Consider the following 57,671-nt stretch of genomic DNA (forward strand, 5'->3'; position numbering starts at 1 on the left):
GGCTCGTTCGGCGAACTCAGAAGCTGGCTGACGGCGCACGTCTACCGGCACGGCCGGAAGTTCACGGCGCCGGAGATCGTGACGCGCGCGTGCGGCCAGCCGATGTCGATCGCGCCGTACATGGCCTACCTGCACGCCAAGTACGGGGCGCTGTACGGTCTTTGACGGCCGGGGCGCCGTTCGGACCGGAATCGGACGTGCCTCGACGCCGATTCGGGCCTCCAGCGGGGTGCCGTTGGTTGACCGTTGCTCCCCGCCAACCTTAGAATCCCCCGCCGCACACGGGGGCCTGGCCCGATGCCCACACGGGTGCCGCGCCAAGCCGCCCCGTGCGCAGAGGCCCGATGTGCGGCCTTCCGCTTCTCTCAAGACGTCGAATGGGAAACGCGATGCCCAGCAACAGCCCGACCCGTGACAGCTCGACCGGTGGCGGCCCGTCCGGCCACCACGCACCGGACACCGGTCGGACCACCAGCCGGATCGTCATGGTCGCGCTCGGCGCAGCGCTGCTCGTCGGCCTGGCGCTCGTCGGTCTGCTGGCCTTCGCCGCCACGCCATCGAGCGCTCTCTACGGGACGGCGCGAACACCGTCGCTGTCCCGGACGGCGTCGGACGTGGCGGCCGATCTGAGCACGCTCTACAACCGGGTCACGTGGATCGCCGTCGTGATCTTCGTCCTCGTTCAAAGCGCGATCCTGTACGCCGCGCTTGGCTTCCGCCGCAAGTCGGACAACGATCCCGAGCCGGTCCAAACGCACGGGAACAACACGCTCGAGGTGATCTGGACGGTGGTCCCGTCGCTGATCGTCCTCGGGCTGGCGTTCCTGAGCTACCGCGAGATGCGCGCAGAGTACGTGACCGAGGTGCCCGACGACCTCGTCATCACCGCCACCGGCTACAGGTGGTATTGGGCCTTCGACTACGCCGACAAGACGCTCGGCGGGCCATCGGCGCCGTTGACGCTGACGACCTCCACCGAGCTTGTGATCCCGGTCAATCGTCCGGTCAAGGTCCTCATCGACAGCCAGGACGTCATCCACAGCTTCTGGGTGCCGCAGCTGGCGGGCAAGCGCGACGCGGTGCCCGGTGCGCGCGACGGCGGGTACGGGATGAACTCGGTGTGGTTCGAGGCCGACACGCCCGGCCGCTACGAGGGTCAGTGTGCCGAGCTGTGCGGGACGTGGCACTCCGGGATGCGGTTCTCGGTCGTCGCGCTGCCGGAGGCGGAGTACGCGGCGTGGGCCCGCGCGATGGCCGAGGTGCCGAAGGCGCCGACGGATGCGGCCTCGCCCGCGTACGCCGGTTACACATACGCCAAGGCGGTGTGCAGCGCCTGCCACATGCTCGACCTCGTCGGGCCGGGCGGCGGACACGTCACGGAGACGCTGCAGGCCGGGAGCTCGTCCACGCGCGGCCCGAACCTGACCCGCGTCGCATCCCGCAGCCACTTCGCCGGCGGCATGTTCGAGACGACCGACGAGAACCTGCACAGCTGGCTGGCGGACCCGCAGGCGCTCAAGCCCGGGACGCTGATGAGCATCAACGTCGCCGATGAGAAGACCGCCGCCGACGTCATCGCGTTCCTGAAGAGCCTCGCGATCGACGAGGCGGTGCTGGCGCCGGTTCGCGCCGCCGGCCCGCAGAACGTGCCGAACGACCTCGACGGGCTCGGCGAGATCGGTGGCGGCGCGGCGGATGAGCACGGCGGCGACGGCGAGCACCAAGACGAAGGTGACGGCGAGCACGACGCCCGTGCACCACGGGACGACACGCACCTGGCAAGCACGTTGGAGAGAACACGATGACGACGATCAGCGGGGACGTGGCCGTCCTGCGCAAGCCGGGCGTGTGGGACAAGGGCATCGCCTCGTGGCTCGCGACGGTCGACCACAAGCGGATCGGCCTGATGTACATCGTGACGTCCGGCATCTTCTTCGTCGCCGGCGCCTACCTGGCGCTGCTCGTGCGCCTCGAGCTCGCGCTGCCCGGGCGACAGCTCATCGGCCCGGACACGTACAACCAGGCGTTCACGATGCACGCCACGACGATGATCTTCCTCTTCGTCATCCCGATGTGGGTCGGCATCGGCAACTACCTTGTGCCGCTGATGATCGGCGCGATCGACATGGCTTTTCCGCGCCTCAACGCGCTCTCGTATTGGGTCTTCCTGTTCGGCGCGCTGTTCATGTACTCCAGCTTCCTCGTCGGCACGCCGGCGGCCGCGGGCTGGACGAGCTACCCGCCGCTGACGAACAACGTCTACTCGCCCGGCGTCGGCGTCGACTTCTGGATCGCCGGCGTCCTGATCGTCGGCACGGCGTCGATGCTCGGTGCGGTGAACTTCCTGGTGACGATCTGGAATCTTCGCGCACCCGGCATGACGTGGATGCGCATGCCGATGTTCGCATGGGCCCAGTTCGTCACGTCCCAGCTCGTGCTCTTCGCGACGCCGATGCTGACCGGCGGCCTGATCCTGCTGTTGTTCGATCGGACGCTCGGCACGCACTTCTTCACCGCCGACGGCTACCCGGTCCTCTTCCAGCACATCTTCTGGTTCTACTCCCACCCGGCGGTCTACATCATGATCCTGCCGGCCTTCGGCGTCGTCTCGGAGATCCTGCCGGTCTTCAGCCGCAAGCCGCTCTTCGGATACAAGGCGCTCGTGTTCGCCACCGCCGGCATCGGCATCCTCGGCTTCCTGGTCTGGGCGCACCACATGTTCACCGTCGGCCTCAACCCGAACGCCCAGCTGGTGTTCATGACCGCCACGATGTTCATCGCCGTCCCGACCGGCGTGAAGTTCTTCAACTGGATCTTCACGATGTGGGGTGGTTCGGTCCGTCTGGCCACGCCGATGCTGTTCACGGTGGCCTTCCTGAGCATGTTCCTCATCGGCGGCATCTCCGGCGTCTACCTGGGCAACGTCCCGATCGACTGGCAGCTGCACGACACGTACTACGTCGTCGGCCACCTGCACTACGTCCTGTTCGGCGGCTCGGTGTTCGGGATGGCAGCCGCGTTCTACTACTGGTGGCCCAAGCTGTTCGGCAAGATGCTCGACGAGGGCATCGGCAAGGTGCACTTCTGGTTGCAGCTCATCGGCTTCAACTTGACGTTCTTCCCGATGCACATTCTGGGCGTCCGCGGTATGCCGCGCCGGATCTACGACTACGCCCCTGACCGCGGCTGGGTGTTCTGGAACTTCGTCGAGACCATCGGCACGCTGGTCCTCGGCGTCGCCTTCCTCGTCTTCCTCTACAACGTCTGGATCACGCGCAAGCGCAACGTCCCGGCACCGTCCGACCCGTGGGACGGCTACACGCTCGAATGGGCCACGACATCGCCGCCGCCGGCCCACAACTTCGACCGCCTCCCGCCCATCCTCAGCGAGCGTCCGCTGCGCGACCTGCGCTTGGCGCGAGCTGCGCGCGCAGCCGCACCGCAGTCTGGAGAACGATGATGGATGACTTCGAGGGCGAGGAACTGCATGTCCATCTGCCGCCGCCGACGCCGTGGCCGCTCGTGTTCGGCCTCGGCATCGCGCTGATGATGGCCGGCTTGGTCGTGTTCGCCCGCGAGCCGAAAGAGCTGGGCGAGTTGGCCTTCCCGTTGTTCGGGGCCTTCATCTTCTTCTTCGCGCTGGTCATGATGCTGCGCGACGACGTCAAGGCGAGCAGGCATGGCGACCCGCATCACTAGCCCCGGCCCGCTCGGCCACCTGCCGCGGCGGCCCGTACCGCCGCCCGGCCTCGAGCCCGAGGCGCTGGCGGAGGCGTACCGCGCCGCCGGCCCGCGCAACCGGCGGCTGGCGATGCGCTTGGCGATCGTGGCCGAGGCGCTGTTCTTTGCCGGGCTGATCGCGGCGGTGTGGCAGATCCGACGCGACGCGACGGTGTGGCCGCCCGCCGGTGCGCCGCTGCCGGATCGAACGCTGCTCCTGACCAACACGGCGGTCCTCCTGGCTTCGGCCGTCACGGCCTGGCTTGGCCTGCGCTCGTTCGAGCGCGGCCGTGCCCGCGCCGGCTTGGCATGGACGGGCGCGACGACCGCGCTCGGCGTCGGGTTCCTGTACGGCCAATGGCGCGAGTTCGTCCACATGGGCGGCTGGCAGGCCGGCGAGGATCTCTTCTCGCCGTTGTTCAACATCCTGTCCGGCTTCCACGCCGCGCACGTCTTCGCCGGCCTCGTGCTGCTGCTCGTGACGCTCGCGTTCGGGTTCGGCGGCCGGATCACCGCCGGCGACCACCTCGTCGCCCGACTGAGCGCCTGGTTCTGGTGGCTCGTCGCCGCCGTTTGGCTGGTGCTGCTCTTGTCCTTGTTGTCGTTCTGAGCCGAGGATGTCGCCGCCTGCGGTCGGCTTCGCGGTCGCGGTTCGAATCGTCCACGACGTTCTCGTCATCCTTCCGGGAGGGTCTTGCCCATGAGCGCTCATGTCGATGCCCCGGCACTGGCCGCACCAGCGGCCACCGCCACCGGGCTGCCATCGCGCAAGCTGGCCGTCTGGCTGTTCCTGGGCAGCGAGATCCTGTTCTTCTCCGCCCTGATCTTCAGCTACATCGTCCTGCGCATGACGTCGCCGCTGCCGACGGCCGCCGACCCGAATCCGGTGGGCATGTGGCCAACGCCTCATGAGATCCAGCATATCCTCAACATCCCGCTAACCGCGCTGAACACGTTCCTTCTCATCGTCTCGAGCGTGAGCGTCGTGATGGGGCTGGATGCGATCCAAAAGGGCAACAAGAAGGCGCTGACGCGCTGGCTGGGCGTCACGCTCGTGCTCGGGATCACCTTCCTGTCCATCCAGGGATACGAGTACTTCAAGCTGCACGAACACCATCTGTGGTTCAACAGCATCCCGCAGGAGCTGAGCGACAAGGGCCGCAACGTCCTGATGGGGACGACGTTCTACGCGATGACCGGCTTCCACGGAATGCACGTCTTCGCGGGCGTCGTCATGCTCCTCATCTTCTTCGTGAAGTCGGCCCTCGGCCTGTACACCCAGCAGGATCACGAGGGCATCGAGCTGTTCGGCCTCTATTGGCACTTCGTCGACCTCGTCTGGATCATCCTCTTCACGATCGTCTACCTGCTGTAGCCGTCGAACTGCTGTAGCCGTCGAAGTGTAGCCATCGCATCCCCCGGAGTACGCACGTGTCCGAGCAAGCCACCGCCGCGGAGTCCCACACCGCCGAACTGAACGCCGTCGCCCATCACGGCCCGACGGTCAAAGCCTACTGGATCGTCTTCGTGCTCCTGGCCGTGCTGACGCTCGTCGAGATTCAGATACCGACGATGATCGACGCAGGCGACCGGGCGCGGCCGAGCGGCTTGCTCGTCATCGGGCTCATGGTCACGGCCCTCATCAAGGCCGGTCTCGTAGCGGCGTTCTACATGCATCTGAAGTACGACAGCCGCACCTACACCTATATGATGATCGTCGCCACGATCGTCATCATGTTCTTCCTTTGGCTGCTGACCTGGGGCACGGTCGGACCGTTGGACTTCGATCTGTTCAGCAGCGGGATGGCGGCGATCGCCTCCCGCTCGGCGTAACCCGCCCGCGATGCCCTGCACCGCACGTCACGGACGCCCTTGTCTTTGACGAGGTCATTGACAAGGGTTGCGGCCCTCGCTATAGTCGCCGACCACTCTGGGCCGCCTCCCACGCGGCGCCGATCGCACCCGCGATCGCGCATCCGCGGCATGCGATGCTGCCCGCACCACCCTGAGGAGATCACGCATGTCGCGCACCACCCTGCGGGCCGTGCGGGCGCTGGCCGCCGGCGTCCTGTTCGCCGGCGTAGCCGCCTGCGGCGAGCCGCCAGCACCGCTGCCCGAGTCCACGCCCATGACGGCGTCCTCCGCGCCCACCGAAGGACCCGAGGTCGGCAAGACGCCGGCCGACACGCTCGTCTTCGGCCACGCCGACGATGCGACGAAGCTCGACCCGGCCGACGTGACGGACAGTGAATCGCTCCTGGCCACGTGGCAGATCTTCGAGGGCCTCACGCGCTACAAGGCCGGTGGCACCGAGGTCGAGCCGGCTCTGGCCACGGAGTGGTCGGCCAGCGACGACGGTCTCACGTGGACGTTCAAGCTCCGGACGGGCGTGAAGTTCCACGACGGCACGGACTTCAACGCCGACGCCGTGGTCTGGAATTTCAACCGCTGGTTCGATCCCACCCATCCCCAGCACTTCGCCGACTGGGAGTTCGAGTACTGGAAATCGATGTTCCAGGGGCTGAAGGACGAGAAGAACGACGACGGCACGCCGAAGTCCGTCTTCGCCGGCGCCGAGGCCGTCGATGCCTCCACCGTCAAGCTGACGCTCAACCGTCCGAGCGCGCCGCTCCTGCAGAACCTGGCGATGGGCAACTTCGCGTTCTCGAGCCCGGCGTCCGTCGAAGCCGCCGGCAGCGCGTACGGCACGCCGAATGGCAGCCCGATCGCCATCGGCACCGGGCCGTACAAGGTGGCGGAGTGGATCAAGGACGATCGGCTGCTGCTCGAGACGAATGCCGACTACTGGGGCACCCCGCCGGCCACGGCGAACCTCGAGCTGCGCTCGATCCCCGACAACACGTCGCGTTTCCTCGCCCTCCAGAACGGCGAAATCGACGGCATGACCCAGCTCAACCCCGACAACATCGCCACGGCCCAGGAGGACACCAACCTGACCGTGACGTTCGAGCCGCCGAACAACGTCGGCTACATCGGCTTCAACCAGGCCAAGGCGCCGTGGGACAACATCGACTGCCGCAAGGCCGTTGCGCAGGCGATCGACAAGTCGGCGATCGTCGACACGATGTACGCCGATGATGCCGAGCCGGCGGCGCAGATGATGCCGCCCAGCCTCTGGGGCTACAACAAGGCTCTCACGGACCATGCGTTCGACATGGCCGGCGCCAAGACATCGCTCGAGGCGTGCCTCGCCAAGTCCACGCTACCGGAGAAGGTGCAGTTCTACGTGATGCCGGTGGCCCGCTTCTACTTCCCGCAGCCCAAGGAGTTGGGCGAGTACATCCAGGCGCAGCTCCAGGAGCTGGGCGTCACGACCGAGATCCAGTCGCCCGATTGGGGCACGCAGTACTTGCCCGACGTTCGGGACGGCAAGGCCGAGCTGTTCATGCTCGGCTGGGGCGGCGACAACGGCGATCCGGACAACTTCCTGTGCCAGTTCTTCTGCGGCGCCGAGTCGTCGTTCTTCAGCAAGGACGGCCAAGCGGCGCCGCCGGACGAGGCGCTCGCCACCCTCCTCAAGGAGGCCTCGGCGACGACCGATCCGGCCAAGCGAACGCAGATGTACGAGCAGGCGAACCAGATCGTGCACGACCTTGTCCTGGCCGTGCCGCTCGTCCATCGATCGCCGCCGATCGTCTTCCGCGCCACCGTCACCGGCTACACGGCCAGCCCGCTCCAGCACGTGCTGGTAGGGGTCAAGAAGTAGCATACGCGACCGGTCTCGGCTGGTCGGCACCAGCGCCGACCAGCCGCGCCAGCGCCTGACCCATGCTGTCCTACATCGTCCGCCGCGTCCTCGCCGTCGTCCCGGTTCTCATCGGGATCTCGTTCCTGACGTTCGCGCTCCTGCACGTGATCGGCAACCCGTGCGTTGCGCTCCTCGGCGATCACTTCACGCCGGACGCATGCGCGGACATCCGTCTGCGCTATCGACTCGACGATCCGCTGCCCGTCCGCTATGCCCACTTCGTCGGACGGATGCTGCACGGCGACCTCGGCAACTCGATCACGACGAAGCGCCCCGTCGTCGCCGAACTGGCCGAGAAGCTCCCAGCGACGTTCGAGCTCGCGCTAGCCGCCATCGTGCTGGCCGTCCTCGCCGGGATACCGCTCGGCATCGTGGCCGCCGCGCGCCACAACTCGGCCATCGACGTCGGCGCGATGGTCTGGGCGATGCTCGGCGTCTCGATGCCGGTGTTCTGGCTCGGCCTCATGCTGATCTACGTCTTCGCCTTCCAGCTCGGCTGGTTCCCGAGCCTCGGCCGGCTGCCGTCGGGGCTCACGATCCCGCGCTGGAGCGGGATGTACACGCTCGATGCGCTTCGCACCGGCGACATGCAGGCTTTCAAGATCGTGCTCCAACACCTCGCGCTCCCCGCGTTCGCCCTCTCCACGATCCCGGCGGCATTCATCGCCCGCATCACGCGCTCGAGCATGCTCGAGGTGCTCGGTCAGGATTACATCCGGACGGCACGGGCCAAAGGCGTGACGGAGCGGGCGGTTGTGGCCCGCCATGCGCTGAAGAATGCGCTCCTGCCGCTCGTCACCGTCATCGGCCTCCAGACCGGGGCGCTGCTCTCGGGCGCCGTGCTGACCGAGACGATCTTCGCCTGGAACGGCGTCGGCCGCTGGACGGTCGATGCGATCACCGGCAGTGATTACCCGGTCGTCCAGGCCGGCGTGCTCGTGTTCGCGGTGACGTTCGTGTTCATCAACCTCATCGTCGACCTGTCCTACGTCTGGCTCGACCCGCGCATCCGCTACGAATGAGCGCCCTCGACCTGGCGCTGCCGCCGCGCCCAGCACCCGCCCGCTCCCCGCTGCGCGACGCGATGCGCCGCGTCCGGGCCAGCCGCCTTGCGGTGGCCGGCCTTGGCATCATCGGCTTCCTGACCTTATGCGCCATCGCCGCACCGTGGATCTCGATCCAGCACCCGGACGCCGACGGCATCTGGTCGGCCTTCATGCGCGACGCCAAGCAGCCGCCGTCGCTCCGACACTGGATGGGGACGGACAAGCTGGGACGCGATCTGGCCAGCCGCATCGTCTACGGCGCCCGCACGTCGCTGCTCATCGGCGTGACGAGCGTCTCGCTTGCGATCGCCGTCGGCGCGGCGCTCGGCGCGGTGGCGGGCTTCTTCGGTCGCTGGGTGGATGCGGTGATCATGCGCCTGATGGACGTCATGCTCGCGTTCCCAAGCCTCTTGCTGGCGCTCGGGATCGTGGCGCTGACCGGCCCGCGCCTGCTGAACGCCATGCTGGCCGTGGGCATCGTCTCGATCCCGACATATGCGCGGATCGTTCGGGCCAGCGTTCTGGCCGAGGTTGGCAAGGACTACGTGACGGCCAGCCGGGCACTGGGCGCGAGCCCGATGCGCCTCCTGCTCCACCATGTCATGCCCAACGCGCTGGCGCCGCTCATCGTCGCTGCAAGCCTCGGCATCGGCACCGCCATCCTCGAGGCCGCCGGCCTCGGGTTCCTCGGCCTCGGCGCCCAGCCGCCCCTCGCGGAATGGGGGCTGATGCTCGCGGACAACCGCCAGAGCATGACCAGCTTCTGGTGGCTCGTCACATGCCCCGGCGTCGCGATCATGCTCACCGTCCTCGGATTCAACTTGCTGGGCGACGGCCTGCGCGACGTCCTCGACCCACGCCTGCGCGGCGGTCGACGATAGCCGCGCGGCCCCATCCGACCCACCACGACCAAGGAGCGCTCTCGTGAACCCAACCCTGCACCCGGACACCGCGCGACGACATCCCAGCCGGCTCACCGCCGCGCTGCTCGCGCTGTGCGCCACACCTCTGCTCATCACCGCCTGCCGCCCATCGCCGTCCGGCGATGCGGTTGGCGACGGGGCGAGCACCGCCATCACCGCCACGCTCGGCGCCGATGCCTCCGGCAGCATCACTCCGCCGGCCGGCGCCGCCGCGACGGGTGCCGTGACGTCGACCGCGGCCGCCATGCCGACGACGGCCGAACACCTGACCGCCGAAGACGAGGCGGCCATGATCTCGCTCATCCGCACGCTGTTCGGTCCGGTGACGGGCTCCGCCGAGCCCGACATGCAGGACACGATCGTCCGCCAGATCTCCACCATTCAGCTGCGGGCGCTGCGCGGCGAGGAAGGGCCGACGGCAGGCGTCTACGGCTATTCGGCCGGGCTCGTTTGGATCGTCGGCTTCAAGACGTCGGCGCCGCTGACGCTCTCGACGTTTGCGGCCGACGAGTCGACGCTGATCGACCTGAAGGACCTCGGCCCGACGGCATCGCTGGCGGGGCCGGACGGCAAGACGAGCGTCTACTACATCGTCTCGACCCAAAGCGTCGAGGGTGACCGTCGGTTCGTGCCGATGAGCCAGGGCGTGCTGGTGGAAGGCAAGTCGAAGTGGACGCTGGACGATCTCGCCAAGCTGCCCGCTACGCCGTGAGGGTCGGTCGGTGCGGCGCCTGCATGCTCACTCGTCCCCGTCCGGCGCCGTCGGCCCTGGCCGCCGTGGCCGGCTCCGCCGCGTCGGGTGGGGGCTGGCCGGCTCGTCGCCGGACTCCCGCCGCCGCGCGCTGAACGCGGCCAGCCGGGCCTCGACCGCCGCGTTGGCGGTGCCGTCCGGGTAACGGCCGTCGGCCGCGCGTTCGCCGGCCGGCAGACCGGTCAGGAGCGACAGACCGGAATCGACGTGATCGACGGTCCACACGTGGAACTGACCGGCCGCGACAGCCTTGACGACGTCAGGGCGCAGCATGAGATGTTGGGCGTTGGCGGCCGGGATGGCGACACCTTGCGTGCCGGTCAGGCCATGCAAGCGGCAGACATCGAAGAAGCCTTCGATCTTCTCGTTCACGCCGCCGATCGCCTGAACCTCGCCCGACTGGCTGATCGCACCGGTGACGGCCACGTCCTGCCGGAGGGCGACGCCCGCGAGCGCCGACAGCAGCGCGTACGCTTCGGCCGACGAAGCGCTGTCGCCGTCCACCTGGCCGTACGACTGCTCGAACGTCAGGCTCGCCGCGATGGCCAGCTGGTCCTCCGGCAGGTAGCGGCCGGCAAGGAAGCCGGAGAGGATCAGCATGCCCTTGCTGTGCAACGACCCGCCAAGCTCGACCTCCCGCTCGATATCGACGACCTCGCCGCCGCCCTGTCGCACGCGGGCCGTGACGCGCATCGGCAGTCCGAACTCGAACTGGCCGCGGCTCACGACAGTGAGCGCATTCACCTGCCCGATCGCGACGCCGTGGGTCGCCAGGTTGATCAGCCCGCGGCTGTAGTGGGTCAGGATCTGCTCGCGCGCCAGATCGGCCCGCCGCTCGGCAGCAGCCAGCGCCTGCGCCACGTGACCCCGCACGACGAGTGTGTTCCCGGCCTCGCGGGCCCAGTGGTCGGCCTCGCGCAACACGTCGGCGATCGCCACGAAATCGGTCGTCAACCGCTTCTGGTCCTCGACGAGCCGTGAACCGTACTCGATGACGCTCGCCACGGCGTCGGCATCGAACCCCAACAAACGCTCGCGCGCCGCCAACGACGCGACGAAACGGGCGTAGTGCCGGCTGCCGACCTCGTCGCGCACCATCTCGTCCGAGAACTCGGCGCCCACCTTGAACAGATCGACGAAGTCCGGGTCGTAGTCATGCAGCAGGAAATAGGTTCCGGCGTCACCGATCAGGATGACCTTGCACGTCAGCGGGATCGGCTCCGGATCCAGGATCACGGTTGTCATCGTCGATGCCGGCTCAACGGGCGGGCTGATGTCGATACGCCCCGTCTTGAGCGCCCGCTTGAGGGCCTCCCAGCTGGCCGGGTGCTGGGCGAGCTCGTCCATCTCCAGAACAAGATAGCCCCCGTTGGCCCGATGCAGTGCGCCGGCGCGGATCAGCGTGAAATCGGTGAACAGCGCCCCCATCACCTGTTGCTGCTCGATCCGCCCCACCAAGTTCGGCAGCGACGGCAACGTCTCGAAGACCACCGGCGTTCCGGCCGACAGCGAGGCATCGACGATGACGTTCACCCGGTAGCGCCGGAATCGCAGGTCGTCGCGTACGTAGGACGGCGGCGGCGTCGGCCGCGGTCCCTCGCCCTCGCCATCCTGCGACGGCACGAACAAGTCGAGGTGGTCGAGGAGGTCGTCCGACATCGCCGCCAGCCAGCCGATCACGCCGTCCACGGACTTGAATCGTTCCCGCACCGGAACGATGCGCGCCGCGATCTCGGCCGCTGCCGCATCCCGCTCGAGCTGCTTGATCTGCCGCACGCCCTCGACATCGACCGCCCGCACCTGCCGCAACGTGGCCTCGAGCTCGTCCTCGAGTTCCTCGAGCTGCTCCCGAAGGACTTCCTGCTCCTTCTCGGACAACTTCGCGAACTCATCGGGCGGCATGACGTTGCCGGACGGGTCGAGCGGCATGACCGACAATCCCCCCGGTCCTTGCACCAGGGCGAGGCCGCGCGTCTTGGCGTGCACCGACACTTCACGCAGGAGCTTGTCCTTGCGCCCGTCGAGCTCCGTGACCAGCCGGTCGCGGCGACCGACGTAGACCTCGCTCTCGAACGCCTGGGGCAGCACCGTCAGCAGGTCGATGAGCAGCGCATCCATCGCAGCGGCCAGGATCGGCGCCCACCCTGTCGGCAACCGAAGCGCGCACGGCCGGTGGGGCTGCGCGAAGTTCGCGACGTAGCACCAGTCGTCCACCTCCGGCCGCTCGCGCGCGACCTCGCTCAGGAGGTGCTGCACCGTCGTTCGCTTGCCCGTGCCGGGCGGCCCGTACACGAAGATGTTGTAGCCTGGCCGGCGCACGGCGATACCGAACGCGATCGACTCGACCGCCCGCGGCTGGCCGATGATCCCCTCCAAAGGGGAGAGTTCGGACGATGTCGTAAACCCGAGCGTCGCAGGGTCGCAGGCAGCGAACAATCCGCTTACCGTGACGGGCGTGGCAGCTTCCAGCGTCAACCTCCAGGCACATCGCACGGCACCAAACGCCGTTCCGTTCGGCGCCGGTCGGAGCGGCGATTGTACACCACGCGCTCCGCCTTCCGATCCGCAGGTCCCCGCGTTCGCCGGCACAGCGTCCACCGCCGGTGATGCACGACGCCGCGACCCGTTGCCGGGCGCGGCGTCGTGAACCGAAGGGAACCCGGGAGGTAAGCTAGGGTGTGAGGGCCGCCGCCAGAACGATCTTGTCGGATGCGGCGTCGACGAGGCGCTGTCCGCCGGCGGCGAGCCACGACCGGTACGTTGCGCTGTCGGCGTCCCGCCGCTCGCGCCACATGCCGCCGACCCAGCGCTGGTAGCTGGCCGTCTCCGCGAACAAGGGCTGGCCAGTGGTCAGGTGCTGACCGACGTGGCCCGGACCCCCGTTGTAGGCTGCGGCCGCAAGTTCGACGGACCGCTGCCAGTCCGGATCGTCCGCCAGTCCGAACGCGCCGAGCATCGAAGCAATGTAGGCCGTGCCGAGCGTCAGGTTTGTGTCCGCGTCCGCCAGCGCGGCGAGGTCGAAGTCGCGCATCCCCGCCCGGTTCGCCATCTCGAGGGCGGTGCCCGGCATGAGCTGCATCAGCCCCCGGGCTCCGGCGGAGCTCGTGGCATCCGGGTTGCCGCCGGACTCGACGAGCACGAGGATGGCGACGAGGTCGGGATCAACGTGCGCCGCGGAGGCGACGGCGGCAATCTGATCGCGGTGGCCGAGCACCGAGTCCGGCAGCCACGAGATCGTCACCGTTCGTGCGTCGGCAGCCGATGCGCTGTTCACCGCCGCGGCTCCGCCCGGCTCCGACGGAACCGCGCTCGATGGTCCAACGGGCGCAAGCCATTCGGCCGGAGCTGCGGCGTCATATCGCAGCTCGGGCACGCGCCCGGCGGTGATGATGACGGCGTCGACCGGCAGGAAGCCGTAGGCGCTGGCTCCGGCCGGCGTGACCACCTCCACCCAGTACGCGCCGCTGTCGTCCCGACCCGTGCCGGCCGGCCCCGTGCCGAATCGACCCGTGCCGGCCATCGATCCGCCGACGGCGACGATCTCCCCGACGCCCAGCAGGCGGCCGGGCGCGCCGCCGGGCGCGTCGGCGAGGGCGGCGCGTTCGCGAAGCGTACCGGTGGCCTGCGGGAAGAAGACGGCGGCTGATGTTGATCCCACGCCGGATGGCACGTCCGCGTTCAGAACGCGCGCTCCGGCGCTCAGGACGAGGCAGGCCGCGACGAAGGCGACGAACTTGAGGTGGCCGACCGCAAACCCGACGAGCGGTGGCAGGGCGACGTCGGTGCCGTGGATCGGGTGGGCGGCGGAGTGTGTGGTCATGTCGACCTCCAGTGGCCGGTCGGGCCGGCGGCGGCGCGTCGTTGCGACGACGGCGGCGAGAGGAGTGCCGCGCTCGAATTAGCACGGATGTTCTATGAAGCGCGACCAGTGTATCAGGAACGTTTGTTCTATGTCAAGGGGGTGTGGATAACTCGGCGTTCGCCCCGGCGCCCTATGCCCGCCCTGCCCCGTCCGGTCGTTCGGACGTGTCGCCCGCCTTGGGCCCGTCCGACCACGGCTCGGTCGCGGCGGTCGGCTTGATCTTGTGCGGGTGATCAAGGGCCTTCAGCACGTCGCCCAGCACGCCGAGCCAGACCTTCACTTCTGCCGTCGTCAGCACCTGGCGGCTCAGGCTGGCGCGGATGCGCCCGAAGAAGCGCCGCGGGTTCTGCAACGGCAGCGCCCGCGTCCGGTCGAGCGTCAGCCACAGGCGAGCCCAGAGCCGTTCGAGCTCGGCCGCCGTCGCCGCATCGTCCGCGCCCGGCGCCGCGGGAGCCGTGGGCGAACGGCGATGGGTGTACACGTGGTGCGCCGCCAGGAGGACGGCCTGCGCCAGATTGAGGCTCGGCAGCTCGGGCGACGTCATGAGCCGCGCCCGCGCGCTGCACTGTCGCAGGTCGCCGTTCGACAACCCGTCGACCTCGTTGCCGAACACGAGCGCCACGTCGCCCTGCGCGCTGAGCGTCGTCAGGTCGTCGAGCAGCACCTCGAACGGCACCGGGCGCGCCTCGCTCCTGGCCGAGCCCGTCGTGAACGCGATGCTGTAGATCGTGTCCGCCAGAGCCGTGCCGAGGTCGCCGACGGTGTCGGCGTGCTTGATGATCTCCCAGGCGTGCATCGCTCGCCGCCGCGCTTCGGCACTTCGCGGCGCGCACACCGGCGCAACGAGCGTCAGGCGCGTCAGCCCCATGTTCAGCATCGCGCGCGCCACTTGGCCGAGGTTGCCGGCCTCGCGCGTGCCGACGAGGACGATCCGCACGCCGCCCAACCGCACGCCCTCCGCGGCCGATTCCGCCCCGATCGCCCTCCGCCGCGGCTTCACGATCCCCCGCTCGCGCGCCAGACGCTGCTGGCCGAGGCGCGGCCGGCCGGCCTCGGGCTGGCCGAGTGCGGGCCGGCCGGGCCGGGGCAGGCGGGTGCCCGAAGGTCGCTGCGTCGCGTCGTCGGCGCCGGTCGTCATGGCGGGCGATGGTATCACGTTGCCTGGCGTCGGCGCGGCCCGGGTTCATGGACGGCACTGCCTCCCCGGGCTAGAATCGGCGCCGCCGATGTCCCACCCGATGACCCGCCGCACGCTGCTGTCGCGCCTGCTCGCCCTCGCGACGGTCGGCGCCGCACCATCCGTACGCCCCGGCGGCACGTCGCAGCGCGCCGCGCTCGCTGCGGCGGCGCGGATCTACATCGCCCCCGACGATCACACGGACTACTTTTGGACGGCCGACGACGAGACCTACGCCCGGGTGTTCGTCGAAACGCTCGACTTCTACCTGGACCGGATCGACGCCTCCGAAGCGGCCGGCCTGCCGTCGGCGCACCACGCCCGCTGGAACTGCGACGGCTGGCTTTGGGTCCGGGAGTACGAGGAAGCCAAGGACGCCGCGGCGTTCGATCGCCTGATCGGCCGGATCAAGGACGGCCACATCAGCGTGCCGTTGAACGCGCTCGTCCTCGTGCAGGGCGGCGCACCGCTCGAAGCGGTGCTGCGCGGGATGTTCTACCCGGGCCGGTTGGAGCGCCGCCACGACGTTCGCTTGCCGCTGGCCGTGGCGATGGAGAACCAGACGCTGCCGTACGGTCTCGGCAGCCTGTGGGCGGGCAGCGGCGCGCGCTACAGCTGGAAGGGCATCTGCGGCTGCTCGTCGCGCGTGCCGACGGCCGGCGACCGACCGCACGACATCTATTGGTGGGTCGGCCCGGACGGGCAGCGGATCCTCATGAAGTGGCACAGCATGCTCGGCGGCAACGACGGCTCGGGCGGCTACGCCGAGATCCGCAGGGTGGCGGATGCGATCGAGTACGTGACGCCCGGCACCGGCGACGCCGCCTTCCGCGAACGCTACCCGTTCGACGTCATCGGCCTCTTCGGCCAGGGCTGGGACGATCTGGCGACCCGGTCCGATGACGTCACCGAGGCCGCGCGCACGCTGTCCGACGCCCGGCGCGAGGTGCGCGTGTCCAACGAGGTCGACTTCTTCACCGACTTCGAGGCGCGCTACGGCAACGGCATCCCCGAGCACGGCGCCGCGTTCGGCAACGAGTGGGATGTCCTCATCGCCTCGATGAACGAGACGACCGCCCGCGTCCGCCGCGCCGTCGAGCGCCTGCGCTCCGCCGAGGCGCTGGCGGCCGTCGTGGGCCTCCACTCGCCCGATGCGTTCGACGACCTCGCCTCCGCCCGCGACCGCTGCTTCGGCAACTTGGGCCTCTACTACGAGCACGACTGGACGGCCGACGGCCAGTTCCCGCGCGAAGTGCGCGCCGCCTGGCAGGTCCGGCTGGCGGACGAGATCGAAGGTTATGTCGAGCAACTGCACGACCGAGGGACCGCGCACCTCGGCCATCAGATCGGCGCCGGCGGCCCGCTGCCCGCGCCGGTCGAGCCGTCCGCTGCCGTCGAACGGTGGTTCGTCTTCAACCCCCTCGGCTGGTCGCGCACGGACGTCGTCGACCTGGCCGTCGCCGGCGGACCGCGCCCGGTCCGCGTGATCGACGTCGAGCGCGGCCGCGACGTGCCGCACCAGTGGTGGAGCGATCCGTTCGACGCCGCAGCGCCGCCGGCACTGCGCGTCCTCGCGGCCGACGTTCCGTCCGTCGGCTACCGTGTTCTTGCGGTCGTCGACGCCGGGTCCGGTTCGAACGACGCGACACATGATGGACGCGTGGCCCTCGACGGCGATGCGCTCGTGAACGACCACTTCCAAGTCGATGTCGGGGCCGACGGCCGGCTGGTGCGCTTGATCGATCGAGCGAGGGCGAACCGCAATGTCGGCCCGCGCGACGGCGACCGCTGCAACGCGCTCGTCCGACGCGACGGCGGCGATGACGGAGGCGGGGCAGCAACGGCGACGCGGCGCGCAGCCGCGACCGGCCCGGTGACCGCCGCGTTCGCTGCCGCGATCGATCGTCCGCGCCGCCACACGACGGCCGTCAGCGTGCACGCCGGCGTCGCGCGGATCGACATCGACAGCCGGATCGAAGAGAGCTTCGACGAGGTTCTCGCGTGGTCGTTCGGCTTCGGCATCGACGATCCGCTCGTTTGGCACGAGGAAGTCGGGGCGATCATAGCGGCGCGGCTGCTCGGCGACGGCGGCCACTACAGCCCGCGTGCGGCGCGCTACGACTGGCTCACGCTCAACCACTTCGCGGCGATCGGCCCGCGCACCGGCGACGGCCCGTGGATCGTGCTGGCGAACCGCGACTGCTCGTTCTTCCGCCTGGGCATGAGCACGCCCGAGCGCCTCGTGACGGACGACCCGCGCCTGTTCGCGCTCGCCGGCGGCCAGGTCGACGGACCAACGCTCGGGATTCCCTCCCAGGGCGACGTCACCGAGCACCGCTACCGCTTCAGCGTGACGACGATGGACCGCTTCGACGCCGCCGCCGCCATGCGCTTCGCCCTCGCCGCCACGAACCCGCTCGTCGCCGGCCGCGTCACCTCGTCCGTCGGCGGCCGCCCGTCCGACACGTGGGGGCTGTTGACCGTCAGCGACCCGGACGTCCTCCTATGGGCGCTCAAGCCCGCCGAGGACGCCGGTCCCGGGCACCTCAGCGTGCGCCTGTGGAACCTGGCCGATCGCCCCGCCACCCCCCTCGTCCGCATCCGGCCTCCGCACGCGCTCACCGGCGCGCTGCGCACGACGCACATCGAAACCCCGATCGCCCCCGAGGGCCTGCGCGGCGGCGCGCTGCCGGCCGAGCTCGGCAAGGCCGAACTCGGCACGTGGCAGCTGTCCATCGGCCGTCCGGCGCGAACGGGCGGGCAGGTGATCTGGCTGCCGGAGCTGCGCAACGACGTGTGATGCGCCGCCGGTGTTGCGTCACGGCCGCTGCACGATCCGCACGTAGTTCGCCCGCCCCCCCACCGGCACCCGCCACAGTCCCCCACTGGCCGTCAGCCGCACCTGCGGACAGCATGCCCCGCTGCGCAGCGCATCGTCCGGGAACGTCGTCAGCAGCGCCGTCTCGCCCGGGAAGGCGGGAACGCTGAACGTTCCGGCCGTGCCGTCGGGACGGCGGGCGATGATCGTGCGCACGCCGCTGCGCGCCGGGCGGAACTCGTAGGCCAGCGTGCCGCCCGACGAGATGTCGCGCCCATTGCCGTCCGTGTGCTGGATCGTGTGGCGCAGGATCGGGAAGGCCAGCTTGGGGGCGTGGTCGCTGCGGACGAGGCCGCGCTGGTGCTTGCCGGCTTCCTGGCCGGCGAAGTCCGTCCAGGCGAACCAGTAGACGCGGGCCACCGGACAGCACGCCAACACCTCGGGCAGCTCCTCGGTGAGGAAGCGGACCTGCCCAAGCTCGCTCGTCGCGTCGCCTTGTACGGTGCGCCGATAGGTCTCGGTGATCCAGATCGGTTTGCGCAGGCCGCGCCGCGCCAGGCGGTCGGCGATCATCGTGTACTTCTCGGGGCCGGTCGGCTCGGCCGGGAAGGCCTCTTTGAGCTCGGGGAACCAGTGGTAGCCGACGTAGTCGAACCACTTGCCGCTGTCGAGGGCGAGGAAGCCGTCGAGGAAGTCGCGGTGGAAGATGTCCGTCGTGGCGTACGCCAGGTTGCCGAACGACACCGGGATGTCCGGGTCGATCGCCTTGACGGCGCCGTACGCCGGCTTCAAGAACGCCAGGTACGCGGCCGGCCGATCGCCCCAGCAGCCGATCTGCGGCGGCATCGGCTCGTCCTTGCCCCACTCCGGCGGCCGCGCCCGGTCCGCCTCGGTGACGACCGACTTGCCGTCGACCTCGTTGCCGATCTCCCAAGCCGCCACGCGGTACGGCGCCTTCCCGTACCGCTCGGCCGCCGCGCCGACGAACGCCGCCCAGTCCGCCGCGCGTTCCGGCGTCCGGTAGTCGAAGCCGCAGCGGTAGACCATCGCCCAGGCCGGGTAGTCCACGATGCTGACGACGACGTCGAATCCGGCCCGCGAGTACGCGCCGATCAGCCGGTCCGGCGTCGACCAGTCGTACGCCGGCGGCGTGCGCAGCTCGGGTTCGACGATCGACCACCGCAGGTGCATCCGAATGCTCCGCGCCCCCGCCTCCTTCAGCCGCGGCAGCTCGGTGGCGATGTCCGCCGCGCTGAGACCCGCGTCCTCCTCGAACGTGAACTGCGCGCCCCAGACGACGGACGCCCGCGGGCTGGCCGGCACGGCGTTGCGCGTGACGAGCGGCAGCTGGATGCTGGCGGGCGACCCGACGGTCGGCGTCGGGGCGTGCGTCGGCGCGATGTCGGGCGTGCCGGAGGCGCGTGGCGTCGGGCCGATCGTCGATGTCATGGCCGGCGTCGCGGTGACCGCCGGCGTCGACGTCACCGCGGCGGTGGCGGTGATCATCGGCGTCGGCGCCAACGTGGCGCTCACGCTCGGGGTGGCGGTCGCGACGACGGTGGCCGTCAGCGCCGCCGTTGCAGTGGCCGTAACCGGTGCGCCGGGCGGCGGGTCGTCGGCTCCGCGGCGCGCGTCCGGTCGGGGCTGTCCCAGCGGCAAGCATGCCGCGCTCAGACCAAGCGCCGTGCAGGCGACGGCCAGGGCAAGCCAGCGCGGCCATCGGCGAACGAAGCGGACCGACATCAGCACCATCCTGTCAGGTAGCGACGAATGCCAAGGCGCCGCGGGCTGGGCGTGGGATCGACCAATGGACACCCGCGGAACCGCCGGCGGTTCCGACGCACGACGCGGCGGGGCGGTTACGCGCCGCCGATGCGAACGACGAACGGGGGTCGCCCGAGCGCGGCCAGGGCGGCGGCGTCGCCGGCAGCCTGGGCGGCGATGAGCGCACCGAACGTCAAACCGGCGTCCGGAATCGGCACGTCGTCGTCCGGCGCGTGGCCGACGTCGCCGTCAACGAGCTGGAGGCAGTGTACCCACGCCGGCCCGCCCTTGTGGAGCTGGCCCGTCGAGTGGAGATAGCGCGGTCCGTACGCCCACGCGATAGCCGCGCCCGTCGCGTCGCCGAGCGCCCGCGCCAGGCCGTCCAGCGCGGCGTCGTTCGCGGCCGTCGGCGGCAGAAAGGCCTGCACGGCGATCGCCCCCTCCGGCGGGATCGCCGCCAGCCATGGCCGGGCGACGCGAAGGACGTCGGCGATGTCGGCGGCCCGCGGATCGCCCGCCTGGCCACCGGCTTCCGGCCGTGCCGACCCCTGACCGGTCGCAGCCGCGCGTGCGAATCGCTTGGCCGCCTCGACGTCGGGCTGGTCGAACGGCTGCACGCCGATCACGAGCGCGGCCGTCGCCGTGGCGACCTCCCATTCGAACAGAGCGGCGCCAAGGTCGGCCGGTGACCCCATCCGCACGCGGACGCTCGCCGACGACAGCCCGTCGCCCTCCGGCTCAACGGCGTCCGTCGGGCCGACCTCGATGACCACGCGGTCGGCCCGACGGCCCGATGCGCCGCTCCACGGCCGCGCCGGGAACAGTCCACGCCCCCGCTTGCCCAGGCTCTCGCCGAGGAGCTGCTCCAGCCAGCCGGTCATCGCGTCGAACGGCGGCCGGGCATCGATCAACAGCGTGTCCAGGCCCGCCACGGCCCACTCGCCGAGGGCGGCGCCGAGCACGATGCCCGACGCCTGCTCGACGGAGGCGAATCGCTCGGCGGCCCCGTCCTGTCCCGCCCGCGCCGTCGCCGCGCCCGCCAGCACCGGCGCGACTTCGACGCCGGCGAGCATCGCCGGCAGCAGGCCGAACGGCCCGAGGACGCTGAACCGCCCGCCGACGTCGCCGGGCGCCAAGACGCACGCGCGGAAGCCGCGCTCCGCCGCGAGCGACGCCAGCGGCGAGCCGGCATCCGTGATCGCGATGCAGTGCGCGGCCGGATCCGCGACGTTGGCGCGGAGGCGCTCCCACCAGTGGGCAAAGTGCGCCGTCGTCTCGACGGTCGTGCCCGACTTGCTGGCGGCGACGACGAGCGCGCGGGACGGATCGACGACCGCATCGACGCTGCGGACGAACGCTGGGTGCGTGCTGTCGCACACGATGAGTTCGGGCGCGCCGGCGGCACGCGGCAGGCTGCGGGCAAGGACCTCGGCGCCGAGGCTCGAGCCGCCCATCCCGAGGAGGACGATGTGGCGCATGCCGTCGGCCCGCGCCTGATCGGCCAACAGCTGCCAGGCAGAGAGCGATGCGGGCGAGGTGACAGGCAGGTCGAGCCAGCCCAGCCGAGCGGCGATCGGGTCGTTGGGCGTGTCGGCGATGCCGGCGTCCGTCCAAAGTGCGGCGTCGTGCGCGAAGAGGCGGGCGGCGACAGCGGCGGTGCGCCATGCCGCAAGGCGCGCGGCGATGGCGGCCGCGGCGGGGCCGGGCTGGAGGTGGATCGGCACGGCGACTAGTACCCCGTCACTGCTGAATCTCCGGGTTCCGAACTCTGGTGGCTCCTCCGAGCGTGTCCAGTGGCGGGGTACGAGTATAGGTCGCCGCCGGTGTCGATCATCGGCCGATCGCTCGACTTCGGCGCCCGGCAGCCAGGCCCGGCCATCAGGGCGTACCGGACAGCGGTCAGCCACGTCCACCGACCGGTCGTCAGCGGTGTCGGCCGCGCCGATCACCACCCGCCGCCGAGCCGCAGCGCGGTCGGGAAGAACGCTTCGAACGGCACGTCCGTCCCGACCTGCAGGTGCGGTCCCGGCTGCGACGCGGCAAAGTCGACCCGTATCCAGCCGCCCTCGTTGCCCAGCTCGCGTTCGCCGTCGAACGCCCACGGCCGGCCGGAGCCGAACACGGGCGGCATCCCGAGCGGCGCCGCCACCGTCACGCCGCCGACCGCCGACACGCGCAGCCGGTGCGCGCCGGCCCAATCGCCGACCCGCCGCTCCGCCCGCACGGCGAACCCGGTCGCCCCCGCGCCCACCACGGGCGCGAGGCCGTGCCAGTCGAGGTCCAGCGTGGCCGTGCTGAACGCCGCCGCGGGACCGTCGAGGAGCGCACCGTCCCGGTAGATGCGGACGTTCCACGCGGCCGGCGGGCGCGTGCCCAGCGCCGTTACGTGCGAGCGCCAAGGGTCCGCCACCCAGAGCGTGCCGTCCCCGCCGTACGCCAGCCCGGCGGCGCGCACGATGCCCGTGCCGGGCGGCCCGTCGCTGCCCCAGGCGTCCAGGAACCGCCCGTCCCGCGACACGGCGACGACGCGGGCCGTGATCCCGTCCGCGATCCGGAGCGAGCCGTCCGGCGCGACGGCGATCCCGACGGGTTCCTTCAGCCCGGCCGCTGGCGTAATCGTGCGGTCGACGACGCCCAGCACGGTGCCGTCCTGGGCGTAGTGAACGGCGCGCACGTTCCCGGTGTCCGCCACCCAGAGCGTGCCGTCCGGCGCGGCGGCGAGGTGGTGCGGTTTGTACAACCGCACATCGCCCGGCCCGACGCGCCACTCCGCCTCGAACGTGCCGTCCCACGCAAAGCGCGCGATGCGGTGGCCCACGGCATCGGCGACGAAGACCCGCGTTCGACCGTCCGGTCCGGCCGCGACCGCGACCCCCGACGGCGACGTGACGTGGCCGGGCGCGTCGGAGAGGCGACGCCAGACCCGGCCGATGCCGCCGTCCGGCCGGAGGCGGTAAATGGCCGGTCGGAAGCCGCCCACGGCGATCCAGAGACCGCCGTCTTCCGCCGCCGCGACATCGTACGGGCGCGGGTCGATCGTTCCCTCCGCGGAATGCGTCTCCGGCACGCTCCAACCGCGTCGAATGACGGTCCGCTCGTCCGTCTCGAGCGCGACCGCCTGCGGACCGTTGAACGCGAACAGATACGTGCCGTCCGGTCGGAAGTCGATCGCGTTCGCAGAAAGGAAGATGATCGGGAACGGGATCGACTCGAGCAGCGTCCCGTCCACTGCAAATGTGAGCACCCGGCCCTGGTCGGCCTTCGCGGGCTTCCGCGTGACCACGACGACAACGCCGTCCGGTCGGACGCCGATCGCCTCCGGCTCGCCGTGCTTCAACACGCCGAACACGTCCGCGCCGAAGTCCCCGAGCGTCCGCCCGTCCCGCGCCAGGCGCACGACGCGCGCGGGCGCGATGTCGATCACGAGCAGCGTCCCGTCCTGCGCCACGGCGAGGCCGCGCGGCTCGGCGATGCTCGGGTCCAGCGCGATCGTCTCGATCACCGTCCCGTCGCGCCGCAGCCGGACGATGCGCCGTGCCGGCACCTCGAGCACCAGGACGTCCGCCCCGTCCGCGACGATCTCGAGGCGGTGCGACCACTCGAACTGAAATTTATAGGAGCCGATCTGCTGCGGCGCGAAGATCCCCGCGGCCCACACTTCGGCCGCCGTGCCGTCCTCCCGCAGCCGCACGATCCTGCCCCGCTCGTTGTCCGCCACGAGGCACGTGCCGTCCCCGAGCGGGAGGAGCGACACCGGCCGAAGGAGGTCGTCGTCCTTCGCCCGCCGCACGCCCCAACTCCGCCCAAGCCCCCCGTCCGCGTCGACGAGCCGCGCGAGGCCCGTGCCCGCGTCGGCGACCACGACGCCGCCGCCCGGCGCCGGCGCGAGTGCCACCGGACGCACGAGCGCGTCGCCGTCCGGCGCGGGCGCCGGCCCGACGCGCAGCGGACCGCCGTGGCGATCGAACCACGCGAGGCGCCCGCGGGCGGCCTCCGCGACGACGACGCCCCCGCCGTCCGTCGGGGCGACCGCGACCGGCTCGTCGAGGCCCCCGCCGCCCGGCTGCGCCAGAACGTCGGCCGTCCACGTGCCGAGCCATCGGCCGTCCGGGGCGGCGACGGCCACGCCGGGTCCGTCGCCGGCCACGATGAACCGCCCGTCCGGCGCGACGGCGACGCGGCGATGGTGGTCGATCGACCCGCGCGACGACTCCGGGCCGCCGAAATCGCGGATCCACACCGCCGACACCGTGCCGTCGGTTGCGAACCGATGGACGAACCGGCCCGAGTAGCTGTCCACGGCATAGATCGCGCCGTCCGGTCCGCTGGCGACGCCCGCCGGCTGGCACGGCGTGTCGTAGTACGGCACGCCCATCGGCGACGAGCCGCCGTAGCATCGACCGAACTGGCCGGGCGCCAGGCTACCCGGGTAGACGGACGTGCCGAGCGTGCGCACCACGGCGCCGCGCCCGTCCAGCACGACCGCGCGCCCGAGGCTGGGCTGGGCCGCGACGAGCCCGTCACCGTACGGCGCGAGGTCGCCGGCCCGGACATCCCAGTCCGCCAGCACGGCACCCGCGCCGTCGAAGACCCGGATCGGCCCGGCCCGAAGCGCGACAGCGATCCGCCCGTCCGCGAGCACCGCGAGGCCCCACGCAAACCCCTTGGCCGGGTCGTCGCCGGGCGCGCATGCCGCGGCGCCGGGCGTCGTGGGTGACAGCACGCAGATCCGGGATACGAACGCTCCCCAGGCCGTGAAGCGCTGCACCCGACCGTTCATCGGGTCCGCCGCGTAGACGTCGCCGTCCGCGCCGACCGCCAGCGCCGTGGGACCGCAGAAGCTTTCCCCGTCGTGGTCGATCCTGCACCCGGGCCCGAACTCGCCCGGCCCGCCCCCCGGCCCGCCCCAGGCCCCGATCACCTCGCCGGACACGGCGAAGCGAACGATCCGCCATTGGTCTTGGTCGACGACGTACGCAGTGCCGTCCCGTCCGAAGGCGACCGCGCCCGGCCGGGTGAGCGGTTGCGTCGGGGTCTCGGCACCGATGTGCCGCACGTAGTGCCGCTCGAGCCCGTTGCCGTCCGCCCCCGGTTGGGCCGCGGCGGGGCGGGCGCCGGACGCGACGAGCACCGCGAACGCCATGGTGGCGGCGACGGCTGCGGCACGGGCAGCGCCGGGGCGGGCAGTTCCGGCGCGGCAGAGGAACGGGTTCACGGGGCGGGCGACGGCAAGGCGATGCATGGTGAGCGACCTCGTGGGGCGATGTGCGATACGTTTCGGAAGCGAAAGCGCCTCGAGCGGGCGGGCCGTCGCGCGATCGCGGCGCACGCAGCTGGCTGTGCGCACCCCCCATGACATCACGACGACGCGACTGGTTCCACCCGGTCGCTCCGACAGGCAACCGCGCTCAGCGATCCTGCGGCTACGGCGCCCCCGCCACCTCCCACGCCCGCACGAAGTCCTCGGGTTCGATCCCGAGCCCGTCCGCGATCCGGTTGATGTAGTTGAAGTACCCGATCACCTGCGCCGCGTCGTGCACGCCCGCATCGTCGAACCCCGCCGCTCGCAGCGCACCGACGTCATCCGCCGTCATCGCCCCCGGCGAGTGCGTGAGCTTGTCCGCGTACGCGCACAGCGCCGCGTCCGGCGCGGCCAGCGGCGCGGTCCGCCAGTCCATCGCGACGGCGTTCACGTAGGCGTCGGCATCGGCCGCCGACAGCCCGAGGTCCGCTTCGACCTCGGCACGGAGGTCGTGGGCGTGCGCCCGCGTTCAGTAGCGGCACCCGTTCAGGCGCGAGACGACGCACGCCAGCATCTCGCGCTGCGAGCGCGTGAGGGGCGACGGGCCGAACATGATCGCACCGTAGAAGCGCATCGACGCTTGGAGTACGCGCGCGTTCTGGCTCATCAGGCTGACGATGTGCCAGATCCGGCCGGCGCGCGACAGTGCCGCGTCGTACTCGGCCTTCAGCAGCCCTTCGGCATCGTCGTGGCCGATGACCTCGATCCACGGCATCGCGCGCGCCGTTCGGTCAGGCGCTGCGTTCGGCGACGGCGGACGCCACCGCGCGATCGAGCGCTGCGGTCAGACGCGCGGCGTCATCCGCGGTGAGCGCGCCGCCGAACAGCTCGGCCACGCTGGACGCATACACCGGCCAGGCGGTCGCGAGCGCCTGCTCGCCGGCGTCGGTCAACGCGGCGTACGCCCCGCGCCGGTCGTTCGGGCAGCGCTCACGCCGCAGCAGGCCTTCGGCCTCCAGCCGGTCCACGAGCCGCGTCAAGCCGCTGCGGCTGAGGACGACGTGATCCGCCAACTCGTGCATCCGGCGGCGGTGGTCCGGCGCGTCGCGTAGCGCGAGCAGCACATCGCACGTGCCGAGGCAGACGCAGCCGGCCTCGGCCAGGCGGTGATCGACGGCTTCGACCAGGCGCGCATGTGCGGTCAGGAAGGACCGCCAGGCGCCGAGGACGCCCTCGCAGACGTAGGGTTCCATGCGGCCGATCATAGCACAGCAGATTATGTCGTTGGGACTGTCATCGCCCGGACCACTGCACGCGGTCGATTCCGGCACGAACGCACCGGTTAGGCCGACCACGGGCGCCGTCGAGCAGCGCCACGGTGCCCCCGTCGGGCGCGACGGAGACGCCGTCGCAGCTCTGCGGCACGAATTCCGTGTCCAGATCCACTCGACATGAGGCTCGCCACGAGTCGAGTGGACCTGGACATGCGCTGCTCCGCGTGTGTGATGGTGTGTAGTGCGTGGTGCAGTGTGTGGTGTGACGCGAGCGATCCGGTCACCGTCGCGTGCCAGGATACGTGTCATTCGAGCCCATCGAATGCCGCGAAACCGCCGCGCGACCGCTGATTACCCGACGCTGTCCTCGCGGCACCCGGTCCGGTCGCCGCGGTCGGCGGTCCGATGAGCCCCGTTCCGACTGGACAATCGCCCCTCCAGACTGGTATAAGCCCGTTCGCTTCACCCCCGTAAGCCCGTGCCTCCGCCGCGCAGCCGCCCGCCGCGCGCCGAGGAACGCGACGGGGATGCGCCGCCGGGCGGGCCGGGCTTCAAACGATTTCGCGCCGGCACGCCGAACACACTCGACTCAACCCACCACCAATGGAGGCCACACCATGCTGGCGATGGCTCGTTCGATTCGATGCGCGCTGCAACCGGTTTGCGCGCGCACAGTGACCCGCCTCGTCGCGGCCACGTCGGCCGTCACGCTTTGGGCGCTCGACCGCGCCACCGTCCTCGCCGCGAGCCCCCTCCAGGAACACACGGGCGGCGGCGAGCTCTCGCTCGAGCTGCCGGCGAACATGTGGACGGACGCGCCCTTCTTCGGCGGGACGATGGGCGCGCGGCCGTTGCTGCTCGGCGGCGTCGTGGTTTGCGTCCTCGGGCTGCTCTTCGGCTGGTGGACCTACCAGCGCGTGAAGGCGCTGCCGACGCACAGCTCGATGCGCGAGATCTCCGAGCTGATCTACGAGACCTGCAAGACCTACCTGCTCACCCAAGGGCGATTCCTCCTCATCCTGTGGGCGTTCATCGCCGCCGTCATGCTCCTGTACTTCGGCGTCTTCGCGAACGCCGGGCCGACGCAGCTCATCCTGATCCTCGTCTTCAGCCTGATCGGCATCGCCGGCAGCTTCGGCGTGGCATGGTTCGGGATCCGGATCAACACCCTCGCCAACAGCCGCACCGCCTTCGCGGCGCTGCGCGGCAAGCCGATGGGGATCAGCGTCATCCCGCTCCAGAGCGGCATGAGCATCGGCATGCTCCTGATCAGCGTCGAGCTGATCCTCATGCTCTTCATTCTCCTCTTCGTTCCGAATGCCTATGTGGGCGCGTGCTTCGTCGGCTTCGCGATCGGCGAGTCGCTCGGCGCCGCGGCGCTGCGCATCGCCGGCGGCATCTTCACGAAGATCGCCGACATCGGCTCCGACCTGATGAAGATCGTCTTCAACATCAAGGAGGACGATGCCCGCAACCCCGGCGTCATCGCGGACTGCACGGGCGACAACGCCGGCGACTCGGTCGGCCCGACGGCGGATGGCTTCGAGACGTACGGCGTGACGGGCGTGGCGCTGATCAGCTTCATCCTGCTGGCCGTCACGGATCCGAACGTCCAGGTTCAGCTCCTGGTCTGGATCTTCATGATGCGCGTCATGATGATCGTCGCCAGCGGCCTGTCCTACATGGTGAACAACCAGATCACGAAGTCGCGCTTCAGCGGCGCGGCGACGATGAACTTTGAGTCGCCCCTCACGTGGCTCGTGTGGATCACGTCGATCGTGTCGGTCGTGTTCACGTACGCAGCGTCGATGATGCTGATCCCGGCGATCGGCGGCGACCCATCGCTGTGGTGGAAGCTGGCGACGATCATCACATGCGGCACGCTGGCCGGGGCGATCATCCCCGAGCTCGTGAAGATCTTCACGTCCACCGAGTCCCGCCACGTCGAAGAGGTCGTCACGGCCTCGCGTGAGGGCGGGGCGTCGTTGAACATCCTGTCCGGCCTCGTCGCCGGCAACTTCAGCGCCTTCTGGCTCGGATTGGCGATTGTCGGCCTGATGGCCGTCGCCTACGGCGTCAGCACGCTCGGCCTCGGGGCATTGATGGCGGCGCCGGCCGTCTTCGCGTTCGGCCTCGTCGCGTTCGGCTTCCTCGGCATGGGCCCGGTGACGATCGCCGTCGACAGCTATGGCCCGGTGACGGACAACGCGCAGAGCATCTACGAGCTGTCCGTCATCGAGAGCATCCCGGGCGTGGCCGGCGAGATCGAGAAGGCGCACGGCTTCCGCGTGGACTTCGAGCGCGCGAAGGACCTCCTGGAGGAGAACGACGGCGCCGGCAACACGTTCAAGGCCACCGCCAAACCGGTTCTCATCGGCACGGCGGTGGTGGGCGCGACGACGATGATCTTCTCGATCATCGTGACGCTGGCCAAGGGCCTGCCCGGCGCACCGACGTCCTTCGCCTCCCCTGCCGAGCTCCAGACGGCGCTCGACGCCGCTTCCATCTACCTGTCCGTCCTCCACCCGACGTTCCTGCTCGGCCTGATCACGGGCGGGGCGATGATCTACTGGTTCACCGGCGCCAGCATGCAGGCCGTCGTGACCGGCGCCTACCGGGCCGTCGAGTTCATCAAGGCGAACATCAAGCTGGACGACGGGGGCGACAGGGCCTCGGTCGAGGACTCCAAGAAGGTCGTCGAGATCTGCACGCTCTACGCCCAGAAGGGGATGTTCAACATCTTCCTGGCCGTGTTCTTCGGCACGCTGGCGTTTGCCTTCGTCGAGGAGTGGTTCTTCATCGGCTACCTGATCTCGATCGCGCTCTTCGGGCTCTTCCAGGCGATCTTCATGGCCAACGCCGGCGGCGCATGGGACAACGCCAAGAAGATCGTCGAGACGCACCTCAAGGAGAAGGGCACCGAGCTGCACGCGGCCACCGTCGTCGGCGACACGGTGGGCGACCCGTTCAAGGACACGAGCTCGGTGGCGATCAACCCGGTCATCAAGTTCACGACGCTCTTCGGCCTGCTCGCAGTCGAGCTCGGCGTGAAGATCGGCGCGTCGCAGGGCCAGACAATTCGACTCGTCGTCGCGCTCGCCTGCCTGGCCGTGTGCCTTGCCTTCGTCTACCGCTCGTTCTACGGCATGCGGATCCGGTCCGCCGCATGATCGGCCAGTTCATCGACGTCTTCCTCCACCTGGACCAGCACCTCAATACCTGGGCCGGGGCGCTCGGCCCGTGGCTCTACGTCCTGCTGTTTGCGATCGTGTTCTGCGAGACCGGCCTCGTCGTCACGCCGTTCCTGCCCGGCGACTCGCTGCTGTTTGCCGTCGGTGCGCTGGCGACGACGCCCGGCTCGCCGATCCACGTCGTGACGGTCTCGCTGCTGCTGATCGTGGCCGCCATCCTGGGCGACGCGACGAACTACGCGATCGGGCGGCGCGTCGGCCCAAGGGTCTTCAGCCGCGAGTCGTCGTGGTTGCTGAACAAGCAGCACCTGATCCGGACGCAGCACTTCTACGAACACCACGGCGGCAAGACGATCTTCCTGGCCCGCTTCATGCCCATCGTCCGCACGTTCGCGCCGTTCGTCGCCGGCATCGGCCGGATGGAGTACCGACGCTTCGCGGGCTACAACGTCGCGGGCGGAATCACGTGGGTCGTGCTCTTCATCGGCGCCGGCTACCTCTTCGCCGACCTGCCGATCGTCAAGGACCGCTTCCACTACGTGATCCTGGGGATCATCGGGGTGTCGGTCCTGCCGATCGTGTTCGAGTTCGCGCGGGCGCAGATCGCGGCGCGCAAGCAGCGGCGGCTGCCGGAGGACGGGGCGTAACCCACCGCGATGCCGCGGCGCTGCTGTCCGCCTCCCGCCACCGCGTGGGGGCGGGCACGGGGACCCGCCCCACAGAACATCGTGCGTGGCGGATGGATTCGGTCCTTCGATCGCCGATCCATCCGCCGTGCACGGCGACGCTCAACCCACCGGCACCGCGATCGTGGCCGGATCCACGAACGTCCCCGGGTTCTCCCACGCAGTCGCCTCGGCCACTGCCGGGTCGAGGATCAGAGCGTAGTCGATCCAGGCCGGCTGCGGCTTGAAGCCGAGCGCGTAGTTGATCGCGAGCATGCCCTGATTGCCGGTGTTGTTCCAGGTCTTCACCTTCTTGAAACCGTTCGACCGGGCGTACTCGAGCGCGCGCAGCTTGAGCGCCAGTGCGATCCCGCGACGGCGGTACTCCCGGCGGACGCCGGTCAGGCCGGTGTAGACGACGTCCGGCTCGCCCTGGCTGAGCCACAGCGTTGAGATGCCGGCCATCTCGCCGTCGACGACGGCGATCATGAAGCCGTCGGGCACCAGGTTCGGGCTGTCGACGATCCGCTTGATCCAGACGTCGTAGTCCGGGTCGGTGTGCTTGTCGGCCGACGGGATGTCGGCCGCCGCTGCGTTCGAGACCTCGAACAGCCGCCGGCCCCAGCCATCGGGGTCCTCGGCGCGCAGCTCGGTGAGCGTCGCGAGGCGGATGCCCGATGCCTCGACGGCCTCCGACTTGCCGGCAAACGCCGACGGGTTGTACATGGCCAGGTCGAGGTGGTTCTCCCACTCGCGCATCAGCTCGCTGAAGCCCCGGCGTTCGGCAAAGCGAATCGCGTCGGCCTGGTCGTCGCGGACGCCGACCGAGAGCTTGGCCGGGTCGAACCGCTCAACCGAGGCGCGGATGTGGTCGAACAGCTGCGTGCCGACACCGCGGCGGCGCCAATCCGGGTGGACGTTGACGTCGACGTACAGCTTGCGCGGATGGTAGGACCAGGACGACTGCCCAGCGGAGGAGATCCCGACGAGTGTGCCGTCCGGCCCGTAGGCCATCCAGCGCTCGATGTGGATCTTCGGGTCGCGGTGCGCGTCGTCGTGTTTCGCCTCGGCGACGGTGTCGACGTAGTCGTCGGAGTACATGGCGTTCGAAAGGGCGGTGCGCGCTTCGTACTCGGCATCCGTCTGTTCGAACGGGCGAATGGAAATCGGAAGGGGCTTCATCGCAAGGTCTCCTGGTCATCGGAATGGGAACGGGCGAAGGGGCAAACGAACGCGAATCCAAACCGGTAAATGGCAAACAAAACCCGGCAAACGGCAAACAAAACGACGCGCCGGGGTGATCACCCACGGCGCGTCGTAACTGGCACTTGCCTGGAGGAGGCGAATCCTCGTTGAGGCATATCCTCATTGAGGCACAACAGTGCGACCGCTACGAAACAAAAAGACCGTGGGCGTCAGCCCCACGGTCCACACGTTTCGCACGCGGTCGGGATGGGAACTAACGCAGGTTGCGCTCCAAGCCACCAATCACTGTCATCGGTTCCCTCCTGCGGTGTGGTCGTTCGGTCCGGCGTCGAATGGGTCGCGGCCCAAAGTGGTCACGATCCATGGACCCAACCATGGCCTCAGCCATGGCAGCGGCGGCAGTGTACGTGGTTTCGCGGACCTTGTCAAGACCCAATTTCAACCCGTCGCGCCCCGCCGGTACGGATCCGGCGGGGCGCTGAACAGGGGGAGACGGTGGGCGGGGGCAGCGGGTGGACTGCCCCCGCCCGGCCGTTCGAGAGTCGAGGCTGGGGCGCGCAGGGCGGCTGCTACCGGCAGCCGCAACTCCAGACGATCGAGTTGAACATCGGGTGGAACGGCAGGCTCGGGCTCCGCAGGGTCAGCCAGCGGCGCATGCCGTTCGTCGGGCTGGCGGGGAGGTTGGGCGAGCACCGGACGCCCCAGCCGTATATCCCGGCCGGGTTGGCGACCGCCGCGCTCATGATGGCCGCCGGCACCTTGCCCTCCACGCTCGGGCAGACCTGCGGCTCAGGCTGCGCGCCGGGCACGGGCGTTGCGACGGGCGGCTGCGTCGGCGTCGGGGCGACGCGGAACGGGGCGTACGGGTCGATCGTCTGGCAGGCATCGCCGGTGACGTCGGGGTAGATCGCCCAGACATCGCTTTGCTCGGCCGTGCCGTTCAGGCCGCCCATGACGAAGAGGCGATTCTGTGCCCAGTCGAACACCCCGGGGACCATGCTGCGTCCGGTGATCCCGGGCAGGTTGTCCTTGGCCAACCGCTCCCAGGTCAACTGGCCCTCGGTCTGGCCGAGCGGCGCGAGGTTCGTGCGCCAGACGCCGCCGCTATATGCCGCGCCGTCGGCGATCTTCGGGTCGGCCGTGCCCATCCAGGAATAGAACTGGTGCGTCGTGCCGTTGTAAGCGCAGGCGCCGTCCGCGCGCGCGCCGAACGCGTCCAAGTTCGAGAAGCGCGCCGATACATCCGACCACGTCCCGCCGGACTTCAGATCGAGCCAGAGCGCCTGCTTGAAGGCCGCCCGGCCACCGCCGGGCGTGCCGCCGACGACGAAGACGCCGTCGAGCCCGAGGTCCTTGTCGTAGACGTACGCTGCGCACGCGCCGTAGCGCCGCGCCGGCATCGTCCCGCCGGTGCGCATCTCGCGCACGTTCCATTTCGTGCCGGATGGCGCGGCGGTCCAGACCCCGTCCTGCGAGGCGGCCTCGGAGAGCGTGTTGAACGTGCCTTGGCCGAACACGGCGCGGCCGCGCTGCGAGTCGACGACCGCCCACAGGTGCGTCAGTCGACCCGCCTGGGCGGCCACGTCCGCCGGTACGCTGCCGACGTTCAAGCTGTCGGGCAGCCAGCGGACACCCTTGGCGTCCGGCGAACTGCCGATCGAGAGCAGGCGGACGTCCCCACCGGACTTGGTCGCAGCGTCCACGTGGCCGTTGTCGCAGCCGCCCGTGCCGAGTACGGACGCCCAGACGCCGTCGGCCACTTTGGCGGTGGCCATTTCGCGGCAACCCTTGTTGTTCTCGCGCGTGTAGCCTTCGTCCCCGCCGTACATGACGGTGTTCCACGACGCCATCGCGCCGTCGAGCTTGACCGCGTACAGGTCGTGGTCGGACACCGAGTTGTCGGCCGTCAGCGCGATCCCGCCGCCCGCGAACGTCATCACGCCCGTCTTCTCGTTGTAGCCGCCGAAGCCGCCATAGCGCGCCTGCGGCAGGCTGGGCAGCTTGACGTAGCACGCGTTGTCCGCCTGAATCCGCTCCGTCGGCATCGGCGGCGCGGCGCGCACGACGCTGCCGCGCGACGCACCGAACGCCGCGGCCAGCAAGCCGACCGCCGCCAAGCCGAACGTTGTGCCCCGGGCCGTTCGTCGAGCGAGTGTTGCGTTCATCCCTCATCCTCCTTGTTCAACGCCGCGCAGTGCGGCGACGGTGCACGATGCCGATGGTTCCGGGACCGGGAACTGACAGCTGAGCGGCTGCAGCGATCCCGCCGTGACGAGGTCGGCGATCGTCCAGGCGGCGAACGACCGCTCGAGGTAGGCGGCGGCCTCGTCGAGGCGTTGGTGGAGCGGGCAGAGCTGGCCGCTGTGCTCCGGGCGATCGAGCGGGCAGACGAGGATGCGCTTGAGCGGGTCGATTGCGTTCACGACGCTCAGCACCGACATTTCGCCGGCAGGTCGCGCCAGCATGAATCCGCCTTCCCGCCCGCGCTGGGAGCGCAGCAGCCCGACGCGGGCGAGGTCCTTGAGGATCTTCGCCAAGTAGGGCGCCGGCACCTGGCTGTACGCGGCGATCGCTTGGGCGGTCTGCGCCTTTTCGGGCCGCGCGCCAAGGCAGACGACGGCCCGCAGCGCGTACTCGGCGGTCTGTGAAAGCATGGCGCACTCCTCCACAACGGATAAGACGATCCGATTATACAGAATAGACGAGTCGTTGTCCACGACCAGCCACCGAGACGGGGTCCTTACGGCGGCCGATGCTCGCGCCGAGCGGGAACCCGCGGTACCCTCGGGGCATGCACAACTTGCTGCGACGACGTCGGCTTGGGGATCAGGCGGGCGCCCGCGCCCACCGCGGCGCCGTAGCCGCCCAGCGGAGCGCGGCGCGCGATCGAGCGGTCCTCGTCGGCCTCACGCTCATCGGCCTTGCCGCCCGCGTGCCGGGCATCGCGCACCAGCCGCTCCAGTGGGACGAGGGCTGGAGCATCGCCCTTGCCCGGCTGCCCGTGGGCGATGCGCTTCGGCTGACGGCGCTCGACGTGCACCCGCCGCTGTACTACGGGCTGCTGCACGCGTGGGCCGGGGCGATCGGCACGACGCCGCTGGCCGTACGGGCGCTCTCGCTGCTCGCCGCGGTGGTGGCGGTCCCGTTGGCGGCGGCGGCGGCGAGGGCGTGGTGGCCGGCGGACGGCTGCGGCCGCGACGACGACGTCGCCCGACGCTGGGCCGGCTGGGCGGCGGCGATCGCCGCCGCGCTTGCGCCGCCGCTCGTGTACTATGCCGGCGTCGGGCGGATGTACGCGCTGGCGGCGGTCGGCGTCCTCGCGTCGACGTGGGGTGTCGCCGCTTGGCTCGAAGTCGGCGGCGCGCGCCGGGGTGCGCAACGGCGCGCACACGGCTTTGTCGTGGCCGTCGCCGGAAGCGCCGCGGCGCTCCTGTCGTTCTACTACAGCGGTTTTGCCCTCGCCGGGATGGGCCTCGCCGCCCTCGGCGCGCGCCCGACGACGTGGCGCCGGTGGCTCGCGTGGGTCGGCGCGACGGCCGCACTCGTTGCGCCGTGGCTGATCTTCGCGCTGCCGCAGTTGGCGGCGCGGATGGCGGATCGAGCGGTCGTCGGCGAGGCGCCGGGCGCGTCGCCGGCTGCGCTCTTGGCGGCCGGGTGGCGTGCGGTGCTCTTCGTGAACGCCGGCGGGCCGGTGTTGGCGGCGTGCGTCGGTGTCGCGTTGGCCGTCGCGCTCGGACTCGCCCTCGACCGCGCGCCCGCGGACGTGTCGGCGCGGGCGCGGCTGGCGGCGACGGTGCTGCCGATCGTCCTCGTCTGCGCCGCCGTGGCCGTCGGCGCGCGGGCGCACATGTTCGCGCCCCGCTACGCCACGGTGGCGACGCCGTTCGTGGCGCTCGGGCTCGGCTGGGCGGCGGCCGGGGCGGTGCGCCGGCGTTGGACGGCGGTTCTGGCGATCGGCGCGCTCGTCGCCGCCGCGTGGCCGACGCTCTCGGGCGCGATCTACGCGCGGTCGGCGGAGTGGTTCGAGGCGTACGATCCGGGGGCGATCCACCGGGCGGTCGCCGAACTGGCGCGGCCGGGTGACGTCGTGGCGTTCAACATCCTCAGCCTGGCGGGGGCGTACGACAGCGCCGCGGCGGCGGACGCCGATCGCGACGACGACAACGACAGCGATGGAGGCAGCCCCGCGTGGACGTACGCCCAGCTCTGGGATCCCGTGCACGAGCCGGTGAAGGCGGCGGTCCGGCGCGTCGAGAACGCGTACGAGTCGGCGCTCCGCGGCGACGATGTCGGCACGGCGGCGCTCTGGCTCGCGCTCTACAAGGGAACCGCCGCGTCCGACACCGCGTCGCTCAAGGCGTGGGCGGACGACGAGCTGTTTCCGTCCGCCGGCCGATGGGTGAGCGACACGCTGCTCGTCGGCTACGTCGACGCGCCGACGGACGCGACCCGCGGGTTCGAGCCGGCGGTCGCGTTCGGCAACGGCATCGCGCTGCGCCGGGCGCGGTACACGTCGACCGCGCGGACGGGCGGCAACGTCGCCGTCGCGCTGCGCTGGCGGGCCGATGCGGTGCCCGCGGGTGACGCACGCGTCGTCGTCCGGCTCGTCGACGGCAGCGGCCGCACCGTGGCGCAGCGCGACGCCGTGCCGGTGGGCGAGAGCCGGCCGACATCGAGCTGGAGCGCGGGCGAGACGCTGGACGACCGGCACGGGCTGCGGCTGCCGTTGGGGGTGGACGGGTCGTTGCGGATCGTCGTCGCGCTCGTCGACGGGGTGACGGGGGTGGTCGGGGAGGAGGTCGAGGTGGGCACAGTGACGGTGGGGGCGGGCGGGGCAGGCGGATAGGATCGGGGGCGGATTGGGTGTTGTCGATTCGGTCAACGGCTGAAGCCGTCGACCGAATCGACAACACCCCCCGTCCGACACCCCCGACCCCCCGCTACTTCCACTGCATGTACGGGCTCGCCAGGATCAGCGCCACCGCACGCAGCTCGTCCTGCCCCGCCGACCGTCCCGGGTCGTTCGGGTCGGCGCCGGCGCCGTTCAGGCAGTTCACGATGATCTCTCGGTCCTCGGGCAGCATCGGGCGGCCGAGGAGGGTGAGGATCCAGTGATCGGCGATCGCGTCCGCGCCGACGAGGTTGGCCGGGCGGTGCTCGTGGGGCTTGTAGCCGGGCACGGTCGATCCCCTGGCGATCGCGAACGCCAGGTTCCAGCGGTGCAGCATGCCGGCGGCCGACGTCCACGGGAGTTTGACGTCCGGGTAGCCGTCCGGCGTCAGCCAGGCGAACGGAATCTGGCCGAGCTTGAACATGTGACCGTTGTAGCCCACGAGATGCTCGTACCACAGCGTGAAGGCCATCGACCGGTCGCCGAGCGCGGGCACGAGCACGTCGCGCGGCGTGCCGACGGCCCGCATCATCCGCACGGCCAGGTCGATCGGGCGGGCGAGCTTGCCGCCGTACCGGCCGAACGCGCCTCCGAACTCGTCCGACGTGAGGATCGCGCGCACCATCGCGCCGATGTGGCCGTCCGTCTGCCGGTAGACGTCCGCGATGCGCGCCACGAGCGCGGGAGCGGCCACCTCGGGGTCGTCGGCCACGAAGCGGCGGACGAGCTTGGCGGCCAGGAAGCGGGGCGTCGCCGGGTGGTTGCACAGGAGGTCGAGGACGATCACGCCGTCCTGGATGCCGCCGCCGGCCGGGATGTGGTGGCCGAGGACGGTCTTCGGACCCTCGTCGTGGTCCTGCGGCTTGAACAGGAACGTGCCGTACACCGGGTCCTGCCACTTCATGTTGCGGGTCCAGCCAGTGAAGCACCGAGCCACCTCGAGGACGTCGCGCTCGGTGTACGGTGCCCCGTCGACCGCCACGCCGAGCGTGTGGAGCTCCATGATCTCGCGGGCATAGTTCTCGTTCGGCTTGCCTTTGACGTTCTCGATGTTGTTGAGGTAGATGAGCATCGCCGGGCTGTGGGCCGAAGCGTTCAGCAGGTCGCGGAAGCGGCCGAGCGCGTGCGGCCGGATCGTCTCGCGGTCGTCGACGGTCTTGTAGTAGTCGACGCCCTCCTGGAGCTGGTAGATCGAGAAGTGGTCGCTCCAGAAGTCGACCATGACCTCGAACAGCTGGCGTCGGCTGAACGTCTGGCGATAGAACATCGCCGCGTTCAAGGCATCCGGGATGTGGTACGTGCGGATCGTCGTCTGCGACAGCTCGTTCAGCGACATGCCGAGCGTCGGCAGACCGGCCAGCACCGCGTCCTCGACGGCCGAGTCGTCGATCCCGGCCGGCTCGAGCTGGGCATCGATCCACGCCGCCGTGCCCACGGCCCGCACTTCGGCGAGGTCGTCGGCCGATGGGCCGAAGGCGGCGCGGCTGAGGAGGTGGACGGCGGGGTCGGGGGGCGGCATCTGCGCGCTGTCGGCCGCCAGCCAGGCGCGCTGCGGAGCTGCGTCGCCGCGGGCGCTTGCGATGCCGCGGGAGCGGCGGCCGCCGAGGCCGACGAACTGCCGTCGCGAGAGCCGAGCCGGGTTCCGATCGCCCATGGCCTTCGTCCTCCTTGTGCGTGACGATTACATGGGCGGGGGGCGGGTGGGGGTCACGGGGCGCGGTGAGAACGACGGGCGGTGGCGAACGACGGCGAACGACCGGGGCGGGGAAGCCGTGCGCGCCGGCTCGACAACGGGAGAGGGCGGCGACCCATGTGGTCGCCGCCCTCTCGATTTCGTCCCTCAGCGCACGGTCGGCCGCAGTGCCGACGTGGCGTGTGTCGACCGCTACTGGGCGCCGGTGCCCCCACCCGTCGCGCCCATGGAGACGACGCGGTACGTCAGGATGCGGCCCGGCAGGTAGTTGAAGACCTGGACGTTCACCGGTCCGTCGAACGAAGGCGTGAACTCGACGGTGGCGTTGCCGTTGCCGAGCATGGCTTGGCCGAGCTTGCCGAACGGGCCCCAGACGCCGAAGCCGGCGCCGTTCCAGCTGGCCGGGGCGTCGATGGCGCCGTGGATCGTGACGTTGTAGTTCGTGCCCCGGACGACGTTGAACGAGAGGTCGGCCGAGGCGCCGGCCGGGTTGCCCTCGAGGCTGCCGCCGCCGGGGGCCGGCGCGGCGGTCGTCGAACGCGTCGCCGCACCCGTTGTCGCGCCGCTCGCCGTCGCGGCACCCGCGGCCGCGGCCGGCGCAACGGGCGCCGCCGATGTCGTGGCGCCGCCGATGACGCCGCCGGCCGGCGCGAAGTTGCCGACGCGCACGCAGCCGTCGTCCCAGAACGAGTCGTTGTGCTTGACCGGGAACTCCATCGAGCTGTGGGTGTACACCGTGATCGAGCCGCCCTTGGCGACGGCGGAGACAGCGAGGTTGACCCACGCGTCGACCGTGCGCACGGGCGCGGACCAGACAACGGTGGCCGGCGGCGCAGAGCCCATCAGCGGCACGGCGCCCGTCGGGTCGATGCCGACGCGGATCTCGTAGTTGCCGGGCTTGTCCTTGTCGGACAGGAACGTCCGGCGGACCGGGTCGAACGCGTCGCCCTCGCCACTGTACGCCTGGGCGAAGATGCTGAACGTGTAGGCTGTCCCGGCGCGGGAAGCGACCTTCTGGTACACGCCGGCGGTGTGCGTGCCCCACGTCGTGAACCACTTCATGCTGTTCGCGCCGGAGTGGACGCGCGCCGAGTCGCCGCCGATGGCCGTCTGCTCGACCTTGAACTCGGGCTCGCGGTTCCAGGTGGAATTGCCGCGCACGAACCACGGCGACCAGCCATTGCCGACGGCCGACGACAAGCTGGTGCCCTCGGACTCGGTCTTGTGTGAGGCGCCCTCGAAGCCGGGGTTCTGGAGGAGGTTGCCGGCACATCCGGCCTGGGCGGCGGGCGCGGCATGTGCCGCCGGCGCCGCGGATGCGGAGAGGACGATGGCGGCCGCGAGGGCCGCGGCGGCGGGGACGAACAGCGAAACACGCACGGGGCGCTCCTGATGGCACGCGACGATTACGAGAGGTGGCAGGGCCGGCGCGATTGTATGGCGGGAGATCGCGCACGGTCAACGGGCACCGCACGCCGCATGCGGCCGTGGTATCCTGTCGCGCCGTGCCGCGACGCTGCGCCGCAATCCCAGGACGATGCCATGACGCGCCTCTTTGCTTCCGCCCGACGCTTCCGCCCCAACCTTCGCCGACTCGCGCTCCTCGCCGCCGGCGCCGTCGTGAGCGCCGCCGTCGTCGCCTGCAACGGCGATGCGGATCAGCCGACCGCCGAACCGGCCAGCGGCCTGCCGACGCCGACGCTTGTCGTGCGCGGGCGCATGGGCGGGGAGATGGACGACGTGCCGCGGCGGACGTCGCCGGTGGCGCTCGGATCGCCGGAGTATGCCGTGCAGGGGTTCCTGTGGTGGCGGCCCGAGGTGGCGGAGCGCGACCTGCTCATCGCCAAGGACATGGGCTTCACGTGGGTCAAGCAGATGTTCAGCTGGCGGGACATCGAGACGGAGAAGGGCAAGTTCGACTGGTCCAAGGCCGACCACATCGTCCGCAAGGCGATCGAGTACCAGGACATCCACCTCCTGATCCGGCTCGACTTCCAGCCGGAGTGGGCCCGCTCGGGGTGCTCCGATCAAGGGCCGCCGAACGACCCGCAGGACTACTTCAATTACGTCGGCGCCGTCGCCGCGCGCTACCGCGGCCAAGTGGCGGCCTATCAGATCTGGAACGAGCCGAACCTGGCGCGCGAGTGGTGCGATCAAGCGCCCGACCCGGCCGCGTACGCCGCTCTGCTCAAGGGCAGCTACGCCGCGATCAAGGCGGCCGACCCGACGGCGTACGTCATCTCGGCGGGCATTTCGCCCACCGGCACCCAGCCGCCCGAAGCGTACCCCGACGACGACTATCTCGACCGCCTATACACCGCGATGGGCGGCGACTCGACGGGCTACTTCGACCTCCTCGGCGTCCACGCTGCCGGCTTCGCCGCGCCGCCCGAGACGTCGCCCGACGAGGCGGCCGCCAACCCTGCCTTCGGCGGCGAGCGGTTCTTCACGTTCCGCCGCGTCGAAGACATGCGCGCGATCATGACGAAGTACGGCGACGACGACACGCGGATGGCGATCCTCGAGATGGGCTGGACGAGCGACACCGTCCACGATGCCTACAAGTGGCATGCCGTGACCGAGGAGACGAAGGCGGATTACCTCGTCCGAGCGTACGCCTACGCTCGGGACAACTGGTCGCCGTGGATGACCGTCATGTCCACCATCTACCTCTGCAACGCCGACTGGACGGCAGCCGACGAGCAGTACTGGTGGTGCGTGAACAACCCGGACGGCACACCCCGTCCGGCGTTCGAAGCGTTGAAGGCCATGCCCAAGTAGGGGCAGGCCCCCTTGCCTGCCATCCCTTCGCCAACGGTGCCCCTATGACCGACCCGTACCCCGCCGTCTGGGCCAACGACCTCGCCAAGACGTTCCGCGTGCCGGAGCGTGAGGCGGGCGTGCTGGCCGCCGTGAAGAGCCTCGTCCACCGGCGGATGAAGGACGTGGCGGCGGTGAAGGGCGTCACGTTCCGGCTCGAGCCGGGCGAGGTCGTCGGGTTCCTCGGGCCGAACGGGGCCGGGAAGACGACGACGCTCAAAATGCTGGCGGGGCTGCTCCACCCGACGGCCGGGCAGGCCGCCGTGCTCGGGCACGTGCCGTGGAAGCGCGAGAGGGCGCTGCTCAGCCGGATCACGCTGGTCATGGGCAACCGCAACCAGATGCAGTGGGACCTGCCGGCGCTGGACAGCTTCGCGTTGAACGCCGCCATCTACCGGCTGCCGCCGGCCGACTTCCTCCGGACGCGCGATGAGCTGATCGAACTGATGGGCGTGGCCGACCTCGTGACGAAGCCGGTGCGGAACCTGAGCTTGGGCGAGCGGATGAAGATGGAGTTCATCGCCTCGCTCCTCCACCGGCCGCACGTCCTGTTCCTGGATGAGCCGACGATCGGCCTCGACGTGACGGCACAGCGCACGCTGCGGCAGTTCGTGGCGGAGTACAACCGGCGGACCGGGGCGACCGTGCTCCTCACGAGCCACTACATGGCCGACGTCACGGCGCTCTGCAAGCGCGTGATCGTCATCCACCACGGCAGCCTGTTGTACGACGGCGACCTGGCGGGGCTCGGCGAGCAGTTCGCGGCGTACAAGACGCTTGGAGTGACGCTTGAGGTCGACGGTGTCGTCGGGGGCCGCGTCGGGCTCGGCGTCGACTGGGCGGCGTACGGTGAGGTCGTCGCCACGGACGGGGCGAAGGTGACGATCCAGGTGCCGCGCGCCTCGGCGTCGGCGGTCGCGGCGCGCGTGCTGTCCGAGCTGCAGGTGGCGGACCTGACGATCGAAGACCCACCGATCGACGAGGTGATCGCGCGCGTGTTCGAGGCGGGCGCGGCGACGGCATCCGCCGAGTCGGACGGCGACGACGATGCGGTGTCGGCCGTCGTCGATCCCGCCGCGACCCCGGCGTCCTGACGATGCTGCGCTTGTACGCCGGCGCGGCGCGGATGTCGATCCTGGACCAGCTCCAGTACCGGACGGCCAACTACCTCTACATGATCGGCATGATCGCCGAGCCCGTGATCTACCTCGTCGTGTGGTCGACGGTGGCCGAATCGCAGGGCGGGTCGGTCGGCGGGTACTCGGCGGGGGCGCTGGCGGCGTATTACATCGTCTGGACGCTCGTGCGGAACATGAACATCGTCCTGACGCCCTATGCCTGGGAGTGGCGGATCAAGGACGGACAGCTCTCCAGCGAGCTACTGAAGCCCGTCCACCCGATCCACCGCGACCTCGGCGGGTTCGCCGGCTGGAAGATCGTGACGATCCTCTACTGGCTGCCGATCGCCGCCATTCTGGTGTGGCTCTTCCCGCCGGCGTTCAGCACGGACACGTTCTCGGTGCTCGCGTTCGTCGTGGCGTTGTGGGGCGGCTTCCTCGTGCGGTTCATGCTCCTGTGGGCGCTCGGCCTCGTCACGTTCTGGACGACGCGCGTCGGGGCGATCTTCGATGTCTTCTTCACGGTCGAGCTCCTCGCGTCGGGCCGGCTCGTGCCGCTGTCCCTCATGCCGCCGTGGGCGCAGACCGCGGCGGACTGGCTGCCGTTCCAGTGGGCGTTCCAGTTCCCGATCGAGACGCTCATCGGCCGCCTCAGCCGGGCCGAGATCCTGCGCGGGCTCGGGATGCAGGCGTTCTGGACGCTCGTCGGCGTCGGGATCCTGGTCGTCGTCTGGCCGCGGGCGGTGAAGCGCTACTCGGCGGTCGGGGGATGAAACCGTGAACGTTGTCCGCTTGGCCGCCGCCCACTGGCGGGTGAACGCGCTGAACGAGCTCCAGTACCGCGTGAACCTCGTCGTCCAGCTCTTCCAGTCCGTCATCGCGCTCGCGACGGGCCTCATCGGCCTGTCGCTCGTCTTCCGCCAGACGGACGATCTGGCTGGCTGGTCGCGGCCGGAGCTGCTGGCCGTGATGGGCGTCCACCTGTTGATGGGCGGGATCATCCAGGCCGTGGTCCAGCCGAACATGCAGCGGCTGATGGGCGATGTCCAGAACGGCCTGTTCGATTACAGCCTCGTGAAGCCGGTCGACGCGCAGGCGCTCTCGAGCGTGCGGGAACTGCGGATCTGGCAGGTCGTCGACGTCCTCGTCGGTGCCGCTGTTCTCGCGGTCGCCGTCGTGCAGCTGGATGCGCGCGTCGGCGTCGGCCAGGCGCTGTGGTTCGTCGTCGCCCTCGTCCTCGGCGCGCTGTCCATCTACAGCTTCTGGCTGATCCTGACGACGGGCGTCTTCTGGATCATCCGCATCGAGAACATCGTCGAGCTCTTCCAAGGCGTCTACCAGGCCGGGCGCTGGCCGGTCGGGATCTACCCGCCGTGGCTGCGGGGCGGCCTGACGTTCCTCGTGCCGGTCGCGTTCGCCGTGACCGTCCCGTCCGAAGCGATGACCGGGCGGCTCACGCCGCAGACGATGGCGCTGGCGTTCGGCGTGGCGATGGGGCTGATGGCGGTGGCGCGGGGGGTGTGGCGGCTGGGGGTGCGGCGGTACGGGGGGGCGTCGGCGTAACAGCTGTCCGCCGCGATCCGTCCGTGTCCGCGAGTAGGGGCGAAGCAATTTGCTTCGCCCCTACTGCGTGTATCCCTCGACGGCCGAGAACAGCACCGCGCCGATCAGCGCGCCCCAGAAGCCGTACTTGCCACCGGCGATCGCGCCCTTCACGTCCTCCTTGCCGATCTTGCCCCAGTCCTTCGGCTTGGGTGTCGCCGCCGGGGCCGCCTGGCGGGCCGGCGGCGTGACCGGCAGGAGCACCCAGCGCGGCGCAGCGGTCGACGTCCGCTCGGCGTACCAGTAGCCGAGGCTGTGGCGGGCGACGCTGGCGGCCGTCAGGGTCCAGCAATTCGGACGGCACCAGTGGTCCGGGGCGATCGTCGGGATGGGCGGTCCGGCGGCAGGATCGAACCCGCCGTCCGTCCCGGCGGCATCGGTGACGCCGCCGGTCGCTGCGAAATCGGCGGCGAGGGCGTCGGTCACCGCCGAACCGGCCACTTTGTCGCCGGCCGCACTTGCATCGGCGCCCATGTCGCCTGCGCCGAGCGGGTTCGCCCCGCCGCCGCGCAGCCCGGCCTCGAGGCGGATGATCGCGGCGATCCGGGCCGAGGGGTCGGCGTTGGACGCCAGGCCGGCGGCCTGCTCGGCGAGGATCGCGTCGACGGTGCGCTGCTCGGCGGCGGTCAGGCCGGCGAGGGCGTAGATCTGGGCCATCGGCAGCGTCCGCTGGCTGGGCAGCGCCTGCAGGAGGGCGGGCCAGCGTGAGTCGCACGGGTCGATCGGGATCGTCGGACCCGGCGACGGATCCCATGGCGGGAGCTTCGGCAGCTTGGTCTTGCTCCTGCAAAGCCACGCGATCGCCAGCGCCAGCGCCTTGCGCTCGTCGACGCGGCCCCCGGCGGTCCACGTCGCACGCTGCTGCCACAGCGCCTCGACGCCCTCGCTATGCAGCGCGCCGATCGCATCAACGGGGTTGGCGGGGTTGGAGAAGCGGATCGGGATCTTGGGCGGGGCGGGGGTAGGAATGGGCCGGGCGGCCAGCGGGTCGATCGCGCCGCCGGCGGCCGTGTCCGACGCGGCGTCGCTGGCGCCGAGGGCGGTGGCATCGACTGGGGCGTCGATGGGCGCGTCGATCGCGGCGTCGAGGGCCGGCGCCTCCGGCGGCACCGACGCGCCCGACAGGCGGTCGGAGGCGGTCGTGCAGGCGGCCGCCGAGAGCAGCACGGCTGCGGCGCAGAGGGCGGTCCAGGGGGTGCGGGTGTGCTTCATCGTTGGGTTCCTCCATAGGGTCGGGCCGGGGCCGGGTCGAACTGGGGTGAGACTCGGCAACGATGGGGATACACGGCAAGTCGACGAGTTGTTCCCGGAAACGCGCGTTGCCGCCAGACCCGTCTATCATGGTCGGTTCGAGTCGGACACGCGAGGAGCGCAGCGCATGACGAACGTGCCATCGGATCGGCCCACGGATCATCCGGCCGACGAACCACGGATCTCTTCCGGCGACGAAGGATCGCGCGGCGCCTGGCCGTACGTCAACATCGCCGCCCTCGCCCTCTGCCTGGCCGTCAACGCCGCCGCCGTGATGCTGCCGCTCTTCGGGCGCGACACCGGCGCGATCTCGGACGGCTTCGACGTCCGGTTCAAGCCGGCCGGGTACGTCTTCAGCATCTGGGGTGTGATCTATCTGTTGCTGATCGCGTATGCCGTCTACCAGGCCCTGCCGGCCCAGCGGGCGAACCGCCGTCTGGCCGCCATCGACCGGCCGTTTGCGCTGAGCTGCGCGGCGAACGCGCTCTGGCTCGTGCTCTGGCACGCGCTCCTGTTCCCGGCGACGATTGTGATGATGGCCATCCTGCTCGGATCGCTGATCACGATCTACCGCCGACTCGACGCCCGTCGCGCCGACGTCGGCGCGGCCGAGCGGTGGTGCGTGGACACGACGTTCAGCGTGTACCTCGGTTGGATCTCGGTGGCCACGCTGGCGAATGCCACCATCGTCGCCGCGGACGCGGGCTGGGACGGCGGCCGGGTCGGCGCGGCGGGTTGGGCGATCGTTCTCCTTGCGGCCGGCGCTGGTCTCGCGGCAGTGTTGCTGAACACCCGGCGCGATGTCGCGTTCGCGGGTGTGATCGTCTGGGCGTTCGTCGGCATCGCGGTGACGGAGGGCGGCAGCACGGTGGCCAAGGCGGCGGAGTTGGCGGTGGTCTACGTCGCCTTCATGGCGGTTCGGGCGTGGTGGCGCTCGAAGCGCATGTCGGACGTCACACCGGCCGGCCCCCGATCCGGACACGCCCCGTCGGCATCGCACTGACCTGGCCCCGTTTCAATCCCCGCCCGCGATGAGCCACGGCAGGTGGACGCGGCCAACGGGCGCGACGGCCGTCCCCGTCCCGTCGCCGCTCGGCGTGGCTGACGGTGCGCCAGGCGATGGGACCGTGCGCATACCCGTCGCGGTCGGTGGCGCCGTCGCCGGCACCGCGCTCGGTGTGGCCGGATCGGTCGGTCGCGGCGGGATGACTTCGACCTCGACCGCGTCGAAGGGGATACGATGTGTCGTCCCGCTCCGGTACGTGATGTCCGCGTACACCGGATCGCCGACCTTCGTCGGGCCGAGTTGGGTCGTGCGCGCTTCGTATTGGACATAGGTGTCCACGAGGCCGATGCCCGCGGGACCGGGTTCCGGCTGGTCATCGAGCACGTCCCACCACAGGTTGGGCGCGCCATCGTCCTTCACCCGATGGGGGCCCGAGGTGCTGCCCTCGAAGCGGACCGCCGGCAGCAGGGTGTCATGGACGTTCACGGTCCGGAGCGCAAGACCGAGCGGGTCGGCGGCCAGCCACGGCAGTGTTGCGGCCGGGTCGTCGGGCTCGCTGATCCGATAGCGCTCTATCGGTACGAGGTCCCGATAGGTCGCACCCGTCTCCCCGCCGCGCACCTGGAGCACGAGGAGCGTCACGCCGTCCCGCTGCAGGCGGTTCGCTGCGGCACGCAGGGCGCCTGCGTCGATCGGAACGTGGCCACCGAAGAGCACCGCGACGCGCTCCGCCGGTTGACCGGCGAGCATCGTCCGCGCCCTGTCGAGGGCGGCGGCCGGGTCGCGCGCCGCCGCGCCGGTGCCCACGCGCCGCAGCTTGTCCGCCAATCCAGGGATGTCGACCGTGAGGCCGCTCACGACCTGTGGTCGCTCGTCGTACGAGATGACCCCGATGCGGGAGCTCGACACGTCGATGGACTGCGCAGCGTACCGTGCGATCCCATCGGCCATCGCGCCGATCCGCGCAGCGTCGGACACCGTTGGGCCTGCGGAATCGGCCCAGCTCGAACGATCCATCACGAACACAAGCGATACCGGGCGCACCGCCGAGCGGCAGTCCGCGACAACCGTCATCTTGACGACCAGCGGCGTTCCGAGCCGCACGATCGCCGGTTCGACGAAGCGTTGCAGTTTCAGGCGGCACTGGCGCTCCTCGGGTCCGCTCTCGGCCGCTGCCGTGTCACGTGTCGCCATGATCGCGGCGGGCACAGCTTGGTCGGCCGCATGCGGTTTGTCGGCCGCATACGGCTTCGGCCGTGTCGGCCACAGCGTTGCAGACGGGCACCGCATGACTCGCCGAATCCGCTCGAGCACGGCGTCGAGCGCCTCCGCGTCGGACGTCACGAACGCCGAGCCTGGATCGCCCGTGATCGCAGCCAATGTCGTCGCGGGTACGTCTTCTCCAACGCCGACTGCGAAGAGTGCGGTCCCCGCATTGCGCAGCGCCTCGCCGGCCTCGACCGCCGCCGCCGCTGACGGGCCGTCCAGATCCGCGTCCGTGACGATGACGACGCTGCGCCGGCGATCACCGCGCTCCGTCTCCCCATGCCAGAGCTCGTCGGCGGCCGCAAGCCCGCACGCCAGACAGCTCCCGGCGCCCGGCACGACGCGATCGAGCGCGCTGCGGACCGTGGCCGTGTCCTCCGATAGCGGCGATGCGCGGTCGGCCATGGCATGGAACGTGACAAGCGCAAAGCGCGTCCCGGGGCGCTGCGACAGCGCGTTCACGAACGTGTGGATCGCCCCGATGGCCGCGGCGAGCCGCGACCGGCCTGTGGCTGTCTGGGCCGACATGCTGTGCGACCGGTCGAGCACGAAGGCGACATCCATTGCCTGTCTTTCCGCCGGACAGTCCTCGCGCAGCGCAACGGGCAGGAATGCGCGATGCGGGATCGATGTCGTCGTCGCCCTCGTGGCCGCGGTGGCCGTCGGCGCGGGGCTCGGTGTGCGCGTCGGGCCGTCGACTTCCAATAACGGCTGGTCGAGCTCCAGCGTCCGGCGCGCGCCGTCGCCGTCCGTGTAGTGCGCAATCGAGCGGGCGTTCGCCGGGTATCGCCCACCGACACGCGGCACGACGCGGTAGGTGAACGTGATGCCGGCGGACGGCGCGATGGGTAGACCGTACTGCAACCGTCGACCGAAGGCGCCAACGGGCGGAGCCGCTGAACCGGGCACGAGATCGACGTCGGGGTGAACCTCGCTCTCCAGCAGCACGTCGCCGAGCGCGTATCCGCGGATGCGCGTGCCGAGCGCGGCGGCCATGGCACGCAACGTCGCGTCGTCCGGGGCCATGTGGTGGTGCTCGGGACGTGAGGCGTAGCGCCGTGCAATGGAGTCGCGCGGACCGTCGATCTCGAGCACATGGATCTCCCCGCCCGCTGCGGCGATGCGCGCGATCGGCTCGAGGTCGCTGATGGCGCCGTCGGTCGCCGTGGCACTGCGCGCTCCGGCGGTGAACACAACCACGACGCGGACTGCGTTGCCACGCGTGCCGAGCGCCAACTCGTCCCGAACGAGTCGGACCCAGCCTTGCGTGGCGCACGCCGCCGTCGGCCGGAGCGCAGACAGCGTGACGAGCGTCCGCGAGCGATCGGCGAGCAACGGCTGGCGCAGCGTGCACTGCATCGCATCGGATCGCGCGACGACTCCGACGCTCGCCCGCCGCCAGTCGAGCGCCTCGACGAACGCGCCGGCCGCGGCGGTCATCGCGGGCATCTCGCGCTCGATCGCGTCCCTCCCGGTTTGGACGAACGCCAGGATCACGTCGACCGGGGCGATGGAAGCCTCGGGACACGCACCGCCCATCCACTCCGTCACCGTGACCGCCTCGCCGGCGCGCACGCGCGTCCGGTCGAGCGCCACGGTCCCCCGCACGGTGCAGGCGCCGGCGCCCGGACTCGGCGAGGGTGGCGGCGTGGACGGCGTCTCGACGGCCGGGGGCGGGGCGGCAGCCGGATCGTAGATCAGCAGGCGGGGCCGCCGAACACTGTGCAGCGCGCCTCCGAACGACACGTAGCCGTCGAGCACAATCACCCGGCCGTCGGGACCGAAGCCGATGTCGACCGGAACGGTGGGGCCATCGCCGCCGTCGGGTCGCCAAGCCCCCGTCACCGCGCCGCCCGGCCCGACGAACTCGATCGCCCCGTCGTCGCCGAGCACGGCGACCCGACCATCGCCGGCCGCGGCCAGCTCGATTGGCACGAGTCGCCGGCTGATCGGCCAGACCTCGGCCGGGGCGGCCGGCTGGTCCCCATCCCCGAAGGGCGGAAGCATCCAGCGTTCCACGGTCATCCCGGGCAGGTCGAGCACGTTCAGAATCGTGGGCTCGCTCCACGCGCGCGAAAGCCCGAACGGCCAGAGAATGGTCTGGGATGGCGAGCGAAGTTCGGGCAGCGGCACGCCTGCCGACAGCGTCCATCGCCGGATCGCGCGCCCGTGGCGATCGGCCAGGAGCACTTCGTCGCCCGTGATCACGAGCCCGCGTGCCGGATGGATGTCCAGCGCGGCGCGCCACAGCCGGTGACCCTGGTCGTCGTAGCGCGCGATGGCGATGCCGTCGCTGTCCTGGCCGAGCAGAACCCATCCGCCGTCGGCCACCGCGTCGATGTCCCATGCACCGCCGGGGGTGTACCAGGCGCCTTCGCGGGTTCCGTCGCGCGCCCAGCGCGTGACGATCCCGTAGTGCACCGCCAGCGTGAGCACGCGACCGTCCGGCAATACGCTCAGGCGATCCGTCCAAGCCGACTCGACGACGTCGCCAGCCGGTGATTGGGGCGATCCGCCGGGCGCGAGGGCGACGGTGTTGCCGATCGCGTCGATCTCGACGAGGGTGAGCAGGGCGCCGCCTTGCAGGCCGCGCCGGGACCAAAGGTTGTCGGCACCGACACCATAGCTGTCCACCTCACCGTGCGTGACCTGTCGCACGACCGCGAAGCCGCCGCCCGGTCGCACCGCGAAAGGGAGTCCCCCGTCCGTGCGCGCCACGGGCGTGGTCAACGCGCCGATCTCGGCACGCTGGCGCCACCGCGACCACGGGAACTGCACCCAGTCGATGAGTCGCAGGTCCGGGCCGTAGCGCAGCACGCCATCCAGCTCATGCACGTGCAGCACGCCGGACGCATCGCGCGCCATCGGAACGCTGTCCGACAGAGTGGGGCTCGAACAGATCGGCAGTGGCCTCGTGGGTAGCAGTGCGGCCGGAACCTCGGCCGACCAAGCGCCGAGCGGCGTACCGTCCGGTGAATAGCGCTCTACCGTGGTGCGCCAGTCCACGCACGCGGAACCCCCGGCCAGCTGCACGAGCACGACGCCGTCGCCGCTGACCGCGATCCGGCCGATCGATCCACGGTCGTCGCCTGGGTGCGGCGGGAAGGCGGGCATGGGAAGAGCCCAACGATCCGCCGGTGCTCCGTCGGCGCCGAAGCGGTGGACTGCGGCCCCGATCGGCGCGCCGATGGCGTCGATGTCCAGCTCGAGTGCGAACACTTCGCCGTTCGGCGCGACGGCCATCGACTCCAGCTGCGCGCGGCCGGACGACGGCGGCTCGAGGCTCGGCGCCAGCGTCCAGAGCGTCCGGCCGTCCGCATCAAAGGCCCAAATGCGCTCCGTGGCGCCGTCGAGCACGTACACCCGCCCCCGCTGGGGATCGGTGTCGATCCGAACCGGCGCCCATCCGGCCGTCGGCGGTCCCGGCCAAGCAGCGTGCCCCGGGCTGTCCGCCCCCACCGCGAAGACCCTCTGGCCGTCGACGGCCAACAACGTCCCGCGCCCGAGATACGCGATGTCCCGCGGCTCGAGCAGCGGGAGGGTGTGCGGAAACAGCGGTCGCACCTCGGTGACGGGCGGCTGCGCGGCGGTCGCCGTCCGTTCCTCCGGCGGCGCCGCCGCCGGCCCTGCGACGAGCATGGCTGTCGCAAGGCCGACGGCGATCAGGCCGCTGGCTGACACGTGCTGCGGGCGCCGCTCATCCAACGGGCGATGGGGCGAAGGGCGTGCGCAGTCTGCAACACGTATCAGCACATCGTTCATCGTCGTTCCGCCTCTGATCGTACGCTTCCCCTCGAACCCGATCGGCGGCGCGACCGGTGCTTGCGGGTCCGCTCAGGAACGTTACGGGGTGCTAGAGCTACACTCGAAGGCCCCATTGGCCCCCGTCACATCGGTGATCTTGTTGAAGTTCCCTGCGGGGTTGTTCGTCGGGTAGACATACAGCTCCACTAGGTCGTCGCCCTCGTCGCAGGAGCCATTCGATGAAACCGGGACGAGGAACTTGGCCAAGGCGATCCGCTGTGAGGCGAAGGAAATCGTATGGCACTGCGAGTAGTCGGCGGTGCACGCCTGGTACGCCGTGGTCACGCCGCCCTCTTTCACCATCCAGACCGCCTTGAACTCGATCGTTGGGTAGGAACCACCCTGGACTCGCTTCTGGTGGACCACGCCTTTCCCCCACTCGCCCATCCCGGCGGCGGGCGGTATCGGCATCGGCTCGCGATGGCCGGTGGCCGACGAGGACGTGCCGTTGCATGGCGAAGAGAGGCACGTGTTGGAGTTGAGCGTAAAGGACGCGATCGCCGACTGAGGTACGTCGCCGGCAGTTGGATCGCAATCGTCCGTCGAGGGGTCAAGGTAGCACGCGGACGCAGGGCCGACCAGCTCGAGGTTCTTCAGGCTGATCACACCGCAGCTGTTGAACAGGGCCGAGCTTCCGCGCTGGACGAGGTCCGCCGCGGCACCCTGCAGCTCCTGCCCGTCACTCCGCCACGTGACGAACACGCGGATCGCCTTGTCGGCGTCCCCACCGGCGCTGCCGGTTGCCCGCGTGATGCCCACCTCGGCGTACTCGAAGGGGTAGAACGAGCCGCAGGTTGCGGGCAGACCCAACGCCATATCCTGCCACTCTTCGTACTGGGAGTCAGGCCCGCACTGAGTCGACGTCGTGTAGTTCGTAATCGACACGACGCTGAGATCGACCTCCGACGACCCGGTCTTGATGCCGTCGATTTCGACCTTTTCTATGTCGTCACCGAGCGGCACGACACACCGTTCGACCTCGGCCGTACTGCCGGCGGCCATCGACGACCATCCGCTCCAGGCACCGGTCGTTCCGTCGACGGTCCACCGCGTCCGGTATTGAACCGTTACCGTTTCATCGTTCTGGAACTCGACGCGGGCAACCTCGTACTCACTCGCGTCCTGCGCCGTAAGGAATTCCTCGATCTCGGCGCCGGATTGCGCCTTAACCCGTTGACCGGGTTGTGCGATCCCGATCCCGATGCCAAGCACAAGCCCGGCGATCGTGAGGAGACCGAGTGCGAGGGTCGGTAGTTTTCGGAAGATACGGTTGGGGTTGTGTGGGCGCTCGATGTAGTCTGCAGTGTTCATTGTGGACTTCCTTCCATGGGATGTGTGGCGCGGTTGCCGGGAGCGGATTCGGAGCGTATCAGGTGGCCGAGACGGGTCTGCTTGCCCGGGTGGACGGATCGAGGTGCCTCCTAACTTGCGAACCCCTGCACTTGCGACCGCAACTGCAACACGCGCCGCGTTACGACGCCCCAAGGCTACTCGGATAGCGTTGCGCCAGCGTTACACGTGCCCCGTGCGGGGCGGCCATGTGCCACCGCGCTGGGCACGTGGGCACATGGCCGCCCCCGTTCGAGAAGCTCTCGAATAGAACAAAAATTCGACTCCGCCGCACCCCAATGCTACGATTCCGCCCGCCTGCCTGCCGCGCCCCAAGGACGCCTCAGCCGTGAGCCCTCCGCCCATCATCCGCGTCGATCACCTCGTCAAGCGCTACCGCAAGGCCGACCGCAACGCCGTCGACGACGTCTCGTTCGACGTCGCGCCGGGCGAGTTCTTCAGCCTCCTCGGCCCGAACGGCGCCGGCAAGACGACGACGATCTCGATCCTGACGACGACGCTCGCACCGACGGGCGGGACGGTGACGATCGACGGCCACGACCTCGGGACGGACGCGGCGGGCGTTCGAAGCAGCGTCGGGATCACGTTCCAGACGCCGAGCCTGGACAAGAACCTGTCGGCCGAGGAGAACGTGCGCCTGCATGCCATCCTGTACGGCCTCTACCCGTGGCGCCCGTCCTACACGCTCATGCCGACCGCCTACAAGAAGCGGTTGGCCGATCTGGCGGACGTCGTCGGGCTGGGCGGCGACATCTTCAAGCCCGTCCGGACGTTCTCGGGCGGGATGCGCCGCAAGCTCGAGGTCGTCCGCAGCCTGATCCACCACCCCCGCGTCCTCTTTCTGGATGAGCCGACGACCGGCCTCGACCCGGCCAGCCGCCGCGACCTCTGGACCTACCTGCTGGAGATGCGGCAGACGGCGGACACGACGCTCTTCCTCACCACCCACTACCTGGCCGAAGCCGAGGACGCCGGCCGGATCTGCGTGCTCTCGCGCGGTAAGATCATCGCCCTCGGCACGCCGGCCGACGTCACCGCGTCGCTGCTCGAGCGCTACGTTCTCCTGGGGGCCGCCGATCCGGCCGCGCTGCGCGCCGAGCTGTCCGCCAAGGGCATCGCCTACACGGACGATGCGCCGGGCAGCGCGAACGTGCGCGTCGCGGCGGACGAAGGCGACGTGCAGCCGCTGCTCAAGTCCATCGACACGCCGCTGACGTCGGTGCGCACCGTGCTGCCGACGCTCGAGGACGCCTACCTGGCGCTCGTGGAGCGCGACGAGCTGGGTGCGCGCGAGGAGGCGGCCGGGCTCGGCGAGGCCGGCATCGTACTGGGCGACGTTCTGGGCGATGGTGCGCTCGTCGACGCCGAGAGCCACGAGGTGATCCAGTGAACCTGTCGCACGAGCTGAACGCGATGGCCGCCATCGCCTATCGCGACCTGCTGAAGTTCCTCCGAGACCGTTCGCGGATCATCGGGACGCTCGTGTTCCCGGCCGTGTTCATCCTGATCCTGGGCGGCACGTTCGGCGCCGCCGCGGCGGAGGGCCGCGACTTCGACATGTGGACGTTCGTCTTCCTGGGCGTTTTCGCCCAAAACATGTGGCAGTCGTCGGCCATGGGGATCATCTCGCTCCTCGAGGACCGCGAGAACGACTTCAGCCAGGCGATCTTCGTCGCGCCGCTGTCGCGCTACACGATCCTCGGCGGCAAGATCTTCGGCGAGTCGCTCGTCTCGCTGGCGCAGGGCGTCGTGATCTTCGCGTTCGGGCTGCTCATCGGCATCCGCATGGACGTGAGCCAGGCGCTCTGGCTGATCCCGGTGTCCATCCTGGTCTGCCTGTACGGCGGTGCGTTCGGCCTCCTCCTCATGGCCAACATGAAGTCCCAGCGCGGCGCGCAGCAGATATTCCCGTTCCTGCTCCTGCCGCAGTTCTTCCTGGGCGGCGTGATCTCGCCGGTGGACAAGCTGGCCGAGAAGGGCGACGTCATCAGCCTCTCGCTCGACTTCCTCTCCCGGATCAGCCCGCTGCGCTACGCCGTCGACCTGCTGCGGGGCGTGTTCTTCGGCGGGGTGGAGCCCAGCCAAGGAGCGGTGCTCGCGTCGCCGGCCTTCAACCTGGCGGTGATGGCGGTCGTCGGCGGCGTCTTCATGGCGATCGGCACGGCGATGTTCGTCCGGCAGGAGCGGACGCGGTAGAGGGGCACACCCCCACGCGATGCCGTGTCGCCTCGCTCCCGCATGCGCTCCCCGGAAAAGCCCACTAGCCCCCGCCAGCACCTTGGGGGATAATGCCCGCCGCTGTGCTCCGGCCGCCGCCGCATGGCCATACGGTCGTATGGACATGGGGCCGTCGGCCGATTGAGGCGCGAGGGTTGGAACTGCGTCCGCGCCGAGCCGCTGCCACTGAGGAGGGGTGAGGGGTGTATCGCTTCAAGTCGTCCATGATCTCCGTGTTGGGTGCCGCCGCACTGCTCGGCGTTTCGCTGCTGGGCGCCTTGGCGGCCGGCGGCGCGTCCGTCCGGGCCAACCCGGCCCTTGCACCGGCCGACGATCCCTCGTCCCAGCCCGTTCCGGACACGCTGGCCGAAGCGATGGCTCCGTTGACGGCCGCTGCGCCGGAGCGCAAGCTGGACGCAACCCTCACGGAGTGGGTGGGCTCGGCGCCGGCGACGTTGGACTGGATCATGGTGCAGTCCACGCAGCGCCTCGACCTGTCCGAGTACGGCTTCGTGCATCAGTTCACGTGGCCGGCCGGCGAAGAGGTGGCGATGCTCCAGGCAACGCCCAAGCAGGCGCTGCGCATTGCCGCCGATCCCCATGTCTATCGGGTGGACTCGACGTCGGCGAACGCCAAGCCCAACCTGAACGTTCCGCCGGTGAAAGAGGGCGTCGTCGACCCGGCCAACGTCGCCAAGATCGGCCGGATGGCGCAGGACGCCCCGAGCTGGGCCGAGGCTGAACCGGCGCATGAATCGTTCATGGAGCAGACGGACGCCGCCCGCGAAGCGGCGATGAAGGGCAACGGCCCCGCCAAGCGCGGCGGCAACGGTCCGACGGGCTGGTGGGACGTCCGCAACGGCCACGCCGCGTCCGAGGCCTGGGACCTGGGCTTCCGCGGCGACGATGTGGCGGTGGCCGTCCTGGACATGGAAGTGGACTACGCCCACCCCGACTTGCAGGGCACGTGGCGGATCCTGCCGGAAGGCCACCCGTACGCCGGCTGGCCGGAGGTGTTCGACCCGATCGTCGGCTACCTGGCCGTGATGGACAAGCGCCAACCGAACGAGGCCCTGCGCAGCACGCGCGCGAACCTGGACACGTCGCGGGTCGAGCTCTACCAGACCTCGACGGTCACTGCCACGATGCGCGACGACAGCCCGATCGGCCAGATCTGCGTCCAACCGCGGGTCTCGGACTACACCGTCGTGGGCGGCGCGGGCCAGCTGGCGACGATCCGCCTTGGCAGCATGGACTGCGGCTTCGCGATCCCCGCGACGTCCAAGGGCGGCACGGTCCGCTACGGCCATCACCCGGACGTCGACCTGGCGTTCATCGCCGCCGGCGCATCCGTGCCGACGGGCGGGCTGGCGACATGGCCGGGGATCATCGCCGTGGACGAGGGCGCCGCCGGCGTCTACGACACGGTGTACGTGGACATCGACGGCGACAAGGACTTCACGGACGAGAAGCCGGTCCGCAAGGGCGATCCGCTGGCTCACCGCGACCTGACGAACCCGCCGGACGGCGTGACGGACGCCTCGGGCGGCCTGTTCTACTGGATCAGCGACGGCGTGAACCCGTTCCCGGGCAGCTGGGTGTGGGGCCTCGAGGCGGACATCCCGGCCGCGGGCACGGAGGTGGGCGTCTTCATCGTCACGCGCTTCAGCGACCACGGGACGCTGTGCGCCAGCAACGTCGTGAGCCAGGGCCGCGTGCCGATCCCGGCCGACGCGCCGGTGCGCTTCCGCGATCTGGCGGCCAACGGCGGCACCGGGATGCCGGGTGCGGTGAACTACGGGATGGCGCCGAATGCCAAGATGGTCAGCATCGGCAACGTGTATGACGGCCGGGCCGGTGGGCGGGCGATGTTCGACGTCGGCTGGCGCTTCGCCGCCTTCGGCACGGACAAGACGCGCACGGACGACGACATCCAGATCACCTCCAACAGCTACGGCTGGTCCAACGAGGACAACGACGGCTGGGATCCGGACTCGCGGGTGATCGACTACTACATCCGCAAGCTTTCGCCGAACAGCAGCTGGCTGTACGCCACCGGCAACGGCGGCGCGGGCTACGGCACGATCGCACCGCCGAGCCCGTCGGCGGGCATCGACGTGGCGGCCAACACGCAGTACGGGGCGAGCGGCTGGCACAGCATCACGGACACGTCGCAGATCACGTTCGGCGACATCGTCCCGTTCAGCAACCGCGGACCGGGCTCCACCGGGCAGAACGGGCCGGACCTGGCCGCCAACGGGGGGTACGGGACGGGCGCCGAGCCGATCAACATGATGCTGGTTGCCAACGGCATCGACAGCCTGCACGCGTTCGGCACGTGGGGCGGCACGAGCCGCTCGACGCCGGTGGCGGCGGGCGCGATGGCGGTGGTCTTCCAGGCGTTCAAGAGCAAGCACAACCGCTGGCCGACGTGGGCCGAGGCGCGGGCGATCCTCAAGGGCGGCACGCGCTTCAGCGGCTACGACACGCTGACGGGCGGCGCTGGGACGGTGGACGAGGCGGGCGCGGCCCGGATCGCGGCCGGCCTGAACGGGGTGTACGCGCTGCCGGACGAGTGGAGCGCGGGCGGCTACCGGGGAACGCACCACGACAGCTTCGCCAACCTGGTGGCGCCGGGCGAGACGACGACGCAGACGTTCACGCTGCGCAACCCGAGCAGCGAGGCGATCGCGCTGACGCTGAGCGCGCAGACGCTGCGGCGGATCAAGGGGACGGACGGGACGTTGACGCTCGAGGCGGAGAAGGAGTCCTCCGAGAACGCGAACGTGCCGGACTACGTGATCCCGGTGAAGAAGGAGGACGTGCCGGAGGGCACGGATCTGATGGTCTTCCGCGGCCGCCAGCCGATGGAGAAGTTCGACCCGGACGGCGATTTCGGCGCGGCGGCGACGTTCAACAACGTCCTGGGCGGGAGCGTGCTCCAGCACACGGACATCGACGGCGACGGGAAGTTCTGGGACGACAAGGACAAGAACGGGGTGGTGGGCTATCGGACGATCTATCCGGTGTCGGTGAAGGCCAATTGGGGCAGCGGCATCGGCGAGTACACGGGCATCGAGGGCGTGGCCACGGTGACGCGCCAGCTGGGCGGGCTGCCGTTCGGGCCGCACCAGATCGCGTGGTACGGGATGGGGTGCTCGGACGATATGGGGAACGCGCCGACGCCGGCGCAGGACATTTCGGAGAAGATCGCGCTGATGGAGCGCGGGACGTGCACGTTTGTG

Annotated in this window: 40 protein-coding genes (2 of these 40 running past the window's edge); 23 read left to right on the plus strand and 17 right to left on the minus strand. The window is 70.3% G+C overall.

The genetic code is table 11. The features are described from left to right. The 11 genes from IPG72_10685 to IPG72_10735 all read left to right on the plus strand — a co-directional run. Positions 1–165, plus strand: the 3' portion of a protein-coding gene (locus IPG72_10685; GenBank protein ID MBK6769448.1) for a carboxypeptidase M32. It extends 1,353 nt beyond the left edge of the window; the window shows 165 of its 1,518 coding nt (coding positions 1,354–1,518); its start codon lies beyond the left edge, outside the window; it ends in the stop codon at positions 163–165. Positions 166–389: 224 nt separating this feature from the next. Further along, positions 390–1,805, plus strand: a complete 1,416-nt coding sequence (gene coxB / locus IPG72_10690; protein ID MBK6769449.1) for a cytochrome c oxidase subunit II — start codon at positions 390–392, stop codon at positions 1,803–1,805. Beyond that, positions 1,802–3,460, plus strand: coding sequence for a cytochrome c oxidase subunit I (ctaD, locus tag IPG72_10695; protein MBK6769450.1), 1,659 nt, complete (start codon positions 1,802–1,804; stop codon positions 3,458–3,460). The genes coxB and ctaD overlap by 4 nt, the downstream gene beginning before the upstream one ends. Then, the gene (locus tag IPG72_10700; GenBank protein MBK6769451.1) at positions 3,460–3,699 is read left to right on the plus strand and encodes a hypothetical protein; all 240 of its coding nucleotides are present in this window, start codon (positions 3,460–3,462) and stop codon (positions 3,697–3,699) included. The genes ctaD and IPG72_10700 overlap by 1 nt, the downstream gene beginning before the upstream one ends. Continuing rightward, the gene (locus IPG72_10705; protein MBK6769452.1) at positions 3,680–4,330 is read left to right on the plus strand and encodes a heme-copper oxidase subunit III; all 651 of its coding nucleotides are present in this window, start codon (positions 3,680–3,682) and stop codon (positions 4,328–4,330) included. Before IPG72_10700 ends, IPG72_10705 begins: the two co-directional genes overlap by 20 nt. 90 nt (positions 4,331–4,420) lie before the next feature. Then, positions 4,421–5,095 carry a heme-copper oxidase subunit III gene (locus tag IPG72_10710; GenBank protein MBK6769453.1) on the plus strand — a complete coding sequence of 225 codons (675 nt, stop codon included), beginning with the start codon at positions 4,421–4,423 and terminating at the stop codon, positions 5,093–5,095. A 56-nt stretch (positions 5,096–5,151) separates the two neighbouring features. Further along, the gene (locus IPG72_10715) at positions 5,152–5,553 is read left to right on the plus strand and encodes a cytochrome C oxidase subunit IV family protein (GenBank protein MBK6769454.1); all 402 of its coding nucleotides are present in this window, start codon (positions 5,152–5,154) and stop codon (positions 5,551–5,553) included. A 187-nt stretch (positions 5,554–5,740) separates the two neighbouring features. Continuing rightward, a complete protein-coding gene (locus tag IPG72_10720; GenBank protein ID MBK6769455.1) occupies positions 5,741–7,447 on the plus strand; it encodes an ABC transporter substrate-binding protein in 1,707 nt (568 codons plus the stop codon). 62 nt (positions 7,448–7,509) lie between these two features. Then, a complete protein-coding gene (locus IPG72_10725; protein ID MBK6769456.1) occupies positions 7,510–8,511 on the plus strand; it encodes an ABC transporter permease in 1,002 nt (333 codons plus the stop codon). After that, complete coding sequence (locus tag IPG72_10730; GenBank protein ID MBK6769457.1) at positions 8,508–9,416, plus strand: ABC transporter permease; 909 nt, start codon at positions 8,508–8,510, stop codon at positions 9,414–9,416. The genes IPG72_10725 and IPG72_10730 overlap by 4 nt, the downstream gene beginning before the upstream one ends. 43 nt (positions 9,417–9,459) lie before the next feature. Beyond that, positions 9,460–10,170 (plus strand): hypothetical protein, encoded by a 711-nt coding sequence (locus IPG72_10735; protein MBK6769458.1) that lies wholly within the window; start codon positions 9,460–9,462, stop codon positions 10,168–10,170. A 27-nt stretch (positions 10,171–10,197) separates the two neighbouring features. Here IPG72_10735 and IPG72_10740 read toward each other — a convergent pair whose 3' ends face one another. The 3 genes from IPG72_10740 to IPG72_10750 form a co-directional block, all read right to left on the minus strand. Continuing rightward, positions 10,198–12,684: an AAA family ATPase gene (locus tag IPG72_10740; GenBank protein MBK6769459.1), complete on the minus strand. Its 2,487-nt coding sequence runs from the start codon at positions 12,682–12,684 to the stop codon at positions 10,198–10,200. A 196-nt stretch (positions 12,685–12,880) separates the two neighbouring features. Then, positions 12,881–14,029, minus strand: a complete 1,149-nt coding sequence (locus IPG72_10745; GenBank protein MBK6769460.1) for a transglycosylase SLT domain-containing protein — start codon at positions 14,027–14,029, stop codon at positions 12,881–12,883. A gap of 172 nt (positions 14,030–14,201) precedes the next feature. Continuing rightward, positions 14,202–15,209, minus strand: coding sequence for a hypothetical protein (locus tag IPG72_10750; protein MBK6769461.1), 1,008 nt, complete (start codon positions 15,207–15,209; stop codon positions 14,202–14,204). A gap of 88 nt (positions 15,210–15,297) precedes the next feature. Here IPG72_10750 and IPG72_10755 point away from each other — a divergent pair, with 88 nt between their 5' ends. Then, positions 15,298–18,048: a glycoside hydrolase gene (locus IPG72_10755; GenBank protein ID MBK6769462.1), complete on the plus strand. Its 2,751-nt coding sequence runs from the start codon at positions 15,298–15,300 to the stop codon at positions 18,046–18,048. A gap of 18 nt (positions 18,049–18,066) precedes the next feature. Here the strand turns inward: IPG72_10755 and IPG72_10760 are convergent, their stop codons facing one another. From IPG72_10760 to IPG72_10785, 6 genes are all read right to left on the minus strand, one after another. Further along, positions 18,067–19,809, minus strand: coding sequence for a hypothetical protein (locus IPG72_10760; protein MBK6769463.1), 1,743 nt, complete (start codon positions 19,807–19,809; stop codon positions 18,067–18,069). 116 nt (positions 19,810–19,925) lie between these two features. Next, complete coding sequence (locus IPG72_10765) at positions 19,926–21,554, minus strand: glucose-6-phosphate isomerase (GenBank protein MBK6769464.1); 1,629 nt, start codon at positions 21,552–21,554, stop codon at positions 19,926–19,928. Between the two features lie 221 nt (positions 21,555–21,775). Continuing rightward, a complete protein-coding gene (locus tag IPG72_10770; protein ID MBK6769465.1) occupies positions 21,776–25,072 on the minus strand; it encodes a hypothetical protein in 3,297 nt (1,098 codons plus the stop codon). A gap of 181 nt (positions 25,073–25,253) precedes the next feature. Then, on the minus strand, positions 25,254–25,523 hold the full coding sequence (locus IPG72_10775; GenBank protein MBK6769466.1) for a peroxidase: 270 nt from the start codon (positions 25,521–25,523) through the stop codon (positions 25,254–25,256). 78 nt (positions 25,524–25,601) lie between these two features. Then, positions 25,602–25,847 carry a carboxymuconolactone decarboxylase family protein gene (locus IPG72_10780; GenBank protein ID MBK6769467.1) on the minus strand — a complete coding sequence of 82 codons (246 nt, stop codon included), beginning with the start codon at positions 25,845–25,847 and terminating at the stop codon, positions 25,602–25,604. A 16-nt stretch (positions 25,848–25,863) separates the two neighbouring features. Then, entirely contained in the window at positions 25,864–26,325 is a 462-nt protein-coding gene (locus IPG72_10785; GenBank protein ID MBK6769468.1) for a MarR family transcriptional regulator, read from the minus strand. A 647-nt stretch (positions 26,326–26,972) separates the two neighbouring features. Between IPG72_10785 and IPG72_10790 the strand changes: the two genes are divergently transcribed. Further along, positions 26,973–29,516, plus strand: a complete 2,544-nt coding sequence (locus IPG72_10790; protein MBK6769469.1) for a sodium-translocating pyrophosphatase — start codon at positions 26,973–26,975, stop codon at positions 29,514–29,516. Continuing rightward, positions 29,513–30,184: a DedA family protein gene (locus tag IPG72_10795; protein ID MBK6769470.1), complete on the plus strand. Its 672-nt coding sequence runs from the start codon at positions 29,513–29,515 to the stop codon at positions 30,182–30,184. The genes IPG72_10790 and IPG72_10795 overlap by 4 nt, the downstream gene beginning before the upstream one ends. Before the next feature lie 141 nt (positions 30,185–30,325). On the opposite strand, the gene IPG72_10800 is transcribed toward IPG72_10795, so the two are convergent. The 3 genes from IPG72_10800 to IPG72_10810 form a co-directional block, all read right to left on the minus strand. Beyond that, positions 30,326–31,384 carry a GNAT family N-acetyltransferase gene (locus tag IPG72_10800; protein MBK6769471.1) on the minus strand — a complete coding sequence of 353 codons (1,059 nt, stop codon included), beginning with the start codon at positions 31,382–31,384 and terminating at the stop codon, positions 30,326–30,328. 593 nt (positions 31,385–31,977) lie between these two features. Continuing rightward, positions 31,978–33,573 carry a hypothetical protein gene (locus IPG72_10805; protein ID MBK6769472.1) on the minus strand — a complete coding sequence of 532 codons (1,596 nt, stop codon included), beginning with the start codon at positions 33,571–33,573 and terminating at the stop codon, positions 31,978–31,980. A gap of 3 nt (positions 33,574–33,576) precedes the next feature. Continuing rightward, a complete protein-coding gene (locus IPG72_10810) occupies positions 33,577–34,062 on the minus strand; it encodes an Rrf2 family transcriptional regulator (GenBank protein ID MBK6769473.1) in 486 nt (161 codons plus the stop codon). 137 nt (positions 34,063–34,199) lie between these two features. Here IPG72_10810 and IPG72_10815 point away from each other — a divergent pair, with 137 nt between their 5' ends. After that, positions 34,200–36,254 carry a hypothetical protein gene (locus IPG72_10815; protein MBK6769474.1) on the plus strand — a complete coding sequence of 685 codons (2,055 nt, stop codon included), beginning with the start codon at positions 34,200–34,202 and terminating at the stop codon, positions 36,252–36,254. 94 nt (positions 36,255–36,348) lie between these two features. On the opposite strand, the gene IPG72_10820 is transcribed toward IPG72_10815, so the two are convergent. Together IPG72_10820 and IPG72_10825 are read right to left on the minus strand one after the other, a co-directional pair. Beyond that, the gene (locus tag IPG72_10820; GenBank protein MBK6769475.1) at positions 36,349–37,953 is read right to left on the minus strand and encodes a DUF1800 domain-containing protein; all 1,605 of its coding nucleotides are present in this window, start codon (positions 37,951–37,953) and stop codon (positions 36,349–36,351) included. 231 nt (positions 37,954–38,184) lie between these two features. Next, the gene (locus tag IPG72_10825; protein ID MBK6769476.1) at positions 38,185–39,372 is read right to left on the minus strand and encodes a hypothetical protein; all 1,188 of its coding nucleotides are present in this window, start codon (positions 39,370–39,372) and stop codon (positions 38,185–38,187) included. Positions 39,373–39,534: 162 nt separating this feature from the next. Between IPG72_10825 and IPG72_10830 the strand changes: the two genes are divergently transcribed. Genes IPG72_10830 through IPG72_10845 form a run of 4 tightly spaced genes read left to right on the plus strand, consistent with a single transcriptional unit; the run spans position 39,535 to position 43,493 of the window. Next, positions 39,535–40,773, plus strand: a complete 1,239-nt coding sequence (locus tag IPG72_10830) for a beta-galactosidase (protein ID MBK6769477.1) — start codon at positions 39,535–39,537, stop codon at positions 40,771–40,773. Positions 40,774–40,817: 44 nt separating this feature from the next. Further along, entirely contained in the window at positions 40,818–41,906 is a 1,089-nt protein-coding gene (locus tag IPG72_10835; GenBank protein ID MBK6769478.1) for an ATP-binding cassette domain-containing protein, read from the plus strand. 2 nt (positions 41,907–41,908) lie between these two features. Next, complete coding sequence (locus IPG72_10840) at positions 41,909–42,703, plus strand: ABC-2 family transporter protein (protein ID MBK6769479.1); 795 nt, start codon at positions 41,909–41,911, stop codon at positions 42,701–42,703. 4 nt (positions 42,704–42,707) lie between these two features. Continuing rightward, complete coding sequence (locus tag IPG72_10845; GenBank protein ID MBK6769480.1) at positions 42,708–43,493, plus strand: ABC-2 family transporter protein; 786 nt, start codon at positions 42,708–42,710, stop codon at positions 43,491–43,493. A gap of 60 nt (positions 43,494–43,553) precedes the next feature. On the opposite strand, the gene IPG72_10850 is transcribed toward IPG72_10845, so the two are convergent. Further along, entirely contained in the window at positions 43,554–44,744 is a 1,191-nt protein-coding gene (locus IPG72_10850; GenBank protein ID MBK6769481.1) for a hypothetical protein, read from the minus strand. A 166-nt stretch (positions 44,745–44,910) separates the two neighbouring features. Between IPG72_10850 and IPG72_10855 the strand changes: the two genes are divergently transcribed. Further along, the gene (locus IPG72_10855) at positions 44,911–45,786 is read left to right on the plus strand and encodes a tryptophan-rich sensory protein (GenBank protein MBK6769482.1); all 876 of its coding nucleotides are present in this window, start codon (positions 44,911–44,913) and stop codon (positions 45,784–45,786) included. Positions 45,787–45,798: 12 nt separating this feature from the next. On the opposite strand, the gene IPG72_10860 is transcribed toward IPG72_10855, so the two are convergent. Together IPG72_10860 and IPG72_10865 are read right to left on the minus strand one after the other, a co-directional pair. Then, positions 45,799–50,760, minus strand: coding sequence for a VWA domain-containing protein (locus IPG72_10860; GenBank protein ID MBK6769483.1), 4,962 nt, complete (start codon positions 50,758–50,760; stop codon positions 45,799–45,801). Positions 50,761–50,898: 138 nt separating this feature from the next. Further along, a complete protein-coding gene (locus IPG72_10865; GenBank protein MBK6769484.1) occupies positions 50,899–52,170 on the minus strand; it encodes a hypothetical protein in 1,272 nt (423 codons plus the stop codon). A gap of 382 nt (positions 52,171–52,552) precedes the next feature. Between IPG72_10865 and IPG72_10870 the strand changes: the two genes are divergently transcribed. The 3 genes from IPG72_10870 to IPG72_10880 form a co-directional block, all read left to right on the plus strand. Then, positions 52,553–53,599: an ATP-binding cassette domain-containing protein gene (locus tag IPG72_10870; GenBank protein MBK6769485.1), complete on the plus strand. Its 1,047-nt coding sequence runs from the start codon at positions 52,553–52,555 to the stop codon at positions 53,597–53,599. After that, positions 53,596–54,405 carry an ABC transporter permease gene (locus tag IPG72_10875; protein MBK6769486.1) on the plus strand — a complete coding sequence of 270 codons (810 nt, stop codon included), beginning with the start codon at positions 53,596–53,598 and terminating at the stop codon, positions 54,403–54,405. Before IPG72_10870 ends, IPG72_10875 begins: the two co-directional genes overlap by 4 nt. Positions 54,406–54,629: 224 nt before the next feature. After that, positions 54,630–57,671: the 5' portion of a S8 family serine peptidase gene (locus tag IPG72_10880; protein ID MBK6769487.1), read on the plus strand. 1,968 nt of this gene lie beyond the right edge of the window; the window shows 3,042 of its 5,010 coding nt (coding positions 1–3,042); its start codon is at positions 54,630–54,632; the stop codon falls past the right edge of the window.

This window comes from Candidatus Avedoeria danica (assembly GCA_016703025.1).
Taxonomy (GTDB): domain Bacteria; phylum Chloroflexota; class Anaerolineae; order Epilineales; family Epilineaceae; genus Avedoeria; species Avedoeria danica.

Bases quoted from the DNA above. Each gene is read 5' to 3' on its own strand.
- coxB (MBK6769449.1), top strand. From the start codon at position 390: ATGCCCAGCAACAGCCCGACCCGTGACAGCTCGACCGGTGGCGGCCCG.
- ctaD (MBK6769450.1), top strand. From the start codon at position 1,802: ATGACGACGATCAGCGGGGACGTGGCCGTCCTGCGCAAGCCGGGCGTG.
- IPG72_10700 (MBK6769451.1), top strand. From the start codon at position 3,460: ATGGATGACTTCGAGGGCGAGGAACTGCATGTCCATCTGCCGCCGCCG.
- IPG72_10705 (MBK6769452.1), top strand. From the start codon at position 3,680: ATGGCGACCCGCATCACTAGCCCCGGCCCGCTCGGCCACCTGCCGCGG.
- IPG72_10710 (MBK6769453.1), top strand. From the start codon at position 4,421: ATGAGCGCTCATGTCGATGCCCCGGCACTGGCCGCACCAGCGGCCACC.
- IPG72_10720 (MBK6769455.1), top strand. From the start codon at position 5,741: ATGTCGCGCACCACCCTGCGGGCCGTGCGGGCGCTGGCCGCCGGCGTC.
- IPG72_10725 (MBK6769456.1), top strand. From the start codon at position 7,510: ATGCTGTCCTACATCGTCCGCCGCGTCCTCGCCGTCGTCCCGGTTCTC.
- IPG72_10730 (MBK6769457.1), top strand. From the start codon at position 8,508: ATGAGCGCCCTCGACCTGGCGCTGCCGCCGCGCCCAGCACCCGCCCGC.
- IPG72_10745 (MBK6769460.1), bottom strand. From the start codon at position 14,029: ATGACCACACACTCCGCCGCCCACCCGATCCACGGCACCGACGTCGCC.
- IPG72_10750 (MBK6769461.1), bottom strand. From the start codon at position 15,209: ATGACGACCGGCGCCGACGACGCGACGCAGCGACCTTCGGGCACCCGC.
- IPG72_10755 (MBK6769462.1), top strand. From the start codon at position 15,298: ATGTCCCACCCGATGACCCGCCGCACGCTGCTGTCGCGCCTGCTCGCC.
- IPG72_10760 (MBK6769463.1), bottom strand. From the start codon at position 19,809: ATGTCGGTCCGCTTCGTTCGCCGATGGCCGCGCTGGCTTGCCCTGGCC.
- IPG72_10770 (MBK6769465.1), bottom strand. From the start codon at position 25,072: ATGCATCGCCTTGCCGTCGCCCGCCCCGTGAACCCGTTCCTCTGCCGC.
- IPG72_10780 (MBK6769467.1), bottom strand. From the start codon at position 25,847: ATGCCGTGGATCGAGGTCATCGGCCACGACGATGCCGAAGGGCTGCTG.
- IPG72_10785 (MBK6769468.1), bottom strand. From the start codon at position 26,325: ATGGAACCCTACGTCTGCGAGGGCGTCCTCGGCGCCTGGCGGTCCTTC.
- IPG72_10790 (MBK6769469.1), top strand. From the start codon at position 26,973: ATGGCTCGTTCGATTCGATGCGCGCTGCAACCGGTTTGCGCGCGCACA.
- IPG72_10795 (MBK6769470.1), top strand. From the start codon at position 29,513: ATGATCGGCCAGTTCATCGACGTCTTCCTCCACCTGGACCAGCACCTC.
- IPG72_10800 (MBK6769471.1), bottom strand. From the start codon at position 31,384: ATGAAGCCCCTTCCGATTTCCATTCGCCCGTTCGAACAGACGGATGCC.
- IPG72_10805 (MBK6769472.1), bottom strand. From the start codon at position 33,573: ATGAACGCAACACTCGCTCGACGAACGGCCCGGGGCACAACGTTCGGC.
- IPG72_10810 (MBK6769473.1), bottom strand. From the start codon at position 34,062: ATGCTTTCACAGACCGCCGAGTACGCGCTGCGGGCCGTCGTCTGCCTT.
- IPG72_10815 (MBK6769474.1), top strand. From the start codon at position 34,200: ATGCACAACTTGCTGCGACGACGTCGGCTTGGGGATCAGGCGGGCGCC.
- IPG72_10820 (MBK6769475.1), bottom strand. From the start codon at position 37,953: ATGGGCGATCGGAACCCGGCTCGGCTCTCGCGACGGCAGTTCGTCGGC.
- IPG72_10830 (MBK6769477.1), top strand. From the start codon at position 39,535: ATGACGCGCCTCTTTGCTTCCGCCCGACGCTTCCGCCCCAACCTTCGC.
- IPG72_10835 (MBK6769478.1), top strand. From the start codon at position 40,818: ATGACCGACCCGTACCCCGCCGTCTGGGCCAACGACCTCGCCAAGACG.
- IPG72_10840 (MBK6769479.1), top strand. From the start codon at position 41,909: ATGCTGCGCTTGTACGCCGGCGCGGCGCGGATGTCGATCCTGGACCAG.
- IPG72_10850 (MBK6769481.1), bottom strand. From the start codon at position 44,744: ATGAAGCACACCCGCACCCCCTGGACCGCCCTCTGCGCCGCAGCCGTG.
- IPG72_10855 (MBK6769482.1), top strand. From the start codon at position 44,911: ATGACGAACGTGCCATCGGATCGGCCCACGGATCATCCGGCCGACGAA.
- IPG72_10865 (MBK6769484.1), bottom strand. From the start codon at position 52,170: ATGAACACTGCAGACTACATCGAGCGCCCACACAACCCCAACCGTATC.